At 42.0% G+C, this 57671-nt stretch carries 48 protein-coding genes and 1 tRNA gene (2 of these 49 only partly in view); 27 read left to right on the forward strand and 22 right to left on the reverse strand.

The features are described 5' to 3' along the window. On the reverse strand, window positions 1-300 hold the 5' portion of the coding sequence (locus CRO16_RS07455) for a DUF5916 domain-containing protein (protein WP_143544464.1). 2193 nt of this gene lie to the left of the window's left edge; the window shows 300 of its 2493 coding nt (coding positions 1-300); its start codon is at window positions 298-300; its stop codon lies off the left edge, out of view. Window positions 301-496: 196 nt separating this feature from the next. On the opposite strand from CRO16_RS07455, the gene CRO16_RS07460 reads away from it, so the two are divergent. The 3 genes from CRO16_RS07460 (at window position 497) to CRO16_RS07470 (ending at window position 4098) form a co-directional block, all read left to right on the forward strand. Beyond that, window positions 497-1594: an alanine racemase gene (locus CRO16_RS07460; RefSeq protein ID WP_097055658.1), complete on the forward strand. Its 1098-nt coding sequence runs from the start codon at window positions 497-499 to the stop codon at window positions 1592-1594. Between the two features lie 279 nt (window positions 1595-1873). Further along, window positions 1874-2668: a hypothetical protein gene (locus CRO16_RS07465; RefSeq protein ID WP_097055659.1), complete on the forward strand. Its 795-nt coding sequence runs from the start codon at window positions 1874-1876 to the stop codon at window positions 2666-2668. A 236-nt stretch (window positions 2669-2904) separates the two neighbouring features. Continuing rightward, window positions 2905-4098: a DUF7282 domain-containing protein gene (locus CRO16_RS07470; protein ID WP_143544466.1), complete on the forward strand. Its 1194-nt coding sequence runs from the start codon at window positions 2905-2907 to the stop codon at window positions 4096-4098. 195 nt (window positions 4099-4293) lie between these two features. Here CRO16_RS07470 and CRO16_RS07475 read toward each other — a convergent pair whose 3' ends face one another. The 4 genes from CRO16_RS07475 to CRO16_RS07490 all read right to left on the reverse strand — a co-directional run bounded on the left by CRO16_RS07475 (window position 4294) and on the right by CRO16_RS07490 (window position 5480). Further along, a complete protein-coding gene (locus CRO16_RS07475) occupies window positions 4294-4575 on the reverse strand; it encodes a GIY-YIG nuclease family protein (RefSeq protein ID WP_097055661.1) in 282 nt (93 codons plus the stop codon). A gap of 105 nt (window positions 4576-4680) precedes the next feature. Continuing rightward, a complete protein-coding gene (locus CRO16_RS07480; RefSeq protein ID WP_097055662.1) occupies window positions 4681-4953 on the reverse strand; it encodes a GIY-YIG nuclease family protein in 273 nt (90 codons plus the stop codon). A 105-nt stretch (window positions 4954-5058) separates the two neighbouring features. Then, entirely contained in the window at window positions 5059-5340 is a 282-nt protein-coding gene (locus CRO16_RS07485) for a GIY-YIG nuclease family protein (protein ID WP_097055663.1), read from the reverse strand. Between the two features lie 67 nt (window positions 5341-5407). Next, window positions 5408-5480: transfer RNA gene (locus tag CRO16_RS07490), tRNA-Phe, on the reverse strand. Between the two features lie 119 nt (window positions 5481-5599). Between CRO16_RS07490 and CRO16_RS07495 the strand changes: the two genes are divergently transcribed. The 7 genes from CRO16_RS07495 (at window position 5600) to CRO16_RS07525 (ending at window position 13250) form a co-directional block, all read left to right on the forward strand. Next, the gene (locus CRO16_RS07495) at window positions 5600-6331 is read left to right on the forward strand and encodes a type III pantothenate kinase (RefSeq protein ID WP_097055664.1); all 732 of its coding nucleotides are present in this window, start codon (window positions 5600-5602) and stop codon (window positions 6329-6331) included. Next, complete coding sequence (locus tag CRO16_RS07500) at window positions 6328-7575, forward strand: hypothetical protein (RefSeq protein WP_097055665.1); 1248 nt, start codon at window positions 6328-6330, stop codon at window positions 7573-7575. Before CRO16_RS07495 ends, CRO16_RS07500 begins: the two co-directional genes overlap by 4 nt. A gap of 37 nt (window positions 7576-7612) precedes the next feature. Next, window positions 7613-8983, forward strand: coding sequence for a hypothetical protein (locus CRO16_RS07505; protein WP_097055666.1), 1371 nt, complete (start codon window positions 7613-7615; stop codon window positions 8981-8983). A 1-nt stretch (window position 8984) separates the two neighbouring features. Continuing rightward, window positions 8985-9551, forward strand: a complete 567-nt coding sequence (gene lptC, locus CRO16_RS07510) for an LPS export ABC transporter periplasmic protein LptC (protein WP_097055667.1) — start codon at window positions 8985-8987, stop codon at window positions 9549-9551. Next, window positions 9548-9739: a hypothetical protein gene (locus CRO16_RS07515; protein WP_097055668.1), complete on the forward strand. Its 192-nt coding sequence runs from the start codon at window positions 9548-9550 to the stop codon at window positions 9737-9739. The genes lptC and CRO16_RS07515 overlap by 4 nt, the downstream gene beginning before the upstream one ends. A 5-nt stretch (window positions 9740-9744) precedes the next feature. Then, a complete protein-coding gene (locus tag CRO16_RS07520; protein WP_097055669.1) occupies window positions 9745-11031 on the forward strand; it encodes a hemolysin family protein in 1287 nt (428 codons plus the stop codon). 98 nt (window positions 11032-11129) lie between these two features. Next, complete coding sequence (locus CRO16_RS07525; RefSeq protein ID WP_097055670.1) at window positions 11130-13250, forward strand: peptidylprolyl isomerase; 2121 nt, start codon at window positions 11130-11132, stop codon at window positions 13248-13250. Between the two features lie 114 nt (window positions 13251-13364). Here the strand turns inward: CRO16_RS07525 and CRO16_RS07530 are convergent, their stop codons facing one another. After that, window positions 13365-14279 carry a GYDIA family GHMP kinase gene (locus CRO16_RS07530; protein ID WP_097055671.1) on the reverse strand — a complete coding sequence of 305 codons (915 nt, stop codon included), beginning with the start codon at window positions 14277-14279 and terminating at the stop codon, window positions 13365-13367. Continuing rightward, the gene (locus CRO16_RS07535) at window positions 14279-15592 is read right to left on the reverse strand and encodes a hydroxymethylglutaryl-CoA reductase, degradative (protein ID WP_097055672.1); all 1314 of its coding nucleotides are present in this window, start codon (window positions 15590-15592) and stop codon (window positions 14279-14281) included. The genes CRO16_RS07530 and CRO16_RS07535 overlap by 1 nt, the downstream gene beginning before the upstream one ends. A 201-nt stretch (window positions 15593-15793) precedes the next feature. Between CRO16_RS07535 and CRO16_RS07540 the strand changes: the two genes are divergently transcribed. The 4 genes from CRO16_RS07540 to CRO16_RS07555 all read left to right on the forward strand — a co-directional run bounded on the left by CRO16_RS07540 (window position 15794) and on the right by CRO16_RS07555 (window position 22018). After that, entirely contained in the window at window positions 15794-17995 is a 2202-nt protein-coding gene (locus CRO16_RS07540; protein WP_097055673.1) for a S9 family peptidase, read from the forward strand. Next, the gene (locus CRO16_RS07545; protein ID WP_097055674.1) at window positions 17995-19587 is read left to right on the forward strand and encodes a peptide MFS transporter; all 1593 of its coding nucleotides are present in this window, start codon (window positions 17995-17997) and stop codon (window positions 19585-19587) included. Before CRO16_RS07540 ends, CRO16_RS07545 begins: the two co-directional genes overlap by 1 nt. After that, window positions 19587-21374 carry a peptide MFS transporter gene (locus CRO16_RS07550; RefSeq protein WP_097055675.1) on the forward strand — a complete coding sequence of 596 codons (1788 nt, stop codon included), beginning with the start codon at window positions 19587-19589 and terminating at the stop codon, window positions 21372-21374. The genes CRO16_RS07545 and CRO16_RS07550 overlap by 1 nt, the downstream gene beginning before the upstream one ends. Window positions 21375-21466: 92 nt before the next feature. Continuing rightward, on the forward strand, window positions 21467-22018 hold the full coding sequence (locus tag CRO16_RS07555) for a thioredoxin family protein (protein ID WP_097055676.1): 552 nt from the start codon (window positions 21467-21469) through the stop codon (window positions 22016-22018). An 18-nt stretch (window positions 22019-22036) separates the two neighbouring features. On the opposite strand, the gene CRO16_RS07560 is transcribed toward CRO16_RS07555, so the two are convergent. Genes CRO16_RS07560 through surE form a run of 5 tightly spaced genes read right to left on the reverse strand, consistent with a single transcriptional unit; the run spans window position 22037 to window position 26812 of the window. Continuing rightward, on the reverse strand, window positions 22037-24052 hold the full coding sequence (locus CRO16_RS07560) for a ComEC/Rec2 family competence protein (RefSeq protein ID WP_143544468.1): 2016 nt from the start codon (window positions 24050-24052) through the stop codon (window positions 22037-22039). A gap of 36 nt (window positions 24053-24088) precedes the next feature. Next, entirely contained in the window at window positions 24089-24640 is a 552-nt protein-coding gene (locus CRO16_RS07565; protein WP_097055678.1) for a C40 family peptidase, read from the reverse strand. After that, entirely contained in the window at window positions 24637-25755 is a 1119-nt protein-coding gene (lpxB, locus tag CRO16_RS07570; protein ID WP_097055679.1) for a lipid-A-disaccharide synthase, read from the reverse strand. Before lpxB ends, CRO16_RS07565 begins: the two co-directional genes overlap by 4 nt. After that, window positions 25756-26037, reverse strand: coding sequence for a hypothetical protein (locus tag CRO16_RS07575; protein WP_097055680.1), 282 nt, complete (start codon window positions 26035-26037; stop codon window positions 25756-25758). After that, entirely contained in the window at window positions 26030-26812 is a 783-nt protein-coding gene (gene surE, locus CRO16_RS07580) for a 5'/3'-nucleotidase SurE (protein ID WP_097055681.1), read from the reverse strand. Before surE ends, CRO16_RS07575 begins: the two co-directional genes overlap by 8 nt. Window positions 26813-26958: 146 nt before the next feature. Between surE and CRO16_RS07585 the strand changes: the two genes are divergently transcribed. Further along, on the forward strand, window positions 26959-29091 hold the full coding sequence (locus CRO16_RS07585) for a carboxy terminal-processing peptidase (RefSeq protein ID WP_097055824.1): 2133 nt from the start codon (window positions 26959-26961) through the stop codon (window positions 29089-29091). 303 nt (window positions 29092-29394) lie between these two features. On the opposite strand, the gene rodA is transcribed toward CRO16_RS07585, so the two are convergent. From rodA to purH, 6 genes are read right to left on the reverse strand one after another with little or no spacing between them, the layout of a single operon-like run. After that, window positions 29395-30645 carry a rod shape-determining protein RodA gene (gene rodA / locus CRO16_RS07590; RefSeq protein WP_097055682.1) on the reverse strand — a complete coding sequence of 417 codons (1251 nt, stop codon included), beginning with the start codon at window positions 30643-30645 and terminating at the stop codon, window positions 29395-29397. Between the two features lie 2 nt (window positions 30646-30647). Beyond that, the gene (mrdA, locus tag CRO16_RS07595) at window positions 30648-32516 is read right to left on the reverse strand and encodes a penicillin-binding protein 2 (RefSeq protein WP_097055683.1); all 1869 of its coding nucleotides are present in this window, start codon (window positions 32514-32516) and stop codon (window positions 30648-30650) included. Continuing rightward, window positions 32513-33019: a rod shape-determining protein MreD gene (locus tag CRO16_RS07600; protein ID WP_097055684.1), complete on the reverse strand. Its 507-nt coding sequence runs from the start codon at window positions 33017-33019 to the stop codon at window positions 32513-32515. Before CRO16_RS07600 ends, mrdA begins: the two co-directional genes overlap by 4 nt. Continuing rightward, a complete protein-coding gene (gene mreC / locus CRO16_RS07605; RefSeq protein WP_097055685.1) occupies window positions 33012-33839 on the reverse strand; it encodes a rod shape-determining protein MreC in 828 nt (275 codons plus the stop codon). The genes CRO16_RS07600 and mreC overlap by 8 nt, the downstream gene beginning before the upstream one ends. 9 nt (window positions 33840-33848) lie before the next feature. Next, window positions 33849-34877 carry a rod shape-determining protein gene (locus CRO16_RS07610; protein ID WP_097055686.1) on the reverse strand — a complete coding sequence of 343 codons (1029 nt, stop codon included), beginning with the start codon at window positions 34875-34877 and terminating at the stop codon, window positions 33849-33851. A gap of 39 nt (window positions 34878-34916) precedes the next feature. Further along, window positions 34917-36443 (reverse strand): bifunctional phosphoribosylaminoimidazolecarboxamide formyltransferase/IMP cyclohydrolase, encoded by a 1527-nt coding sequence (gene purH, locus CRO16_RS07615; RefSeq protein ID WP_097055687.1) that lies wholly within the window; start codon window positions 36441-36443, stop codon window positions 34917-34919. Between the two features lie 147 nt (window positions 36444-36590). On the opposite strand from purH, the gene CRO16_RS07620 reads away from it, so the two are divergent. Further along, window positions 36591-37844, forward strand: a complete 1254-nt coding sequence (locus CRO16_RS07620) for an ABC transporter permease (protein WP_097055688.1) — start codon at window positions 36591-36593, stop codon at window positions 37842-37844. A gap of 173 nt (window positions 37845-38017) precedes the next feature. Continuing rightward, complete coding sequence (locus CRO16_RS07625; RefSeq protein WP_097055689.1) at window positions 38018-39334, forward strand: serine hydrolase domain-containing protein; 1317 nt, start codon at window positions 38018-38020, stop codon at window positions 39332-39334. 89 nt (window positions 39335-39423) lie between these two features. On the opposite strand, the gene CRO16_RS07630 is transcribed toward CRO16_RS07625, so the two are convergent. Beyond that, window positions 39424-39879: a GAF domain-containing protein gene (locus tag CRO16_RS07630; RefSeq protein ID WP_097055690.1), complete on the reverse strand. Its 456-nt coding sequence runs from the start codon at window positions 39877-39879 to the stop codon at window positions 39424-39426. Window positions 39880-39966: 87 nt separating this feature from the next. On the opposite strand from CRO16_RS07630, the gene xrtF reads away from it, so the two are divergent. From xrtF to CRO16_RS07680, 10 genes are all read left to right on the forward strand, one after another. Further along, window positions 39967-40524, forward strand: coding sequence for an exosortase family protein XrtF (gene xrtF, locus CRO16_RS07635; protein ID WP_097055825.1), 558 nt, complete (start codon window positions 39967-39969; stop codon window positions 40522-40524). Beyond that, window positions 40508-40945: an exosortase F system-associated membrane protein gene (locus CRO16_RS07640; protein WP_179670503.1), complete on the forward strand. Its 438-nt coding sequence runs from the start codon at window positions 40508-40510 to the stop codon at window positions 40943-40945. Before xrtF ends, CRO16_RS07640 begins: the two co-directional genes overlap by 17 nt. 43 nt (window positions 40946-40988) lie before the next feature. Beyond that, complete coding sequence (locus tag CRO16_RS07645) at window positions 40989-41387, forward strand: HYC_CC_PP family protein (protein ID WP_097055692.1); 399 nt, start codon at window positions 40989-40991, stop codon at window positions 41385-41387. 78 nt (window positions 41388-41465) lie between these two features. Then, on the forward strand, window positions 41466-45296 hold the full coding sequence (locus CRO16_RS07650; protein ID WP_097055693.1) for an efflux RND transporter permease subunit: 3831 nt from the start codon (window positions 41466-41468) through the stop codon (window positions 45294-45296). Then, entirely contained in the window at window positions 45293-46546 is a 1254-nt protein-coding gene (locus CRO16_RS07655; RefSeq protein WP_097055694.1) for a TolC family protein, read from the forward strand. Before CRO16_RS07650 ends, CRO16_RS07655 begins: the two co-directional genes overlap by 4 nt. Beyond that, window positions 46530-48287, forward strand: coding sequence for an efflux RND transporter periplasmic adaptor subunit (locus CRO16_RS07660; protein ID WP_097055695.1), 1758 nt, complete (start codon window positions 46530-46532; stop codon window positions 48285-48287). The genes CRO16_RS07655 and CRO16_RS07660 overlap by 17 nt, the downstream gene beginning before the upstream one ends. 25 nt (window positions 48288-48312) lie before the next feature. Further along, the gene (locus CRO16_RS07665) at window positions 48313-48903 is read left to right on the forward strand and encodes a DUF3347 domain-containing protein (RefSeq protein ID WP_097055696.1); all 591 of its coding nucleotides are present in this window, start codon (window positions 48313-48315) and stop codon (window positions 48901-48903) included. A gap of 59 nt (window positions 48904-48962) precedes the next feature. After that, a complete protein-coding gene (locus CRO16_RS07670) occupies window positions 48963-49535 on the forward strand; it encodes a DUF2911 domain-containing protein (protein ID WP_097055697.1) in 573 nt (190 codons plus the stop codon). Beyond that, entirely contained in the window at window positions 49536-50096 is a 561-nt protein-coding gene (locus CRO16_RS07675; protein WP_097055698.1) for a helix-turn-helix domain-containing protein, read from the forward strand. A 79-nt stretch (window positions 50097-50175) separates the two neighbouring features. After that, on the forward strand, window positions 50176-53748 hold the full coding sequence (locus CRO16_RS07680) for a heavy metal translocating P-type ATPase (protein ID WP_097055699.1): 3573 nt from the start codon (window positions 50176-50178) through the stop codon (window positions 53746-53748). 112 nt (window positions 53749-53860) lie between these two features. Here the strand turns inward: CRO16_RS07680 and CRO16_RS07685 are convergent, their stop codons facing one another. From CRO16_RS07685 to CRO16_RS07695, 3 genes are all read right to left on the reverse strand, one after another. Then, window positions 53861-54802, reverse strand: a complete 942-nt coding sequence (locus tag CRO16_RS07685; RefSeq protein ID WP_097055700.1) for a DUF7282 domain-containing protein — start codon at window positions 54800-54802, stop codon at window positions 53861-53863. A gap of 269 nt (window positions 54803-55071) precedes the next feature. Then, window positions 55072-55977: an EF-hand domain-containing protein gene (locus CRO16_RS07690; protein WP_143544470.1), complete on the reverse strand. Its 906-nt coding sequence runs from the start codon at window positions 55975-55977 to the stop codon at window positions 55072-55074. A 263-nt stretch (window positions 55978-56240) separates the two neighbouring features. Next, window positions 56241-57671, reverse strand: partial view of a zinc-dependent metalloprotease gene (locus CRO16_RS07695; protein WP_245858903.1) — the 3' portion only. Its footprint extends 1062 nt past the window's final position; the window shows 1431 of its 2493 coding nt (coding positions 1063-2493); the start codon falls outside the window, past its right edge — the gene reads right to left on this strand; it ends in the stop codon at window positions 56241-56243.

Here is a 57671-nt window from a genome sequence, read left to right on the forward strand (position 1 = left end):
AATCTTTGAAGGCTCAGGATCCTTTAAAGTGGCACCAAAATAGATCCCCAGATCGTCATAGATGATCTTTACCTCTGTACTCAAACTATCTGGGATTTGTCGTCCATTTACCGGCATGCGTTCCACAAAATTTGTAGCTATTGCGGCATTTTTCCATGCAGCATCATCCAGAATTCCGTCGATTTTTGGTGCTTCCTCTACTCTGGAAATGGTAATCTTTTTCCGCGGAATCGTATCCTGCTCCTGAGCAAATAGAAAACACGAGTTTAAAAGCAATAAAAAGGCAATAGGTAATCTCATCGACGGTTGGTTTTCTTTAAAGACCGCAAGAAAACCACTTTGTTGCAGCTGCAGCACAAAAAATCTTAAAATTTTTTTTCAATTAGAAAAAGTGGCGCTTTCGGGATCACAAAAGGCCAAAAATCTAAAAATATATCTTTTAACTTCTGAAATAATGATCAAATGATTCTTCGTATTTTCAACTTAAAAGAAAACCATGTTAGATATAATTCGCCCCACCTTATTGCTGAGCCAAAGTATTTGTAAAGATAACATCAGAAAAATGGTCCGAAAAGCAGAAAGACATGGCCTGCAACTTATCCCGCATTTTAAAACTCATCAGTCTGCGAGGGTTGGAGACTGGTTTAAGGAAGCGGGAGTGACTGCTGTTACAGTGACTTCTGTGAAAATGGCAGAATATTTTGCCGAGCATGGGTGGAATGATATTACCATTGCATTTCCATTTAATATTCTTGAAATAGATGGACTCAATACCCTTGCTTCCCGGGTGAATCTTAGAATTTTTGTAAACAGTATAGAAACGACTGTTATTCTTAAGCAAAAGTTGAAGACGCCGGTAAGATTTTACATAGAAATTGATGTGGGAGATGGACGCTCCGGTGTGGAAGCCACAAATTTTGGTCAGATTAAGAGGATTCTTGAATCAGTTGGCAATAATCCTCATTTAAATTTTGACGGATTCTACTCTCATCCCGGGCATACCTATAATGCTAAATCGCCAGGTGAGGTGGAGGAGATATCTGAAAAGGTTGTGGAAAAGCTTCGGATCCTAAAACAGCATTTTAAAGAGGAATTTTCTGATTTAAAGATTGGTATGGGAGATACTCCCTCCTGTAGCCTTTCAGAAAATTTTGATGGGGTGGACAATATTCATCCTGGAAATTTTGTGTTTTACGACCTGGTGCAACACAGTCTCGGGGCGAATCGTCTGGAAGAAATAGCCATTTGTCTTGCCGTTCCCATAGTCGCAGTACATCCTGAAAGAAGTGAGGCAATTATCCACAGTGGTTGGGTACATCAGGGAAAAGACTCCTTAAGGGATTCTGAGGGGAATATTCATTATGGATTTGTTGTGCAGTTAAATCAAAACGGTTGGTCAGAACCTATTCCCGGAGCAAAGGTGATCAAACTTTCCCAGGAACACGGGGTGCTGAGTCTGCCGGGGGAAGTGATACAAAGTATAAAAGTAGGAGATATCTTGGGGATTATGCCTGTGCACGCCTGTGCCACAGCAGTAATGATGGGTGAGATCTGGACATTGGAGGGGGAGAGGCTGGAAATGATGCCCGGGTAGCCCGGATAGTTGGATTGTTGTCAATTAAGTTTAGTAAGGGTAGCTCTTTGCATAGTTCATAGGTGTCAGCTCTTACAAGGTTGTTCAAAATTGGAAAGGAGTGAGTTTGGAATAAGCTGTACTACAAAGGTAATTTTCCTACATATTTACTTTTTTGAAATTAACTCAAAATTGTTGTACATCCAGCATTTAATTCTTCTCATCGAAAAAATAGATCATTCTTTTTTTTCAGCTTCATCCTTAGGTAAATTTCTGATTCTTAACTAAATAATTTAAGATATGAAGAAATTTTTATTTTGGTTTGTCATTCCGCTTTTAGCGACAGGCTGTAGTGTTAATGATGAGGATCTATTAAATTCAGATGCCTCTATTATGGAATTAAATGCCACTTTTGAAAGTAACGGCTGTATTGTTACAACTTATGACTTTTCCACTTTTGGGCAAATGGAAGTGCGGAATGATCGGGATAGCTTGTATATCACTATTAATGCTGTTGAAGGAAATTCCATTTCTTCCACCTCTCTGCAAATTGCTGATAGTTTCCTTAATTTCCCTACCGTGGGGAAAGGGACTCTTCAGCCAAACAAAATGGAGCATCAGCTAGTTTTTGATCCTTATGTGAAGGAATATAAATTTAGCTTTCCACTTATTGAAATAAATCAAAATATTGTTATCGCCAGTTATACAACATTTAATGGTCTTGAGTCTTCCTGGGCAGGCGATATATCTGTGAAACAGGGAAATTGGTCTTATTTTTCCTATCAAATAAAAGAACATCCATATAATGCAGGTCCGGATAATTCCGGAACTATCACCTTGAGCGAAGCCATTGCTTTACCTAGTTGGGATGAAGTGAGAAAAGTTTATGCGGGCATGTTAGCGCCGGGTGTCGATAGAAGATCTGGTACATACAATCCCTCCATTTGGGATATTATTAATGATTTTAATGATCCTGCGAGAGAGAGCAAGCTTGGAGAGTATACAACAACTTATACCCTTGGGACAGGTGATTGTGCAGACTCTACAGTTCTTACTTTAGTTGTGGTGCCAGATCCTGAACAAAGTTTTTATTAAAAAAAACCTTTGATAGTTTAATAGAGCCGGCTAAAGTTTAGCTGGCTTTTTACTTTTTCAGAAAAAATATTTTTTAAAATATGATGATTTTTTTAAGAGGTGATGGGGCAGAAAAATGAATAATATTAAATAAAACACAAAAAAAGAGAGTAAAAATTACATTTAATAAAGCATTAACGATATTTTGATGTTAAGTTTCTACTTTCGGGAGTGAACAAAAAAATCAGAATATGAAAATGAATAAAATTTATCTTTTATTATTAGCAATGGTTGTAAGCATCGGATTTACATCCTGTAGTGACGACGACGATAGCATAGATGTTATTGCTCCTACCGGAAACCTGGTTGTAGAAAATCAAATGCTTGAAAACAACATGTTGACAATAAGTAATGTTTCCATGAGCCAAGATGGTTGGGTAGTAATTCACCGCGATAACGGAGATGGTGGGCCAATGGTTCCTGAAATTATTTCTGTTCCAAAAATGGTTGAAGCCGGTGATGCAACTGATGTAATGGTAGAACTTAAAGAAGGAGAAGAAGTCGAAGATGGAGAAGTGCTTTGGGCAATGCTTCACACCGATGATGGAGTTATGGGAACCTATGAATTTAATGGTACAAACGGTCTTGATGCTCCAATAAAGGATGCTAGTAATAATATAATGACCAAATCATTTGTAGTTTCTGTAGAGGCTGCTCCAACCGGGACAGTGAGTGCAGATAGCCAGGTGCTTTTAAATGGCGTGGTAAGTGTTGGAAACATCACTCTAGACCGTGACGGATATGTAGTTATTCATGCTTCCAATGAGGCTGGAGATGGTCCAATGGTACCGGAAATTATTTCTCAACCTGTATATTTAGAAGCAGGTACTTATGAAAATGTAATGGTACCTCTTAAAGAAACAGCAACTGTAAATGCAGGGGCTACTATCTGGATCATGTTACACACAGATACCGGGGAAGAAGGAGTATATGAATTTGATGGAGAAAATGGTCTGGATCTGCCAATTATGGACGAATCAGGAGATATAGTAATGACCTCTATCGAAATAACATCTATTTCTACTCAGGCGATTACAGGAACACTTACTGTAAATGATCAGGCACTTGCTGACAATATGATAAGTGTAGGTAATATAGTGCTTAGTCAAAGCGGATGGGTTGTTGTCCATGCCTCTAATGAAGCTGGCGACGGACCAGTGGTTCCGGAAATAATTTCTGAACCGGTTTACCTTGAAACGGGTGCACATGATGACGTGGAAATTACTTTTGAAGAATCTGCAGAAGTAGCGTCCGGAGATAAAGTTTGGGTAATGCTTCACAATGATACTGGAGTAGAAGCATACTATGAATTTGATGGACAGAATGGATTAGATCTTCCAATTACTGATGCATCAGGAGATATTGTGATGACTTCAATTACACTTGAGTAGTAATTAAGTTTTTCTAAGACAATAAATGAAGCCACCCATTAGGGTGGCTTTTCCTTTTAAATGTACTTTAAAAAAGAAGATTATTTACTTCTCTTTTTTTCTTTTTTAGGTGAAAAAACCCCCTCTCTTTCAAGAAGGGGCTTCTGCTTTGCTTGTGGTGCCTCCAGCCCCGAAGCGTCGGGGGGACCAGGGATACTATCTGGTAGAAAGAATCTCCTCCAAAATTTCAGGACGTTCAATAATTTTTTGAATGAATTTACTGCTTTTCATTCTTTTAATATAGCATTTCAGAAAAACTGCGTCTGTTTTATTCTCACACTTAAAGATGACCTTGATTTCCCAATCTGAAGCAGCTTTAGTAAAGGCTTTTAAAAATCTATGACTATTATGCAATTTGATTCTTGCCGGAACGTCATTTGATTCTCCGGTATAATATTTATCAGCTTTTGCACTATAGATTATGTACAGAAAATGCATTGTTTCACAAATAATTAGAATAAAAAAGCCCCCTCTTTTTCAAGAAGGGGCTTCTGTTTTGCTTGTGGTGCCTCCAGCCCCGAAGCGTCGGGGGAACCAGGGACACTATCTAGTAGAAAGAATCTCCTCCAAAATTTCAGTACGTTCAATAATTTTGTGAATGAATTTTCTGCTTTTCATTCTTTTAATATAGCGTTCCAGAAAAACTGCGTCTGTTTTATTCTCACATTTAAAGATGAGCTTGATTTCCCAATCTGAAGCAGCTTTAGTAAAGGCTTTCAAAAATCTATGACTATTATGCATTTTGATTCTTGCCGGAACGTCATTTGATTCTCCGGTATAATATTTATCAGCTTTTGCACTATAGAGAAAATGCATTGTTTCACAAATAATTAGAATAAAAAAGCCCCCTCTTTTTCAAGAAGGGGCTTCTGCTTTGCTTGTGGTGCCTCCAGCCCCGAAGCGTCGGGGGAACCAGGGACACTATCTAGTAGAAAGAATCTCCTCCAAAATATCAGGGCGTTCAATAATTTTTTGAATGAATTTTCTGCTTTTCATTCTTTTAATATAGCGTTCCAGGAAAACTGCGTCTGTTTTATTCTCACACTTAAAGATGAGTTTGATTTTCCAATCTGAAGCAGCTTTAGTAAAGGCTTTTAAAAATCTATGACTATTATGCAATTTGATTCTTGCCGGAACGTCATTTGATTCTCCGGTATAATATTTATCAGCTTTTGCACTATAGATTATGTACAGAAAATGCATTGTTTCACTAAATAATTAAAATAAAAAAAGCCCCCTCTTTTTCAAGAAGGGGCTTCTGCTTTGCTTGTGGTGCCTCCAGGAATCGAACCAGGGACACAAGGATTTTCAGTCCTTTGCTCTACCAACTGAGCTAAGGCACCAGTGCTTAAAGCGGCTTACCTTGTAGTAAGCGGGTGCAAATATAGATTCAAATTTAATATCTCCCAAAGGAAAATGAAAAAAAATGCTTTTGTATTTTAGCTTTTTCAAGCACCCGCTTATGAACCTCATTATAGATATTGGGAATACTGTTGCTAAACTGGCTGTTTTTCAGAAGAATGAACTGTTGAGAAAAGAAGTTGTCGAACAAGAGTTAGTGTCAGAAATTATATATAATCTTTTTAAAGAATACTTCCCAATCAATAAAGTCGTGGTTTCGAACGTTTCTTCAGTAAGCTTCAGACTTCCGGAAAAACTTCAGCAGCGGGTAAAACTGGTGGAGCTTTCCGCAGCAACACCTCTTCCTTTCAAAAACCTGTATGCAACACCGGCTACCCTTGGAAATGATAGAAAAGCTTTGGTAGCTGCAGCAGTAAAAAATTATCCTGCGCAAAACGTGCTGGTGATAGATGCAGGAACCTGTATTACCTATGATTTTAAAAATGCTGCCGACGAATATCTTGGCGGCGGAATTTCCCCGGGCTTAAAAATGCGGTTTCGGGCATTGAATTCTTTTACCGCAAATTTGCCCTTGGTGGAAGCAGAAGGAACATGTGACCTGATTGGAGATTCCACAATTTCTTCTATAAGATCGGGAGTTCAGCAAGGCACAGTGATGGAAATTGAGGGAATAATCCACACCTATTCCAACCGATATAGAAATTTAATTACAATTATTACAGGTGGAGACGCAAGTTTTTTGTCTATAAACTTAAAAAATGGCATATTTGCGAACTCTAATTTCTTGTTGGAGGGCTTAAATTATATTCTCGAATTTAATATCGATCAATGACAAAACGATTTTTAATAATCGTATTCATTTTATTTTCAGTGATTACGACCGCTCAGGAGCGAACCTCTTCTCCCTATTCTTTCTATGGTTTAGGGTTGAATACTTTTAGGGGGACAGTGGAAAATAAATCAATGGGGGGTCTTAGTGTATTTTCAGATAGTATTCACGTAAATCTGCAAAACCCAGCTGCTTACGGAAATTTAAGACTTACCACGTATACCCTTGGTGCGAGCAATGTGTCTGTTAATATGAAATCGGATACAGAAAGTGCCACCGCGAATACAACTTCCCTGGACTATTTGGCTATTGGCATACCCGCCGGGAAATTCGGTTTTGGTTTTGGATTAATTCCTTATACATCTGTTGGGTATAATATTCTCGATATTAATGAAGAAGAAGGCCGGGCAGGTAGATTCTCCGGAAAAGGCGGATTAAACAAGGTTTTTCTTTCTGCGGGATATTCTGTTAATACCAATATTAGAATAGGAGTAGATTTGAATTATAACTTCGGAAATATTCAAAATAAAAATATTCTAATTCGTGAGGGTCTTCAATACGGAAGTAGGGAATTGAACAGAAGTGACCTTGGAGGTTTTAGCTATAAAGTGGGATTGGATTATGAGCGGATGTTAAGTGAAAACCTGCAGTTCAAATTCGGAGCTTATTATAGCCCGGAGATCAACCTTGATGCTGAAAATAAAAGAGAACTTGCTACCATACTTTTTGGTCCCCAGGGGCAGGAGGTCGCAGTTGATGTAAGAAATCTTGATGTGGCCGATTCAGAACTTACCGTGCCAGCAAATCTTACTGTGGGTGCGGGGATTGGAAAACCAAGATCCTGGTTTGTAGGGGGTGAATATTCCACTACAGAGGCGGGTGTCTTTAGCAACAGATCCTTTGATCTTGAAGGAGCTGCTTATGACAAAGCTGCGAGGTACAGCGTAGGAGGATATTTTATACCTAATTATAATTCCCTTACCAGCTACTTTAGCCGTATAGTTTACAGAGGGGGATTGAGAATGGAGGAGACGGGATTGAGCCTCAATGGAGAATCAATTAATGAGTTTGGCATAGCTTTTGGATTAGGACTACCAGCAGGACAATTGTTATCGAATATCAACCTTGGAATCGAGTATGGACAGCGCGGTACGAAAGATTCGGGTTTAATTCAAGAGAACTTTTTTAATGCTATGATAAGCATCTCGTTGAATGACAGATGGTTTATCAAAAGACGTTTCGAATAATCACATACTATACTAAATCAGCACTAAAACTTTTACTATGAAAACCAAGGTAATACTTTTTCTTTCGGGGGTTCTACTGGGTACAGGAGCCTTGCAGGCACAGGCAAATCAGGAGTGTGCTACTACTGCCTCTCTTGCTTATAGCGATGCTAAAGCCAATAATTATGATGCTGCTTACCCAAGAATTCAGCAACTAAGAAAAGATTGTCCATCATACAGTATTGTAACTTATCAATATGGCGAGAGGATCTTAAAAGACAGGTTGGATAAAGCACCAGATGGTGAAAAAGCAGCCATTGCAGAAGATCTGATGAAGCTATATAAAGAAAGGCTTCAGTATTTTCCTGCTAAAACTGATGCAGGAGAGATCAATGCAGACATAGCCCAGCTAATGTACGATGCTAAAATTGGTACAACAGAAGAACAATTTGAAGCATTTGATAAAGCTTTTAAGGCTGATGATAACAGCCTAAATGCAAAATCTTTGTATACTTATTTTTACTTGCTCGTTGAGCTACAGGATGCAGGAAAAAAAGATCTTCAGGATGTTTTTGACAGCTATGATGTGGTAACAGCAAAACTTGAAGAGCAGGAAAATGAGACTGCAGAAGGACTTGCTAAATTATTAGAAAAGCAGGAAGCCGGCGAGCAGCTGACAGATAAGGAGCAAAAAAGACTTAATGCATATGAAACTAACCTAAAAGCCTATAGCGCCGTTAAAGGTAGTATCAATGCAAAATTAGGTCAACGTGCAGACTGTGATAATCTTATACCTTTATACAGCAAAGACTTTGATGCTAAAAAAGGTGATACCGAATGGTTGAAGCGTGTAAACAGCAGGCTATCTGCCAAAGATTGTACAGAAGATCCATTGTTCGTAAAAGTTTCTGAAGCACTTCATAAGTTAGAGCCATCTGCAAGTTCTGCCTATTCTTTAGGACAGCTGGCTGAATCTGAAGGAAACCAGGCAAAGGCACTTCAGTATTACAATCAGGCTGCGGAGCTTCAAAAAGATCCTTCTACAAGAGCAAATATCTATTATAGAATTGCCAACCAATACAAAGAAAAAGGTCAGTTTGGTCAGGCAAGAAACTTCTATCGCAAAGCTGTAGATGCTAAGCCTTCGTTTGGTAGAGCTTACCTGCAAATTGCCAATATGATAGGACAAAGCGCTAATAACTGTGGGAACACTGCCTTTGAGAAAAGAGCTGTTTACTGGAAAGCTGCAGAATACGCAGATAGAGCAGGGAGAGTAGATCCTTCAATAAGCGGAACTGCAAACGAAACCGCAGCAGCCTACAGAGGTAGAGCTCCACAAAAAAGCGATATCTTCCAGAATGACATGCAGGGTAAAACCATTAGCATTGGTTGTTGGATAGGAGAAAGCGTACGCGTACCTAATTTGTAGTATGAAAATAACATACAGGAATAGTTTTACAGGCATTGTCACGATACTTTTCGTGACAATGCTTTTTTCATGTGAGGGAAATCTTAAAGGGGTACGGCAAATGGAAATGCCCGAAGATGCACCACAGGCAATTGGTCAGGGTATTAACTTGAAATACACCGATTCCGGCAGGGTAGTAGCTACTCTCAAAAGTGAAAAAATGAAAGATTATTCCAATAAAAATTTCCCTTATCGTGAATTTCCGGAAGGCCTTATGGTGGAATTCTATGATGAGGAGCGAAAAAAGAATACAGTAACAGCCAACTATGGAGTTATCTACAACGAAACCGGCCTCATCGATCTACAGGGGAACGTTGTGGTTATCACCAGTGACAGCACAGAATTAACTGCCGATCAACTCTATTGGGATCAAACCAATAACTGGGTATTTACAGACCATCCTAATACAATAAAGTTTAAGAACGGTGCCCGTAATAAAGGCCAGGGCTTTGATAGTAATCAGGAATTCACTAATTTCCGATCGAGGTCTAATGTGGGAGTGCAAATTTTAGAAGAAGAAACACCATGATGAAATTTTCAAAATTTTTCGAATTTGCATACCTGGCGGCGGCGGCATTTTTCTTGTATGAAGCCGTAATCATATGGAATGAGCAGCGCACGCAGGCTTATCTCTTCCTCTTTTTTGTGGCTGTTGGCATTTTTATGTTCTTCTTTAGAAGGCACTTCAGGCATAAATATGGCAACAGGAATAAATAGGTAATATGACCTACGAAATTGTCATCATTCTTATTTCTCTTGTCCTTTCAGCATTCTTTTCAGGGATGGAGATCGCTTATGTTTCTGCCAATAAGATCCATGTAGAGATCGAAAAAAAGCAGAATGATTTCCTGGCAAAAGTGCTAACGCGGCTAACCCGAAAACCTTCCAAGTTTATTGCAACAATGTTGGTAGGTAACAATATTGCTCTGGTAGTCTATGGTTTTTTTATGGGAGACCTGCTCATGGAACTCCTTAACCCGGCATATTTCAGGAATGAAATAGTGATCTATCTGCTTACCAATTTAAGCCTGCTCACCCAAACGATCATTTCCACTCTTATCATTCTTCTTACTGCCGAATTTCTTCCGAAAGTATTTTTTCAGATCTATGCCAATTTTCTGCTGAAGTTTTTTGCCTTACCGGCTTATTTGTTCTACCTGCTTTTTAGTTTCATCTCCTCCTTTGTGATCTGGATCTCGGATCTTGTGCTTAAGTGGTTTTTTAAAACAGAGGGAGATGAAGTGCAACTGGCCTTTACTAAGGTAGAGCTGGGGAACTATATAAGTGAACAGATGGAAAAGGTGGAACACGACCAGGAGATTGATTCAGAAATCCAGATCTTTCAGAACGCCCTGGAATTTTCTGAAGTGAAATCCAGGGAAGTGATGATCCCCCGAACCGAAATAGTGGCAGTAGAGATTACGACAGATCCAAGAGAGCTGGTACAGAATTTTACAGCTACCGGACTTTCAAAAATCCTGGTCTACCGGGAAAATATTGATGATATTATCGGTTATATCCACTCTTTTGAGCTATTTAAAAAGCCGTCGACTATAAAATCTATTCTTTTGCCGGTGGTTTTTGTTCCTGAAACCATGCTTGTAAAAGATGTGCTCAACATCCTCATCAAAAAACGAAAAAGTATCGCAGTTGTTATCGACGAGTACGGTGGGACCAGCGGTATGATGACCGTGGAAGACATCGTCGAAGAATTGTTCGGTGAGATCGAGGATGAACATGATCCGGTGGTGCTTATTGAAGAAAAGCTGGACGACAACAGGTATCTTTTCGCTGCCAGGCTGGAGGTAGATTATCTCAATGAGATCTATAAGCTTGATATCCCAATTGAGGAGAATTACGAAACCTTAGGAGGATATATATTAGATCATACAGAAGAGATACCGCCTAAGGATGGAGTTGTAGAAATAGACAATTTCACCTTTCATATCAAAGAGGTATCCAACACCCGGATTGAGCTTGTCGAGGTGATTGTTAAGCCTGTTGATTAATTTTAAGTTTTTCCTCACATTTTGAAGATTTATAGTTTTTTAATAAAGCTAAAAACGTTATTTTCGCCCCCTGTATTTCAGAATTAACAACATAGATAATGGCAGTATTAAATAAAATTAGGCAACGTTCGGTTTTCCTGATCGTGATCATCGCTCTGGCACTTTTCTCATTCGTCCTGGCCGATGTGATTAGGAATGGTGGTATGGTTTCTCAAAAATCTCAAAACACCATTGCGACAATTAATGGAGAAGATATTGAAAGAGAGCAGTTCGCGAGGCAGGTAGAAGCCTACCAACGCAATCTTGGGCCTAATGCCACTACTTCACAGGCTGTGAACATGGTTTGGGACCTTAATGTGAGAAGGGCGTTAATGGAAGAGCAGTTGGAAGAACTGGGAATTCGCGTGGAAGAAGCTCAGGTGAAAGAGATGTTGAGACAGGAAATGGGTAATAACCCAAATTTCGTTAACGAAGCAGGAATGTTTGATGAGAACAGGCTGCGTGAATATGTTGCAACTTTAAAGTCCACTTCCCCGCAGGCTTACCAGCAGTGGTTGGATTATGAAAATAATATTGCCGAGTCTGCCAGGGAGCAGATCTATCTTAACCTGGTAAGAGCAGGAGTAGGCGCCACCCTTCTTGAAGGAGAACAGTCTTACAGATTCGCCAATGACAATGTGGATATGGAATTCGTACAGATCCCTTATTCTTCTGTAGATGATTCTGAAGTTGAAATTTCAAAATCTGATATCCGTAAATATATTGAAGCAAACCCTGAAAAATTTTCTTCGGAAGCTACCAGGGATATTCGTTATGTCTTCTTCGAAGAAACAGCTTCTCCTGAAGATGAGCAGGAAGTAAGAAAGGATCTTGAAGGATTGCTTAACAGCCGTGTAGAATTTAATGCGGTTACCAAATCAAATGATACTGTTGCCGGATTCTCTAATACTTCTGAATACGAAACCTTCGTAAATGAAAATTCAGATCAAAAATTCCTGAACAGTTTTGTTTTTAAAGATCAATTGCCTGCAGAGCATGCAGATTCATTATTCAATCTTGGAGAAGGAGAGATCTATGGACCTTTTCAGTTCAACGGTTCCTGGAGAGTATCAAGACTTATAGAAACTGCTCAAATTCCTGATTCCTCTAAAGCTGCGCACATTCTTGTGGCATGGCAGGGATCTCCTGTAGGTGGACAGGTGACAAGGACAAAAGAAGAAGCTAAAGCCCTTGCCGATAGTATCAGCAATGTGGTGAAGAATGACCGCGCAAAATTTGCTGAACTGGCTTCAGAATTTTCAGCTGATGCCTCTAACAAAGAAGATGGTGGAGATCTTGGCTGGTTCTCACCGGGAATGATGGTTCCTGCATTCAATGATTTTGTTTTCACCAACAACGAGGGAACAATCGGTGTTGTTGAGACTCAGTTTGGATACCACGTAATAAACATTCAGGAGCAAACAGACAGGGAGAAAGCAATTAAGTTGGCTACCATTTCAAGAGCAATTGAACCTTCAGAAAAATCAATGAATGCATTGTTTGCCGAAGTGACCAATTTCGAACTTGATGCCAAAGAAGGAGATTTTGAAGAGCTTGCCAAAGCGAATGAAAAAGAGGTAAGACCGGTTAAGGATATTCAGCAATTAGAAGAAAGCATTCCGGGGTTAGGATCCCAAAGAAGGATTGTTCAATGGGCTTTTGAAGATGGAGTTGAAGTTGGAGATATCAAAAGATTTGAAGTTTCTGGCGGATACGTGGTTGCCCAGGTGACTGCGGTAAATGAAAAAGGCCTGAAATCTGTTGAATCAGCTTCTTCTACAGTGATCCCTATCCTTCAGAAGCAAAAGAAAGCCGAAATAATTAAAAGTAAAATTTCCGGAAATGATCTGCAGCAAATCGCGCAGAATCAGGGTGTGGAGGTGAACTCTGCCAGTTCCGTGAACCGTAACAATCCAACGCTTCCGGGTGTAGGTAATGAACCTAAGGTGGTTGGTACAGCCTTTGCTCTTGAACAGGGTGCGGTAAGTAAACCAATTGCAGGTGAAAAAGGAGTATTTGTGGTTAAGGTGCTTCAAAAGACTGAGGCTCCAAAGCTTGACTCTTACAGGCCTTATGCTTCGAGGGAAGCAGCTGCCAGAAGAACTACAGTAAATACTGAAGTATTCGAAGCTTTAAAAGAGAACGCAGAGATCGAGGATAACCGCGCAAGGTTCTATTAAGATTCTTTTTCTTATAATATCAAACCCTTCCACAGCCTGGAAGGGTTTTTTGTTTTGCCTCAGTTATAATTTACGGGAATATAATCTCGGGCGGTGGGGAAGGTGAAATCAGGATTAATTTGAAAGGATCATTTCTTCAAAGGAGAGGATGGTAGAATAACCTTTTTTCCTGAAATATTCCATATCCTCGTCACTTCCTGTTGCCAATACAAAATCTCCACCCCAACCGCCCAGGCTTTTTACAGCGCCTGGATAATCCGGGAATAACTCATTTTTTACCTTTTTTAAGCCTGTAAGTGTTGAGATGATGCTTTCGTGGACCTCAATAAGCAGTTCGAATTCAGCAAGGGTAGTGCAGGTAAGTATGCTTTGGGTGAGATTAGAGATCTTTTCAATTGCAATGTCCAATGTTGCTTTTTCCTGCTGCCGGTAGTGAACAATGGATTCCCGGCTATTCTGTTTTTTATTTAAAAAGACAAAAAATAACCTGTCTTTAAAAGGCGGATCAAAAGTGGCCTTAAAAATGACATTTTCTGCAGGCGTTCTGCGGTAGGTTATAGCACTTCCCTGCAGGGCCACGGCAACATCATATCCGCTGCCTCCAAAAGTTGTCTCAAGGAGCTCAAAAGCATCAACATCTGTCCACTTTGCCAGGTTTGCTATAAGCGTAGAGGAAGTTCCCAGCCCCCATTCCCGCGGAAAATCTGTTTTAGTTATAATTTGATATCCTTTCTCTCCTTTAAAAAGCTGCTGATTCCTCTTTGCAGCAGAACGAAGTGCCAGAAACAACATTTTTGACACTTCAGATGTTGGGAGCACTTCCTGATTAAGGTCTGATATTTTAAAGCTGTCTTCAAACCAGACTTTATCTTCCCGGTCAAGGCTTTTCCATTCGATCACCGTTTCCGGGATCTCTGTCACCTCCATCTGCTGCCCGAATTTTGTAGGTAAAGCAAGGGCAACAGCGCCATCCAGTACCACGTATTCTCCTGTAATAAGCAATTTACCGTGACTGTGAAACTTTTGCATTAACTTCTCAGTTTTTCCAGTTGTTCTTCTACTGCACTATGGGATACGTTATGAACTTTAAAATGTTTCACAAGGACCTCTTTTTCCTGCGGAGTAGCGTTTAGCTGATTGAGGATGTTCATTAGGTGCATTTTCATGTGCCCCTGCTGAATTCCCGTAGTGATCAGGGATCTTACGGCTGCAAAATTTTGTGCAAGTCCGGCGGCGGCTACGATCTTCATTAGATCGGGTGCCGATGGCTTCTGAAGGATCTCTAATGCGATCCTGGAAAGAGGATGTAAACCTGTTAAGCCCCCCACAGTCCCCAGGGCCAACGGAATTTCCATCCAAAACCTGAATTTTCCATTCCGAACATCGGCATGAGAAAGGCTGGTGTATTTTCCATCTTTTGAAGCGTAAGCATGAATTCCTGCCTCCACGGCTCTAAAGTCATTTCCGGTTGATAATACTACTGCATCTATCCCGTTCATGATCCCTTTATTGTGGGTCACCGCCCGGTAAGGTTCGGCTTCAGCAATTTTTAATGCCCTGACGAATTTTGCCGCGAAATCCTCTCCGCTCATTTCATGATCTGCCAGTTCCTTCACATCGCAGGAAACTTCAGCTCTCACAATACAGTCGGGTACGTAATTTGACAGTATGCTCATCACTATCTCAATATCTTTTTCAGAAGCTGAGAAATTTTCGTAGACAGCGGCTTCAGCTTTAAAAGTTTCAGCAAACCTTTCGAGACAGGAATTGATAAAATTTGCACCCATGGAATCTTTGGTTTCAAAGGTGCAGTGCAGCTGAAAATAATCTCCCAAAAGTGTCGTTTTATCCCGAAGTTCCAGGTTGATGACGCCGCCGCCGCGCTTTTCCATATTTTTGGTTAGGGGAGCGACCGTCTCCAGCAACCTCGGCTTTACGTGCAGAAAGAAATCGGGAAGTTTTGATTTATCTCCCTGGTACATGAAATGCACCTGTCCGATTTTTTGAGTGCCTAAAACCTCGGCTTTGAATCCGCCGCGCTTACCCCAAAATTTTGCTGCTTTACTGGCTGCTGCAATTACAGAACTTTCTTCGGTAGCCATGGGAATGGCGTAAAGCTCATTATTGATAAGGAAGTTTGGAGCGAGCCCAAAGGGTAAATAATAATTTGAAAGGGTGTTTTCTGTAAACTCCTCATGAAGCTGCTGCAGGTTGGCGTTAGGATTCCAATATTGCTGAAGGATATTTTTTGCTTCCGGATTATTAGCCAGGTAGGTGTTGCTTAACCATTCAATTTTCTCCTCTTTGGTAAGTTTTGAGAAGCCCGGGATAGGATCTGTCATTTCATTAAAATTTGGAGTGGCAAAGATACAACTCCTCAAACAAAAGCAGTAAACCTTCTTCCTTTCAGGAATCTTCAAAAAAATATAATTTTAGGGGACGGGTAAATCCTTTAACAAGTCCTTATGATTTAACACCGTAAAACCCTATTTTTAGCTGAATTTTTAGTAAACTTGGCAAGCAAAAATTTTAATAGCACTTTGATGAAGTTGACCTACGGGCTTTTGGCCTTTTTTCTTTCGGCCACGACGCTGCTTACTGCACAAAAAAAAGACATTACACTTGAAGATATATGGGGAGGTACTTTTCGCCAGGAAAGGATGGAATCTCTTCGATCTCTTAATAACGGAAATGAATATGTTGTTCTTAATTTCGATAGGGAATCAGGCACTTCTTCAATAGACGTGTTCTCTTATGAGACAGGAAAAAAGACCCGTACAATATTAAACAGTGGGGATCTTGACGGAATTCAATATTTTTCCGGCTACGAATTCAGCGATAACGAAAATAAGCTTATCCTGGGAACAGAGATTGAGTCTATCTACCGTCACTCTACCCGCGGAATTTTCTATGTCTATGATCTCAAATCAAAGGAGCTTCAGAAAATTTCTGAAGACAAGATCAAAGAACCCACGCTTTCTCCCAACGGTGAAAAAGTAGCTTATGTCTTTGAAAATAATATTTATGTAAAAGATCTGGCTTCCGGAGAAGTTACTCAGGTGACCACAGATGGGGAATGGAATAAGATCATCAATGGAGTTACAGACTGGGTTTATGAAGAAGAGTTCTCTTTTGTCCGCGCATTCGAATGGAATAAAGACAGCGACAAAATTGCATTTTTGAGGTTCGATGAATCCGAAGTTCCGGAATTTTCCATGGATGTATTTGGGCAAGATCTTTATCCTTCAAAAACGACTTTTAAATACCCGAAGGCAGGTGAAAAGAATTCTGATGTTTCTCTGCATATTTATGACCTTCAGAAAAACACTATTTCAGATGCCGATCTGGGAGATTACGAGGATTTCTACATTCCGCGAATAAAGTGGACCAATGATGCCGACATCCTGAGTGCTCAGCTACTCAACCGTCACCAGAATGTGCTCGACCTCTTCTTTATCAACGCTAAAACCAATGAAGCAAAAATTGTCCTTACCGAAAAAGATGAGGCTTACGTTGATGTCACCGACAATTTGACCTTTTTGGAAGACAACAGTTTTATCTGGACCAGTGAAAAAGATGGGTGGAACCATATTTATCATTACGACAAGTCCGGAAAATTGAAGAACCAGGTGACCAGAGGAAACTGGGAGGTGACAAATTATTACGGATTCGATCCTAAATCAAAAACTATTTTCTTCCAGAGTACCGAGAATGGAAGCATCAACCGGGATGTCTTTTCGATCAAAGCCAACGGAAAGAATAAAAAACAACTCACCGATAAAGTGGGGCAGAACAGCGCCGACTTTAGTGCAGATTATACTTATTTCATCAACAGCTTCAACAGTGCCACCACGCCGTATGAATTCACACTGCACCGCGCGAAAGACGGAAAACTGGTGAGGGAGATCCTCGATAACCAAAAGCTGTTAAAGCAAATGGCCGACTACAAATTTGTTCCGAAGGAATTTTCCACTCTTGCTGTAAATGGAGAAGACCTGAACATGTGGATGATCAAGCCTGCAAATTTTGATGAGACCAAACAATATCCGTTGTTCATCGCTCAGTATTCTGGACCGGGCTCTCAGGAGGTAGGGAACCGTTTTCATGGTACCAATGACTACTGGTACCAGATGCTTGCCGGGAAAGGATATATAGTTGTAGGGATCGATCCTCGGGGAACAGGCTATAAAGGAGCCGCTTTTAAGAAAGTGACTCAAAAGGAGCTTGGAAAGTATGAAGTAGAAGATATTATTGAGGCTGCTAGAATTCTTGGGGAGAGAGAATATATTGATTCAGAGAACATGGGGATTTGGGGTTGGAGCTATGGAGGATTCATGTCTTCAAATGCCCTTTTAAAAGGGAATGATGTTTATAAAATGGCTATTGCGGTCGCTCCCGTGACCAGCTGGAGATTCTATGACAGCATCTATACCGAAAGATATATGACCACGCCTCAGGAGAATCCCTCTGGCTATGATGAGAATTCCCCTATAAATCATGTGGAAAAATTGAAAGGAGATTACCTCCTGGTGCATGGTACTGGTGACGACAATGTACATGTGCAGAATACTATGAGAATGATCGAGGCTCTTGTGCAGGCAAATAAACAATTTGACTGGGCGATCTATCCGGATAAAAATCATGGAATTTACGGCGGTAATACCCGTCTGCACCTTTACACACTTATGACAAATTTTATTGAAGAAAATTTAAAAGTTAATCCTAATATTAAATCCTCCCTATAATGGCAGCAACAACAGCACCGCAAAACCGTGAACTCTTTGGGCATCCGGTAGGTCTATATGTTTTATTTTTCACAGAGATGTGGGAACGCTTCTCCTACTATGGAATGCGTGCAATCCTGGTTCTTTATCTTGTAAGTGCTACCCAGGGCGGTAATGCCGGGCTTGGCTGGACCAATGCCGAAGCTTTGGCCCTTTATGGATGGTATACCATGTTGGTATATGTCGCATCTATTCCAGGTGGGATCATCGCAGATAAGTTACTTGGACAGAAAAAAGCTGTGCTTTGGGGTGGGATTATCCTTGTTGCCGGTCACGGTATTCTGGCTGTCGAAGAAATGTGGGCCTTTTATACCGGTCTTGGTTTGATCATCGCCGGGGTAGGAATGCTTAAGCCAAATATTTCCACCATGGTGGGAGGTCTCTACAAAGAAGGAGATATTAGAAGAGATAAAGGTTTTACCATTTTCTACATCGGGATCAATTTGGGAGCTTTTCTTTCCTCTTTGATCGTTGGATATGTGGGAGAAAACATTGGATGGCACTGGGGCTTTGGCCTTGCCGGAATAGCCATGGCTTTTGGATTATTGGTTTACCTCTGGGGTCAAAAGTACCTGGTGGAGGTAGGGAACCTGCTTTCTAAAGCCGAAAGAGATTCGGGAGCTTCCTTTGGAGGAATGTTCACAGATCTTTTCAAATCTCCGGTACAGTTAACCATAACTGCCCTTTTGATGGCATTTTCTATTTACTGGTTGCTGGCCGAAGATCTTGCTTATGGATTCCTGTTTATTTTCCTCACGCTGGTTACCGCGATGATGTTGATGGTTTACAAAGATCTTACCTCACAGGTAATGAAGGACCGTTACGTAGTGATGCTGCTTTCCTTCATCCTGGTAATAGTTTTCTGGGGAGCTTTTGAACAGGCCGGTGGTCTTATGAATATTTATGCCCTTGAAAAAACTGACAGATCCTTGCCTTTTAGTCTGCCATTAATAGGTAGCGAAGTACCTGCTTCCTGGTTCCAGTCGCTTAATGCCTTGTTCATCATCATCTTTGGTGTGATCGTAGCGAATTTCTGGGCTAAACGAAAATTAAAGAGCAAAGAAGCTTCCTCTATCTTTAAAATGGCAATAGGGGTAGCTATTATGGGTCTTGGATTTATTTTCATGGTCTTTGCTTCTATGGAATTCCAGAATGATGGAGCTTCAGCCATGTACTGGTTGGTACTGGCATATTTGTTCCACACTATTGGGGAATTAAGTTCCTCGCCGGTAGCACTTTCTTTCATAACCAAGCTTGCGCCGGTAAAGTATGCATCTTTAATGATGGGAGTTTATTTCGCAGCTACAGGTCTTGGGAACAAAGTTGCCGGTATTGTGGGAGAATTTTCTTCTGAAGCCGGGGACGGAACCATCTTCCTTGGTATAACAATTTTTACAGTAGCCTTTGCCATTATTGTTTTGCTTATGCTTAAGCCTCTTAAGCGTCTTACTCACGGAGTTGAAGATGAAGAAAGAGAGTTGCCTCAGCAGGAGAATTTTGAACTTGGAGATGAGGATCTTGTAGATAAAGAAGATACTAAAAGAAGAAGGTAATGGCAGCAACGGTTCCTGCGGCAGAACATGATTTTTTTAAATCAAAAGTATTAGGTCATCCCGCCGGCCTTTTCGTTCTTTTCTTTACAGAAATGTGGGAGCGATTCTCTTTCTACGGAATGAGAGTACTGCTCATTAACTTTCTTACGATGGCTATCGTAGGGGTAGACAATCCCGGATGGGGCTGGAGTGCAGAGAATGCCGGAGCCCTTTTTGGAACCTATGCGGGTTTGCTCTATTTAACACCTATTGCCGGAGGTATAATTGCCGATAAGATCACCGGTTATCGCTGGGCGGTGGTCATTGGTGCGGCGATCATGACCTTGGGACATGCCTCTATGGCTATTGAAACGGAGTTTTCATTATATTTTGGGCTTGGTCTGCTTGTTATTGGTACGGGATTTTTTAAACCCAATATCACTTCCATAATTTCTGAAATGTATGACGGGAAGCCCGATAAAAAGGATGGGGCCTATACCATCTTTTACATGGGTGTGAATGCGGGTGCTTTCTTCGGAATGATGCTTTGCGGCTATCTGGCCGAAAGAGTTGGCTGGAGCTGGGGCTTTGGGCTGGCCGGAATTTTCATGTTGCTGGGAACCTTACAATTTTGGTTGGCAAAACCTCTTTTCGGAAACATAGGGGGGGTACCCGATAAAGCTAAAAAAGCTGAAGAATTTAAAAAAGAAGAAGCTTCAGGAATTAAAGATCACGGGCATAATCCTTTTACCCTTTTAGATAAGATCCTTGTCCTGGCCACTTCTGTAATTGGATTTCTTTACCTCATTAATGATCCTGTCTCCAGGATAGCAGACTTAAACCTGCTTCCGGCAGTGATGCCTTTTGACTTTCAGGGAGAGCCATTTTCAGGACCCCTGGCATTGGCATTGATTGGTCTGGTGTTGTTCCTTGTGCTGGTTATTTCCAGGATCGCCAGGTATGCAAAAGTGGTTCGGGACAGAATGATCGCAGTGATCATATTTGCCTTTTTTACAGTTTTCTTCTGGATGTCTTTCGAGCAGGGTGCAACTTCTTTAATCATCTTTGCCAGGGATTCTGTAGACAGAGTGTTGGTGGGAGGAGGAGCTACCATGTTTAATATATTCAATACCCTGCTTACCGTAATTCCACTTATGATCATAACATGGGTGCTGTACTTGCTTTGGAAACAAACCTACAAGCAGGTGCTGGGTTCGAATATCGTTCTCGTGATATGCTTCGGATTGATCTGGGCGATTGTAATATGGATGTTGGTTAGGGAATTCCAGGGAGATACTACAGAGATCACCGTGTCCTGGTTCAGTATTCTTAACTCCTTTTTCATTATTGTTTTTGCTTCTTTCTTTTCAAAATGGTGGGAAAGCAAATACAATCCTTCAGCTGCATGGAAGTACAGCTTTGGACTTATCCTTCTAGGTCTTGGATTTGGATTACTGGCTTTTGGATCTTCAGGAGTGGCCGAAGGTGCCAAAGTAAGCATGGTTTGGCTTATTCTGGCCTATCTTTTCCATACTTTGGGCGAACTGTGCTTATCTCCTTTGGGGTTATCATACGTTAGTAAACTGGTACCTGCTAGAATGATTGCCTTTATGTTTGGGATGTGGTACCTTGCCATTGCTATAGGTAATAAGCTTGCGGGTTCGTTTGGGGGAATGATCAATGAAATTACAGAACAGTACAGCCTGTCGGCCTTCTTCCTTATCTTTACCGTAGTGCCAATTTCTGCGGGAATTATTGTAGCCTTGCTTAATCCATTACTCAAGAAACTAATGCATGGAGTGAAATAAAACCGGTCAAAAAATATATTTTTGCGCCCTCTTCAAGAGGGCGTTATTTTTTATAAATTAGGTACGACTATTGAGTAGATGGAAGAAAAAGCATGAAAAAATATATACTTACATTTTTGATCCTTGTTGCCGCTGTGTCTTCGGGGATCTCCCAGGAGATCAAATGGATGACTATGAATGAGGCCTTGGCGGCTCAGAAAAAGAAACCTAAAAAGATCTTTATGGATGCCTATACCACCTGGTGCGGGCCTTGTAAGCTGCTGGATCAAAATACTTTTTCCAATAAGGATGTGGCCCAATATATCAACAAACATTATTATCCCGTAAAATTCAATGCTGAAGGCACTGAAGAAGTAAGATACAGGGAACTTACCTTCACCAATCCCGATTATGATCCTAACAGGAAGGGCCGTAACAGTACTCATCAGTTTACACGGGCCATGAAAATAACGGGTTATCCCAGTCTCGTCTTCTTTGATGAAAAAGGGGATTTGATTGGGCCTATTCCCGGATATCGTAATCCGCATCAAATAGAATTGTTTCTGAAGTTGTTCAAGGACGAAGATTATAAGCAGATCAATACTCCCGAAGCTTTTAAAGAATATTCTGATTCCTTTACGAACGAATTCGAACCTGCGAATTAGGAAGACTTAAAAAGACCTTTATTTTAACCGGAAAGCCCCTTTGTCGGCGGTATAGTGAAAAGGAATTTGGTGCTCCCGGGCGGTTTTCTGCCATTTAGCAACGATAGATCTGTAATTACTGCCATCGGCAATTATCACTGAAGGCTTTACCCGCTCCAACACTCGTACCAGGTTGATCTTTGGACTGTTACTTAGCAGTAAGTGATTTTGCTGCGGAATTTGCTGCGGAAGGATTCCTGTGCTGTCCAGCAGGATCAAAAAATAGCCTTTTTGAAGATATAAATTCTGAAGTGTTTTTTGCTCAACTTCCGAAATATCCTCCCCAACTTTATAATTTTTGATTATAGCCAAATCCTCCACCGCACCTGAAGAATTGTGGTAAAGCTGCAATTTATTTTCTTCAGATCTCCCGATCATGGTGTTGCGGTTTCTGTGAAAGACTATCAGTTCCTCTTTTGTCTTCACCTGCTGGACAACATACACTGTCTGAATTATAATTACAGATGATAACACCGCCAGAATTTTTCTGTAGCTGAAGTTCTTCAATAACAGGAAAGTCAGAAAAATTATTAGATACCAGGCCCAAACTTCCGGCAGGCTGAAAGTTATATCCCTGAATAGAAATTTTTCCTGCGAAGCTATTACTTCAACGGTCGTGTTAAGCACAGAGATGATGAACTCGTAAGCTTTGACAATGAAAGAAGGTAAGAGTTCGGCCAACGCTAAAATGAGCACCAGCACGCCCAAAATAAGAATTATCCCCAGGAATGGTAGAATAATAAGGTTGGAGAGGAAAAAGAGTCCGGGGAATTGATGAAAATAATACAAGCTAAGGGGTAAAACTCCCATTTGTGCGGCTATGGTTACTGTGAGCAGATCCCAAAAATATTTTCCGGTTCTGTTGGAAGGCTCCCATAGTTCCAGCAGCAGCGGCCTTTGCAATACAATGGAGATCACAGCAGCATAACTTAGTTGAAATCCCACTTCAAAGATCCACTGCGGCTTGATGAGCAACAGCAGCATTAATGATAGAAAAACTGAATTCAGAGTACCGGTGCGGCGTTTGATCTGCATCCCCACCGCAACAAAGCTGAACATAGTCACCGCACGCACCACCGACGGGGACAGCCCTGCCAGTACTGCAAATCCCCAAAGACAGAGGATTACCAGCAAAGTCTTCAGGAATTTACCTTTTTTGAATCTGTCAAATGGAGAAAACAACCAATTGAGAATTAGAAGAATGATCCCCACATGCAGCCCTGAAACAGCCAAAATATGAACAGCCCCTGCTGCGGCGAAGTTGTTATAGGTTTCGGTTGAAATATCCTGTTTCTGCCCCAGGAGCAGTGCCTGGACGATTGCCAGCTCTTCAGCTCCAAAATTCCTCTTCTGTAATGCCGTCGTTATCTGCTTCCGGAGTTTTGCGGCGGTTGTCTGGAGATCTGAACTTTCACCCGAAACCTGCCTGTAAGCTCCGTTTCTAAGGTTGATTTGCCTGTAAACTCCTTTCCTGCTCATGAATTCAGCATAATCGAACTGATGAGGATTAACAGGAGCGGGGATAACTTCAGGAGGTGCGGAAACCATGATTTCTTCCCCTTCCAAAAATGGCATTTTTAGAGAATCTTTCGGGTGTAGCAGGAGCACCTTTCCATGGGTGCCACGATCGTTTACTGAAACAACCTCAGCAATGAATTTGTGATTGTAGAGATCCGGCTTCAGGGATTCCTTGATGCGGAGCTGCAGGAGGGGAAATTCTTCCGAAGAAATTAAGTTTAAATAATGCCTTGGCTGATTTTGCGGAAGATTAAGGCTGGTAACGAAAATTCCGAGGATAAAGAAGAGGAGGAAAGTGCAACTTCCGAAGAAAGCATCGGGGAATAATATCTTTTTGGCACGAAAATATCCCACCACGAATAACAACAGCCCAAACAGGAGGGCCAAAAATGCCATTTTAAGGGGCAGTTCCAGGTAAAATCCAATGCTTGTGCCCAGAAAAAGTACAAGGCAAAGTCGAATGATAGCGGTGTTCAATTAATTATTTCCCAAGGTTTTACCTAAGATAATAATTTAAAGAATGCGACGGGCCATTACAAAATGATCGCGCCAGTAATTTTCGTTAAGGGCAGAGACTATGACGCCGCGGGAGGTGCTGGAGTGAATAAAAAAGATCTGGTCGCCTTCAAGTTCAACTACCAAACCCACATGATTTATGACTTTTTTGCGTCTGTCTGTCTTAAAAAAGAGCAGATCGCCTGTCTTCACCTGTCCAAGGTCAAGTTCTTCTCCCAGGAGCGCCATATCACGGGAAGAACGTGGAAGAGCGATCTCCTGCGTGAGAAATGCGGTATAGACAAGCCCGGAGCAGTCCATTCCTTCTGGTGTTGTGCCTCCATATTTATATTTAGTACCTAAAAACTGCATGGCATGATCTATAATGCTGAATTCTTCCCGGGAAATTTCAGGCTCATCTTCGATTTCAACAAAATCCGGAAGGGATGCATACTCCTGTTTTTGTAAAGAGGATTGTTCTTCCGAAGTTGGGGAAGTGACCGGCTTCCTTGCGCCACAGGAGGTAAAGAAAAAAATGAAGACCAAAAATGTCACTTTTAAGACTCTCATGATGCTGATATTTTTTGGTAAATAAGTTGTGCAGTCTTTTCACTGGCTCCTTTGCCGCCAAGTTTTTGCTCCAGTTCATAATAATCGCTGAAGATCTTTTTTCTGTGGTCCTTATTCAGTATTCTGGCCAGTTCTTTTTTCAGGTTCTTCCGGTTAAGATCATTCTGGATAAGCTCTTTAACTACTTCCCGATCCATTATGAGGTTTACCAGGGAGATGTAATCAAGATTAATGACGCGTTTCGCGATCTGGTATGAGATGAAATTACCTTTGTAACAGACTACTTCCGGCACTTTTAAAAGTGCGGTTTCCAGGGTGGCAGTGCCCGAGGTGACCAATGCTGCAGTAGAGATTTCCAGCACGTCATAGGTTTTGTTCATCACCAGATGGACGTTCTTCTTTTTTATAAAGGGTTTATAGAATTCCCTTTCCTGGCTAGGTGCTCCGGCGATCACAAATTGATAATTCTTAAAATCATCGGTCACGCTTAGCATGATCTCCAGCATTTTTGAGATCTCCTGTTTTCTGCTTCCGGGTAGTAGAGCGATCACCGGCCTTTCATCCAGGTTATACTCTTTCTTAATTTTTTCTACATCTACAGGGGACCTGTCGGCAATAGCGTCGATAAGCGGATGACCTACAAAATTGACTTTGTATTTATGTTTATCTTCATAAAACTCCTTTTCAAAAGGCAGGATCACATACATCTCATCAATATCCCGCCGAATGTCCTTGATCCTGTTTTCTTTCCAGGCCCAGATCTGCGGAGAGATATAAAAATGAGTTTGATAACCTTCTTTTCTTGCCCATTTTGCAATGCGAAGGTTGAATCCAGGGTAATCAACGAAAATGATCACAGCGGGATCCCAGGATTTTATATCGTCTTTACAGAAGGAAATGTTTCTAAGGATGGTGCGTAGATTCATGAGCACTTCGGCGAAGCCCATAAAGGCGAGATCACGGTAATGTTTTACGGGTTTACCACCTTCAGCTTCCATAAGATCCCCGCCCCAGAATCTGAATTTTGCATTGGGATCGGTCTTCCTTAGCGCCTTCATCAAATTGGCCGCGTGCAGATCTCCTGAAGCTTCTCCTGCTATGATGTAGTACTTCATTTACACCAGCTTTATTATGGCAATGACCAGAGCGGCAACGATGGAAGCCATCAATACTCCGCGTGCCCTGTACGTCATTTCCTTTTTGAGAAAAACGAAAAATGGAAGGAAATTAAGAATAGCACCTGCCGTGATCAAAGTGCCTATAAAATCCCCTTTTACAGACTCTTGAAGCGTTTCTAAGATGGGAAGTTCAGAAAATATTAGGATATAGATCAACATCCCTAAAAGGTTGGTGCCTATGCCTGTCAAAAATCCTATGAAGATCTCCTTTTTAATCATTGAGATCCCAGCTGTTTAGGTCCTTTAAAAATCTGTGCGCAGTAAGATCGAATTGGACGGGAACTACAGAAACATATCCCTGAGAAAGTGCGTGCTCATCGCTGTCTTCACCTTCATCTTCGTTGACGAACCTGCCGGAAAGCCAGTAATAATCCCGTCCCTGCGGATTTGTCCTTTTGTCGAATTCTTCCTCCCAGCGCGCGTTGGCCTGTCTGCAAACTTTGATCCCTTTGATCTCTGATTCCTTTAACTTCGGAAGGTTCACGTTTAAGACCACCCCTTGGGGCAATCCATGTTTCAGAACCTGTTTGGTAATGCGCTTTACAAATTTTTTGCTGGGTTCAAAATCGGCAGTCAGGGAATAGTCCAGCAAGGAAAAACCAATGGCCGGAATACCTTCAATCCCTGCTTCTACTGCAGCACTCATGGTGCCGGAATAGATCACGTTGATCGAGGAATTAGAGCCGTGATTGATCCCGCTTACACATAGATCGGGTTTGCGGTGGAGGATCTCCTGGGTAGCGATCTTCACACAGTCGGCGGGAGTGCCCGAACAACTGTACTCCTTATGTTTATAATTTTCTTTTACCGTAACCGGATCACAAAAGAGTGTGTCGCTAATGGTGATCGCATGCCCCATTCCGCTTTGGGGGCTATCTGGAGCTACCACGATCACATCTCCCAATTGTTTCATCACATCGATAAGAGCTCTTATTCCGGGGGCGGTTATTCCGTCATCATTTGTTACTAAGATCAGCGGTTTTTCCTGCGACATTGTGAAAATTTTATGGCTGCTAAATTAAATTAAAATCCTGAGGAAAGCGTTATATTCGTAAATTAACAAAAATGCTTCTAACTTCATAAGTTGGCATAGTTTTTACTGTACAACAGGTATACTTAATGATGAAAATACATAGCATAATGAGAAGGAATTATAAACTACTGGTGTTGGTATTGCTCTTTGCTGCGGCTTCATGCAGTTTTACCACAAAAACATTTAATGACCCCAATAAAGACAAGACTTTAATTGAGCTGATCACTTATGTGCTGCAAAATGGTCATTACGATGCCAAAGAGGTTAATGATTCTTTTTCTGCCGAAGTTTATAAAGATTACCTGGAAGCCCTTGATCCTTTAAAGAGGTACTTCTATGCGAGTGATATCGAAGAATTCAAACAGTATGAAACTTTGATTGATGATGAGATCAAAAATTCTGAGATCAATTTTTTTGACCTCACCCACACCCGCCTTGTTCAACGCATGAAGGAGGCAGAAGGGATGTACCATGAAATCCTGGAGACTCCTTTTGACTTCAGCAAAAAAGAAGTTTTAGATACAGATTACAGCAAGCGTGGTTATGTAAATAATGAAAAGGAGATGCGTGAGCGTTGGAGAAAACAACTGAAGTTTTCGGCTGTATCGAATTTTTATGACAAAAAGAAAGAACAGGAGCAGGAAGTAAAAAATAATCCGGAACATAAGATAAAGAGTGATACCGAACTTGAAAAAGAAGCCAGAGAGCTTACTCTCAATTCGCTTGAAGAATACTTTGATTTCAGCAATGATCTTGAGCGTAAAGACTGGTTCTCTGTTTATGTAAATGCTATTGTAGAAGAATTTGACCCTCACACCTTTTATTTTGCACCCCAGGACAAGGATCGCTTTGATATGGCGATGAGTGGAAAACTGGAAGGAATTGGAGCCAGACTTCAAAAGAAAAATGACAATGTGAAAATTGTTGAAGTGATCTCCGGAGGTCCCGCCTGGAGAGGAGAAGAAGTTGAAGTTGGCGATGAAATTATCAAAGTAAAGCAGGAAGATGAAAAAGAAGCTGTAAGTGTGGTGGGTATGCGTCTTGATGATGCGGTTAATCTTATAAAGGGTCCTAAAGGATCTAAAGTTACCCTCACCCTTAAGAAAGTAGACGGTACTATTAAAGATGTAAAGATCACGCGGGATATCGTAGAGATCGAAGAGACCTACGCAAAAGCTGCAATGGTGGAAAAAAATAATCGCATGTATGGAGTGATCAACCTGCCAAAGTTCTACTTTGATATGGATAATTATTCTGAAAGAAATGCGGCTTCAGATGTTAAGAAAGAGATCATACGACTTAAGAAAGAAGGAATGGACGGTTTGGTGCTTGACCTTCGGAATAACGGAGGAGGCTCACTGAAGACCGTGGTGGACATCGCCGGTTTATTTATAAAGGAAGGCCCTATAGTCCAGGTAAAATCAAAGCTTGACGGGCAGGAAGTATTGAAGGATAACGATCCTTCCATACTTTGGGATGGACCACTCGTGATCCTTGTTAATGAACTTTCAGCCTCGGCTTCAGAGATTCTTGCAGCTGCGATGCAGGATTATAAAAGAGCAATTGTAATTGGAAGTAAGCAAACCTATGGTAAAGGTACTGTACAAAATGTGCTTGACCTTAACCGATGGGTGAGAAATAATGACCTCGGTGATCTTGGAGCTTTAAAGATCACTACCCAAAAGTTTTATAGGGTGAACGGAGGATCTACACAACTTGAAGGTGTGAAAAGTGATGTAGTGGTGCCAGATCGCTATTCTTTTATTGACATAGGAGAAAAAGATCAGGAGAACCCGCTGCCATGGGATCAGATCGAACCGGCTTCTTATAAGATCTGGGAGGGTTATATTGATTTTGAGGAAACTTTGGAGAACAGTAAAGTAAGAATGGCTCAAAACTCTAATATTGAACTTATTAGGGAGAATGCTGAATGGATTAGAGATCAAAGAAATAATACTTTATTTCCGCTTAATTATGAAGATTACAGCAAAGAAATGGAGTTGAATGAGGAGCAGGCAAAGAAATTTGACCAGATATCTGAATACCAATCCAATCTTACTTATAATTCCCTGCCATATGAAAAAGAACTTTTTTCCGTAGATACTACATTGGCAGAAAAAAGAGAAAGATGGCACAAAAGTTTGAGCAGTGACCTCTATATGGAGGAAGCAGTGAACGTGCTGGAGGATCTAAAGATGAACAACATCAAGAAATCAGGGGTTGCAAATATTAAAAATTAACCTCTTGTTACATATAGTATCCAAAAAGGGCCTTTAGAAAAGGCCCTTTTTTTATGCTTTCAAGGGAGGGAATCTTAAATATGGAGTACTAATATAGAGTGATGAGATCTTGTCCTGACGTAGTTAATTTGCTCTAAGAAAAAGGAGGAAAGGCTCTTATAATTACGAAGCAGGGCCGATGTGCTTTCAAGGAGAAAGCATTAAAGAGCTGCCAGACATTAATAAAATTGAAGGTTGAAGTTGAGGCATGTAGTTCGGGTGATATAACCCGTTCTCAGCTAATTCAAAATGTTCAATACCGAATTACCAGAAGGACATTCTTTCAGCGTCAAGCTTGATAAAGATGAAGAGCAAAATAGTGAATCCCCACAAGCCTGATCCTCCATAGCTAAAGAAGGGCAGGGGGATCCCCACAGTAGGGAAAATTCCTATTACCATTCCTATATTTACGAAGAAGTGAATAAAAAGAATACCTGCCAGGCTGTAGCCATAAACCCTGTTGAACTGCGACTTTTGCCGCTCTGCCAGGTGGATAATGCGAAGCATGAGAAAAACGAAAAGAAACACCACTACAGAGCTTCCTATAAAACCCCATTCCTCACCTACGGTACTAAAAATGTAATCTGTATGTTGTTCCGGAACAAAATTCCCTTTTGTTTGGGTGCCTTCGGTCCAGCCTTTTCCAAACCAGCTCCCGCTTCCAATGGCAATTTCACTTTGATTGGTATTGTATCCTATCCCGCGGTTATCTACTTCTTTACCCAGAACAATATTAAATCTATCCCGGTGTCTTTGCTCAAAAATGTTCTGAAAGATATAATCTACTGAAAAGGAAAGTGCAACTGCTACTATTAGAATACTTAGATAAGCGATAGCTCCGGGTCTCTTCTTCTTTCGGAAGAAATATAAGAAAAGGACCACTGCAGTAGATCCTAGCGCGACCCATACGGGGCCAAACACGAGGGTGAGTACAAATACCAGCACACCTATTGCTCCGGCAATGAGATACACCCCGGAAAGACCTTCCCTGTAAAGCGGAAAAAAGAAGGCGGCATAGACCATGGCACTTCCGGCATCAGGTTGGGGGAGGATGATCAAAGCAGGTAAAGCAATTATAATAAAGGCCTTAAACTGGTCTCCAAGGTTTTTCATGTTGGTTTGAATGTCGCTAATGAATTTTGACAAAGCCAGGGCCGTCGCCACTTTAGCGAATTCAGCAGGCTGAATGGAAAATCCTCCAAAGGCATACCAGGAAGTCGCTCCGTTAATTGTCTTTCCGAAGAAGAACAATCCCAAAATTGATATTAGTGAAAAGATATATATGATGCTGGAGAAGCGTTCATAAAACTTCGATTCCAGTGAAAGCAGAATAACGATAAGAAAAACGCTCAGGATGATCCACAACAATTGTTTGCCGTAGATCTGGCTGAAATCAAAAATACCTGTTGCAGTATCATCAAGGGAAGCCGAATAGATATTCACCCACCCAATTATCACCAGTAAGAAATAAATTAATATAGAAAGCCAGTCGAACTGGGAAATAGTTTTTGACATAATTACTGGTTAATTCTAAATGGCTCCCCGCTGAATGGTTTTGCGTACTCATCTTCCAAACTATGAGTAAGGATCCAGTTTTCCATGTCTTTTCTGGTAATCTCTCCTTTGATGTATTTTTCAATCATCAATCCTGCAATCCTTCCTGCATAACGGCCACCCCAATATCCATTTTCCACGAAAACAGCGATTGCAATTTTTGGATTTTCTACCGGTGCAAAAGCTATGAAAATAGAATGGTCGGTTAACTGCACTCTTTTCCCATCAATCTTCGTAAAGTTTTCTGCAGTTCCTGTCTTTCCTGCGATCTCAATATCGGGAATCTGCAAAGCCGAGGCCGTTCCAGCCTTGTACACCTGGTGCATTCCTTCTACAACGGCCTCGAAATGTTTAGGATCTATGGTGGTGTGTTTTTTCTCGGTAAACTCCTTTTCTTTAATTCCTACCCCTTCAATTTCTTTTAAGACATGCGGTGTATAAAACCAGCCGCGATTTGCTATTGCAGCAGTCATATTCGCCAGCTGAATAGGGGTCATTAGAACTTCTCCCTGGCCAATGGCATTAGACAAAGTGGCTGTAGAGAACCATTTGTAGGTAGGGTAATCATAGATCGCATTATAATATTTGGAAGTTGGGATTTTTCCCGGGCGTCCCGTGGAGAGATCTGAACCTAAATAATCTCCCAGACCGAAGCTTTTAAGATGGTTGGCCCAGGTATCTACCCCCTCTTGTGGAGTAGGATATTTTTCGATGATCCTTCTGTACACATTTGCAAAGTAAGCATTACAGGATTGGGCAATCCCAGGAATCATATCCAGCGGGCTCGCGTGCGGGTGACATCCCATTTTTCTACCTCTTCCGTAAAAATATCCGCCATGGCATGAAAACCGGTCATGAGTATCTACGACTCCCTCCTGTAATCCAATCAAGGCATTTACAACCTTAAAAGGAGAACCCGGAGGATATTCAGCCAGTAAGCTTCGGTTGTATAAAGGATTGGCAATAGAGTCATAGTAAAGCTCAGTATAGTTCCTGGACCTTTGCCGTCCAACTAATATGGATGGATCATAGGTAGGGGCAGAGATGAGTGCCAGGATCTCTCCTGTGGCAGGTTCTATGGCTACAATCCCTCCGCGCTTATTTTCCATCAGGATCTCTCCATATTTCTGGAGTTCGGCATCAATTGTAATGGTAAGGTCTTTTCCCTTTTTTGGGAGTGTATCATATATACCGCCCTTATAGGCACCAATATCCCTGTTGAACCTGTCCTTCTGAATATACTTTACTCCTTTTACCCCTCTTAACAGCTCTTCATAAAAGCCTTCAATTCCGGTGTTTCCAATTAAGTCTCCCGAAAGATAGTAAGGGTCTTCGTTGACCTTTCTCTGGTTAACTTCAGAAATAAAACCCAGCAAACTTGCTCCATGTTGGGTATGGTAGTCTCTTAAAGATCGCTTCTGAATATAAAAGCCTTCATAATTTCTCATTTTTTCTCCCAGGTAGGCATACTCACTTTTAGTGAGCTGGGGGATGACCACCGAAGGGAGTCGGGGAGAGTAGATCTTAGCTTTATCAAGGCGCTCCACAAGCTGTTCTTGTGTGATGCTAAGAATGCGGCAAAGCTCTGTTGTGTCAAAGGGTTTGACATTTCTGGGGATAACCATAACGTCGTATGACGGCTGATTGGAAACCAATAGCTCACCATTCCTGTCAAAAATGAATCCCCGCTGCGGATAATCATAAACAACCTTAATGGCATTATTTTCTGACCGGCCTACGAACGAATCATCCAGAATTTGGAGATAGAACAACCTGGCCAGGAAAAGAATTCCGGAAGTAATGATAATTATGTAAAGAAGGATTTTCCTCATCTAGATCTTCTTTTGAATAATGCAAGTGTTAGAAAAACCAGAATTATTGTAAATAAAGCGGAAAAAAATGTTTTTTTCAAAAGCAGCAAGAAGTGTGCAAAATTAAAAAATTCCAACAGGAACAATACGAAATGATGTATGAGCACAAGAATCACCACATAACTGATTCTGGCACCGGGTTGGGTGCTGGAAAATTTAATTGTTTGGTAGTCGTAGCTTACACCAAATGAGAATCTCAACAATACAGGTCTAATAAAAGCAGCTACCAGACAGGCTGCAGCATTTATTCCCCCGCTGTCTTCAAAAATATCCACGCCCCATCCCAATAAAAAACTGAGGAAAATAAGTAAGGTTTGACTTCCGCTGAAAGGAAAAAGGAGGATAAATAATATATAGAGGTAAGGATTAATATAGCCCAAAAAATTGATGTTGTTAAGCAGCAACACCTGCAGCAGCAACAAGACCACAAAACGTACGGCATTGTTAAGAATCACGCTATTCATCCCTTGAAAGATTTTGAAGGTTTCTTATTTCCTCCTGTTGGGTGTTTTCTATAATGTACACGTAGCCAATATTGGTCATGTCATTGAACAGTTGAATATCGATCTGGTAGTAACTCTCACTCTGGTCAAGGGCAAAATTCCGCACATATCCAATAGGAATTCCTTTTGGAAATATAAGCGATCGACCCCCGGTAATTATAGTGTCTCCTTCGGTCAAAGGGGCAATCGATGGGACATCAATCAACTGCACCACATTGGGGTCTTCTCCATTCCAAACAAGGGTCCCAAAATGATTGGATTTTTTAAGTTGTGCATTGATTCTGGAATTGGAATTTAGAATAGAGATTACTGTTGAGTAATTAGGAGAAACGTTTTCTACAATCCCCACGATTCCTTTGCTGGTGATCACTCCCATATCCCGTTTTATCCCGTCCCTGGCACCTGTTTTTAAAGTGAGATAATTGTCAACCTTGGCATAATTGTTATTGATCACTTCTGAAGCTCTAAAAATATAGCTTGCACCTATCGCTGAAGTATCTGTAAAGGGTTCAATAGCGAGAGAATCTTCGTAGGTAGCCAGGCGCGTTCTAAGTCTTTCATTTTCTTCGAGCAGGCGCAGGTTGTATTGTTCAAGATTGAAGTAGCTGTTGATATTGCTGGTCCAGCTGTAAATTCCGCCGCTCAAAAAATTAGCTGAACTTATGAACTTACTTTTTTGGTACGAATGGGACTGAATGGTTAAAAACAGGGAAAAGGTTAGCAGCAATAAGAATAAAATATTGTTCTTATTGCGAATAAGAAAATTTATTATTTGCTGCATAAGCTACTCCTACTTTATCAAGATCCCCTTGTACCTGTGAAGGGTTTTTAGACAAATACCCGTTCCGCGTACTACTGCACGTAATGGATCTTCTGCGATGTAGACGGGAAGATCGGTCTTTTGGGATAACCTTTTATCAAGTCCCCGCAACATAGATCCTCCTCCGGCAAGATAGATTCCGGTATTGTAAATATCTGCTGCAAGTTCCGGGGGAGTTTGTGAAAGGGTTTCCATCACTGCATCTTCGATCCTTAAGATCGACTTGTCAAGAGCTTTAGCAATCTCACGATATGAAATATTCACCTGCTTGGGTTTTCCTGTTAGCAAATCCCTCCCTTGTACATTCATTTCATCTGGCGGCACCTCAAGATCTTCGGTAGCGGCACCAATCTGAATTTTTATTTTTTCAGCAGTACGCTCCCCAACATATAGGTTGTGCTGCGTACGCATGTAGTAAACGATATCATTGGTGAAAACATCCCCGGCAATTTTAACCGACTTGTCACACACAATACCTCCAAGGGCGATCACCGCGATCTCGGTAGTACCACCCCCTATATCCACGATCATGTTTCCTTTTGGTTGCATAATATCCACGCCAATACCAATGGCAGCAGCCATAGGTTCGTGAATCAGATATACCTCTTTTCCGTTTACCCGTTCTGCACTCTCCTTCACCGCGCGCATCTCTACTTCAGTAATTCCCGAAGGGATACAGATCACCATCCTTAAAGCAGGGGTAAACATCTTCTTTTTAAGCGCGGGAATTTCCTTGATGAACATCGTGAGCATCTTTTCAGATGCATCAAAGTCGGCGATAACCCCATCTTTTAGAGGCCGGATTGTTTTTATATTCTCATGGGTTTTTCCCTGCATCATGGCAGCTTCTTTTCCCACGGCTATGATCTTTCCTGTAGTGCGGTGGCGGGCTACGATAGACGGACTGTCAACCACAACCTTGTCATTATGAATAATAAGCGTGTTTGCAGTTCCTAAATCTATAGCTATTTCTTCGGTGAGAAAATCGAAAAATCCCATGTTAAGTCAATTAGTTGAGGTTCGGTAAATGTAATAAAATTAATGTTTAAAATGTCTTGTGCCGGTCATTACCATAGCAAGATTATTTTCGTTGCAATAATCTATACTCAGCTGATCTTTAATTGATCCACCGGGCTGAATAACTGCAGTTATTCCTGCCTTTCCTGCGATCTCCACACAATCCGGAAACGGGAAAAATGCATCGCTGGCCATTACTGCTCCATTGAGGTCAAATTCAAAGGCTTTGGCCTTGTCTATACTTTGCCTCAGTGCATCCACTCGTGAGGTTTGGCCGGTGCCGCTAGCAAGTAATTGATTGTTCTTTACCAGGACGATGGTATTTGATTTTGTATGCTTACAGATCTTCGATGCAAACAACAAGTCAGATAACTCTTTGTTTGAAGGTTTATTGTTCGTTGCAAAAGTTAAATCTTCTTCGCGATCTGTCTTGCTGTCCTTATCCTGAACAAGGATCCCGTTAAGGCAGCTTCGTACCTGCTTCTGTGGAAGTTCATTTTGTTTTTGAACCAATATCACCCTGTTCTTTTTACCTTTCAGGATCTCTAACGCTGCTTCCGAATATCCCGGGGCAATGACCACCTCACAAAACAGTTCATGAATTTCGGCGGCAGTAGCTTCGTCTATTTCAGTGTTGCTGATCAAAATTCCGCCGAATGCTGAAACCGGGTCTCCTGCCAGTGCATCTTTGTACGCCTGAAGCAGGGTTTCCCGCTGGGCAAGTCCGCAGGCATTGTTGTGTTTTAGTATGGCAAAAGTTGGCGCTTCATTTTGAAACTCATTCATAAGATTCACGGCAGCGTCAACGTCCAGTAAATTGTTATAAGAAAGTTCCTTGCCGTGCAGCTTATCAAACATCGCAGAAAAATCTCCGTAAAAATGCCCTTTTTGGTGAGGATTCTCCCCATACCTTAATTCCAGGCCGCCGTTATAACTTTCTTTATAACCTAATTCTTCCTTGTTGAGATAATTAAAAATGGCGGTGTCATAATGCGAGGAAACATTAAATGCCTTGGCTGCAAATCTTTTTCGATCCTCCAGGCTCGTTTTGCCTTCACCTTCAGAAATGATGTTCAGAAATTCTGAATAATTTTCTACTGAAGGTACACAGATCACATCTTTAAAGTTCTTGGCAGCTGCCCTGATAAGAGAAATTCCGCCTATATCGATCTTTTCTATAATATCTGCTTCCGAAGCACCTGAAGCCACAGTTTTTTCGAAGGGATAAAGATCCACGATCACAATGTCGATTTGAGGGATCTCATATTTTTCCAGTTCTGCAACATCATCTTCATTCTCGCTGCGGTTAAGAATACCGCCAAAAACTTTTGGGTGCAGGGTTTTTACTCTCCCGCCAAGGATAGAGGGGTAGGAGGTGATGTCCTCAACAGGCACCACATTTATCCCCAGGTCCTTGATAAATTTTTCTGTTCCTCCCGTCGAATAGATGGTGATACCCAGTTCGTTAAGCTTTTCTACCACGGGTTGAAGACCGTCTTTGCTGAAGACAGATATTAAAGCAGATCCGGCCGATTTTAAGTCGCTCATTATGTTGGTTTTGTTGAGGTTGCAAAAGTAACCATTTCAGGTAAATTATATAGGTTCTGCATTTTAATTATCTGTTTATTTTGTAACGAATATTTGAACTCTGCGTCTTATTTTAATACTTGTTTGTAATATCATCGAAAAAGGAATATGCTAATCTACCTCAGGTTACTAAAAGAGAGTTTTTATTTCGCGGTTAACGCTCTTAAGAATAATAAGTTGAGAACTTTTCTCTCGCTTTTGGGTGTGACCATTGGTATCTTTTCAATTATCGCCGTGCTCGCAGCGGTAGATTCCCTGGAAAAGGAGATCAAAGGAAATTTGAGTGCTTTGGATAATAGCACCATGATCGTTACCCGGTTTTCTTTTGGACCTACAGATATTCCGCAATGGAAAAGGGAGCAGTTTCCCGATGTCACTTATGAGGAATATGAGTATTTGAGTCGCTCGGTACCGAATACCGAGGCTATGTCTTACGTTTTAAACGTGCCTCAGGAGTCTATAAAGTACAATGACAAGACTGCGTCTAACGTAGGAATTGGAGCTGTCTCGGCGGAATATTATGATATAGAAGCGCTGCAGCTCGAAAAAGGCCGGTTCTTTAATATGTCCGAATCTGCGAGTGGAACCCCTGTGGTTGTTTTAGGATATGATGTTTATGAAAATCTTTTTGGAAATGCAGATCCTCTTGGAGAACAGGTGCGGCTTTATGGAAGGCGGTTTACTGTAATTGGTGTCCTTGAAAAGAAAGGCGCCAGCCTGTTTGGAAGCGGCCATGATTCCAATGCTTTTGTTCCGGTGAATGTGGTAAGAAGGATCTACGGCGGCAGCAACCGTAATACGTTCCCACAAGTGGTTATCAAACCGGAAGACGGTATTGACAACGCCGAATACATTGCCTACCTCTCGCAGCAACTCCGTAATATAAGGGGGCTAAAAAGGGAAGAAATAAATAACTTTTTTGTAAACCAGTTGCAGGGTTTTACAGATTTCATTGACAATATTACCAGCCAGATGAATTTCTTTGGCTTGATCATTAGCGGATTTTCCCTGCTCGTTGGTGGCTTCGGAATTGCAAATATCATGTTCGTTAGTGTAAAAGAACGGACCAATCTTATAGGAATTCAAAAATCCCTTGGCGCCAAGAATAAATTTATCCTGTTTCAGTTCCTTTTTGAAGCAGTGATCCTTTCTGTAATTGGGGGATTGGTTGGCCTTTTCCTGGTGTGGGTAGTTTCTTTGCTGGCCTCCCAGCTCACCGGGACCTTTGAATTCGTCCTTTCTCCATGGAACATGTTTATAGGTACGGCAGTTTCTGCTGTCATAGGCTTGATCTCGGGAATAGTTCCGGCAATCTCTGCCTCTAAACTGGACCCTGTAGAAGCCATTAGAACCGGAATGTAGCGTTACCTTAAAATTCTATTATTTTATTATACACACAATCCCGGTATCCCACCGGGATCTTTTAGGTTTCTTTTACTGTGTATAACATATTACTATTTTTAAGATATTTGCTTGTATCAAATTATACTGTTGATCGTCAAAGGATAATAGTAATAATTTAAATCAGTCAAAAAATGAAAAGTTTAATCAACTTCAGTCTAATGCTTTTTCTGGGAATGTCGCTATCTGCCCAGGATTTCAACAAGCAGAAAATGGATAGCCTGTTTTCAGCAATTGATGAGAACAATAAAGGGATGGGAAGCCTGTCCATCTATAAGAATGGTAATGAAGTCTACACTTCGAGTACCGGATTTGCAAATGTTGAGGCAAAGAAATCAGCCGACGCCCAGACCAGATATAGGGTAGGGTCAATCACCAAGACCTTTACAGCTGCCATCATCATGCAGCTTATTGAAGAAGGAAAATTGCAACTCGAAACTAAGCTTTCTACGTTCTATCCTCAAATTCCTAATGCCGGGAAAATAAGTATTGAGGATCTTTTGAGGCATCAAAGCGGATTGTTCAATTATTCTAAAGGAGAGGATTTTGAAAATTGGAAGAATAAGGAGCAGTCAAGACAAGATCATCTTGACAGGTTTGTCAAGAACGGAATCGAGTTTCAACCCGGTGGAAGATCAGATTACTCCAATACCAATTACATACTGCTGTCCTTTATAATTGAAGATCTTGAGAAAGAAGATTTATCAGAGGTGTTTTCCCGTAGGATCGTTAAACCTTTGCAGCTCAAGAACACTTACTACGGCAGCAAGCTCGATCCGTCAAAAGGAGAAGCCCTTGCTTATCAAAAAACGGGAGAATGGACTTTAATCGATGAGACACACATGAGTGTAGTGAAAGGTGCAGGTGCTTTGATGTCCACTCCGTCTGACCTAAATAAATTTGTAACCGCGCTTTTTGCCGGAAAAATAGTTAAGCCGGCTACTCTTGAAAAAATGAAGGAGATCAAAGGCGAATTTGGATTAGGTTTAATGGAAATGAATTTAGTTGGCAGAAATTTCTACGGTCACACTGGCGGTATAGACGGTTTTAATTCTGTTGTGGTCTACAACCCCACCGAAAAAGTGTCTTTTGCCTATAGCTCAAATGGAAGGGATTTGCTGCCTCATAAAATTCTGGATGCCGCTGCACATATCTATTTTGGCGAAGCCTACGAGATACCTTCCTTTAAAACTTTAGAGCTCACTTCCGGCCAACTAAAACAATATGAAGGTATATACAGCGGAGAAGGATTTCCTTTAATTCTAAAGATCTATGAAGAAAATGGGAAATTAATGGGCCAGGCCGAGGGGCAGCCATCTTTTCCACTCGAAGCCTTTGAGCCACATAAGTTCAAATTTGACCGGTTTGGATTGAAACTGGAATTCGATCCTGAAGCAGGAAAAATGCTTTTTAAACAGGGGCCAAATTCCCATGAACTGAAAAGAGCTTAAAAAGAAAAAACAACAGAGGTGCCAAAAATATCATTTTTGGCACCCCTTTTTTGTGCTATAACTCCTCTTAACGAGGGAGGGATAAGGGCTTAAAGAATTTCAGCAACTTTTTCGTTCACGAATTCCAGAAAACGCTCATCCTCTTCTGTAAAAGGATCGGGAACATTGGAATCAATATCGATCTGACCAATGTTTTCACCATTCTTGAATAAAGGCACCACGATTTCGGCTTTTACGTGGATGCTGCAGGCAATGTAATTATCCTGTGCAGAAACATCGGGAACTACGAAATTCTTGTTCGAAACAGCAACCTGTCCGCAGATACCTTTTCCAAAAGGAATTATAGTATGATCTGTCGGTTCTCCCGCAAAAGGACCCAATTTCAGTTCGTTTTTGTCGCCGTTCTTAAAATAGAATCCAACCCAGGTATAGTAATCAACTTCAGCTTTTAGCAATTCACATAGTTCAGTAAGCCGGGCTTCAATAGAAGCTTTATCGTTAGCAAGAAGCGTAGAGGCCTCTTTTCTTAGATTTTCAAATGACATTGTTAACTTTTTGAACAAAAGTATTCAAAAATTCAGCTTCCGGAATCGTTTTAAATAAATACTTTTGATGAAACCATAAGGCCAGATTTGCGTCAACTCATCCAAAAATACGCTCCGGTAATCCGCTTCATTTTTACCTTTTTAGGGAGTTATTTGCTGCTGGCATTGCTCTATAATCTCTACCTTCAGAATTTTGACTCTTCTTCCTGGTACCCCGATTATCTTACACACCTTGTGGCTATCCAAAGCGAGGATGTAGTAGATGCCCTGGGTTATGACTCTCAAATTAGATCGGGATATCCCGAGGCTACCATGCATCTTATGGTTGAAGGTAAATTTGTGGCGCGAATAATTGAAGGTTGCAACGCGGCAAGTATTATTATCCTGTTCGTGTCTTTTATGCTGGCGTTCTCGGGCAAGCTAAGAACAACTTTCTTCTTCACCCTTGCCGGAGCAGTAATTATTTACATTACCAATATTCTTCGAATTGCATTAATGGCAATTGGAATCTACGAATATCCCCATCAGGCGCATTTTCTCCATACAGTGGCTTTTCCACTGGTGATCTATGGAGCGGTATTTTTGCTGTGGGTGCTCTGGATCATTGTATATTCAAAACAAATCAAAAATGAAGTCAGCCGTTAAGATCTTGATCATTCTCGCCCTGGTGGGGGTGCTGGCCCTTGTAAGGCTCTATGAATACAGTTTTTTTTATGACCCTTTCATGTATTTTTTTGAACAGGCATTTCAAAACGGGGAGACCATTAACTATACTTTTGATATGTTCTTCAATGTCTTTTTGCGCTTCCTGGTAAATACACTTATTTCATTATTGATCTTATGGGTAGCTTTCCGAAATCGGGGGATCATCAAATTTTCTGCACTTATTTATCTTGGCTTTTTTCTGGTGCTTTTTCCGCTTTTCATTTACCTCATGCTTCATGTGCAGCCGGAAGATTACCTGGCAGCTTTCTACGTGCGAAGGTTTTTAGCCCATCCGCTGCTTATTCTTATTTTACTGCCCGCTTTTTATTATTTCAGGCTTAGTACCGGCGTCAAAAATTAGATTTTGCCGGTGTATTAATATTTTTAGTAATTTTGTTGCTTGTATGAAGCAGCTTTTTCATAAGACCGCATCTTTCGCAATGGCATTTCTGGTGCTGTTCTCTACCGTATCTTTTACGGTAGACAAGCACTTCTGTGGAGAGATCCTTGTGGACCAGGCTGTTTTTTCTGAAGCAAAGACCTGCGGAATGCACGGGGATATGCCGGCCTCTTCTGAAAACAAGTGCTGTGATGAAGAAAAAGTCGTAGTGGAAGGCCAAAAGGAATTGAAGATTTCTTTTGACGATCTTGATCTGGACCAACAGGTTTTTCTTGCGTCTTTCACCTGGTCTTACGCAAACCTTTTTGAAGGAGAAGCACAGTCCGAGACTCCTTTTTTCCACTACAAACCACCTCTGCTCGTCTTCGACATACATTTACTCGACGAGACCTTCCTTATTTGATATTTGAATTGATTTTTTAGACCCTGCACGCCGGGGTTGTAGTGTTTATATCACTTTAATCAATTTAATTATCGAAGAATGCTCAATAAAATAATTCATTACTTTTTATATAACCGGCTGGTTACCATGCTGCTGCTTATCTTTATGATAGGCTGGGGAGTGGTCACTTCGCCTTTCGACTGGGACTTTGATCTCTTGCCCCGGGACCCGGTGCCTGTAGATGCTATTCCCGATCTTGGTGAAAATCAACAGATCGTCTTTACCGAATGGCCCGGCCGATCCCCGCAGGACATCGAGGACCAGATCACTTATCCCCTTACAACCTCTTTGTTGGGAATTCCCGGGGTGGAGTCCATCCGAAGCACCTCGATGTTCGGATTTTCCAGTATCAATATCATCTTCAATGAAGATGTAGAATTCTACTGGTCCCGCACGCGTATCCTGGAAAAGATCAACTCACTCCCTTCAGGACTCTTACCCGAAGATGCTCAACCCACACTTGGACCCGATGCAACAGCCCTGGGGCAGGTTTTCTGGTACACGCTCGAAGGTCGGGATCAGGAAGGAAATGTCACCGGTGGGTGGGACCTGCATGAGATACGATCTATTCAGGATTACTATGTGAAACTCGGCTTGAGCGGAGTAGAAGGTGTCGCTGAAGTTGCTTCGGTGGGAGGCTATGTGCGGGAGTACCAGGTGGATGTTGACCCCGATGCTTTAAGAGCCTACAATGTAGGCATCGATGATGTCATGATGGCGGTGAAAAATTCCAACAGGGATATTGGAGCCAAGACCATTGAGGTCAATAAGGTAGAATACCTTGTCCGGGGATTGGGTTACATAGAATCCCTGGAAGATATTGAAAACACTGTTGTTGCAGTTAATGAAAACACGCCTGTACTGATTTCTGATATCGGTGTAGTTACTCTTGGTCCTGCCGAAAGGCGTGGAGTCCTGGACAAAGCCGGAGCTGAAGTTGCCGGCGGAGTGGTGGTTGCACGCTATGGATCAAATCCTCTGGCGGTGATAAACAATGTGAAGGAAAAGATCGAAGAGATCTCTCCCGGGATGCCAACCAAGACACTTGCTGACGGAACTGTAAGTAAATTGACTATAGTTCCCTTTTATGATCGTACACAACTAATTCAGGAGACCTTAGGAACTCTGGAAAGTGCTCTTTCCGACGAGATCCTTATCAGTATTATTGTGGTGATCATCCTGGTGCTCAATCTCAGGGCATCGATCTTAATTTCCAGTCTGCTGCCCATTGCGGTGCTCATGACCTTTATTGCCATGCGCTATTTTGGAGTGGATGCAAACGTAGTAGCACTCTCCGGAATTGCTATAGCCATTGGGGTAATGGTAGATGTGGGGATTGTGTTCGTTGAGAATTCCCTGAGACACCTGGAAATGGATGAAAATAAAAATGCAAGGGGAGAAAAACTGCTGCGGGTGATAAGAAATGCCACAATTGAGGTAGGTCCTGCAGTGACAACTGCACTGGCTACTACCGTGGTAAGTTTCCTGCCGGTATTCTTTATGGAACATGCCGAAGGTAAACTCTTCCGGCCGCTCGCCTTCACTAAAACCTTTGCTCTTGTAGCAGCATTCCTGCTTGGAGTGATGGTGCTGCCAATGCTGTCTTACTATTTCTTCTCATTTAAATTAAATAAAGAAAGAACCAACCGCATCTGGAATTACATTCTCATAGCGGGTGGAATTATTCTGTCGCTCCTCTTCGGAATGTGGTTACCTTTAGCGCTAACAGTAATAGGAATTTTAAGATTACTGGAGCCCCGAAACCGTGGTTTTTTAGGAAGATATTCAAAAGAGATTTCACTGTTCATTATTCTGGCGGTGACTATCTTTTTCCTTACCACTCACTGGATGCCGCTTGGAGTGCGCAATCACATCATAGAAAATTATCTGTTCGTGATCGTTCTGCTGGTGATCACTCTTGCCGCACTGCTGGCCATTGTTAAATATTACGAAAGCCTTTTAACCTGGTGCCTTGAGAACAAAAAAACCTTTTTAGCACTTCCTGTGGTCACGATCTTTTTCGGATTGTTGATCTGGATGGGAATCCCTAAAATCTTCGGATTTGTGGCAGATGCTGCTGAAGAGATCGGCTGGGACATGAGAGAATCGTCGGGATGGATAGCGGCTTCAGAAGCTTTTCCGGGAGTGGGAAAGGAATTTATGCCGACATTGAATGAAGGAAGCTTCCTGCTAATGCCAACTGCTATGCCGCATTTAGGGCTTGAAGGTAGTAAGGAAGTGCTTCAAAAATTGGATATGGCAGTAACCAACATTCCTGAAGTTGAGGTTTCTGTCGGAAAACTGGGAAGGGCCGAAACTGCTATTGACCCGGCACCTATTTCAATGTATGAAAATGTGATCAACTATAAACCGGAATATATCCTCAATGAAGATGGAGAAATGCAGCGTTTTAAAGTTGATGAGGATGGAAATTTCGTACTGAAGTCAGGGGAAGTTATGCCTCATGAAGAAGCCCTCCTTGGAAATATTTCTGCAAAAGAACTGGTGCCCGATGAGGATGGAGAATACTTTAGGAACTGGAGAGAACACATCAACAGCCCCGATGATATCTGGACCGAGATCGTGAATGCAACCAGGTTCCCGGGGATCACTTCTGCACCAAAACTTCAGCCTATTGAAACCCGTCTCGTCATGCTACAAACCGGAATGCGGGCCCCTATGGGAATTAAAGTTTATGGTCCCGATCTTCAAACCATTCAGGAATTTGGATTTAAACTGGAAGAGATCCTTAAGCAGGTCCCTTCAGTCAAACATGAAGCTGTATTTGCCGACAGGATCGTGGGGAAACCTTACCTGGAACTGGATATCAACAGGCAAAATATTTCCCGGTATGGGTTGAGCATCGAGCAGGTGCAACAAACCATTGAAACAGCTATTGGGGGAATGGAGATCACGACCACGGTGGAAGGCCGGGAGCGTTATCCCGTGCGGGTGAGATATCCGCGGGAATTGCGTAATTCTCCCGAAGAGATCGAGCGAATATTAGTTCCAACTCCTACAGGGGCTCAAATTCCGCTGGGACAACTTGTGGATGTAAATTATGTGCAGGGGCCGCAAATGATTAAAAGTGAAGATACCTTCCTTGTGGGTTATGTGCTCTTTGATAGAAAAGAAGATTATGCCGAAGTCAATGTAGTGAACGATGCACAGGCCCTTATCGCAGAAAAGATCGATACAGGAGAACTGCAGGTGCCACCGGGGGTGAGTTTTGAATTCTCAGGAAATTATGAAAATCAGGTGCGGGCAGTAAAAAGTCTGGCCATCGTTATTCCTATCTCGCTTATCATCATTTTCCTTTTGCTGTACTTCCAGTTCAAGACTGTGATTGCCTCCACAATTCACTTTTCGGGAGTGTTTGTGGCCTTTGCAGGGGGCTTTATCATGATCTGGCTCTACGGGCAGCCGTGGTTTATGGACTTCAGCATTTCAGGAATGAATATGCGGGACCTGTTCCAAATGGGCACCATCAACCTAAGTGTTGCAGTATGGGTAGGTTTCATTGCCCTTTTTGGGATAGCAACAGATGACGGCGTACTAATGGGAACCTACATTCACCAGGTATTCGAAAAAAGAAATCCCCAAACTGTTCCTGCAGTACGTGCTGCAGTGCTTGAAGCCGGGAAGAAAAGAGTACGTCCCGCGATGATGACCACCGCTGTAACCATTATCGCACTATATCCAGTCCTCACTTCAACAGGAAAAGGGGCCGACATTATGGTGCCTATGGCGATACCCATCGTGGGCGGAATGGTCATACAGATCATGACCATCTTTGTGGTGCCGGTGCTACAGGCAATCTGGCGCGAAACCGTAGTTACAAGAAATGAAATAAAATTAACTGAAGGATGAAAAACACTTTAAAAATATCATTTTTGACAGGGCTGCTTTTTTTCTTCTTCGGAAGCTTGAAAGCGCAAACCCTGGAGGATTATCTGCAGCTCGCTGCGGAAAATAATCCGGAAGTAAAAGCAGCCTATGCCGAATTTGAAGCGGCTTTACAGGAGGCGCCGCAGGTTAGGAGCCTGCCCGATCCTTCTTTGACCATGACAGCTTTTGGAACCATGGTGGAAACCCGGCTTGGACCCCAGGAGGCACGTTTCTCACTGATGCAGATGTTTCCCTGGTTTGGTACTTTGGAAGCTCGGGAAGACGTGGCTAATCTTATGGCTGAAGCTAAATTTCAGGCTTTTTTGGATCTCCGAAACCGGCTCTTTTTGGACGTAAGCAGTAAATATTATGATCTGTATGAACTGGAGCAGCAGGTAATCTTCCAGGAAGAGAACCTGGAGATCCTTCAAAACTATAAAGATCTCGCGCTTTCCCGGGTGAGTGCCGGCAGCGGTGCTTTGTCTGATGTGCTGCAGACCGATCTGCTTCGGAATGAATCTGTAACCGCGCTGGAGATCCTCCGACTAAAGAAGGAAGCGGTGGTGGCGCAGTTTAACGCCCTGCTTAACCGCAGTAGATCTGAAGCTGTGAACCTTCCGCAGGATCTGGAAATAGTTTTTGAAAATGCCATTTTTGATACCTCTGTTACCGGAAACCCTCGGCTTACGGAAATGGAACGCATGGCTGCTTCGGCCAGAGCGCAGGAAATCCTGGCGAAAAAGGAAGGTCTGCCAAATGTAGGTTTGGGAGTGGATTATGTAATCGTGGGAGAGCGCATGGATATGGCGGTAGAAGATAGCGGGAGGGATGCTATAATGCCTATGCTGTCAGTAAGTCTGCCAATCTTCCGTGGAAAATATAAAGCTGCGAGAAAACAGGCAGAGTTCATGGCCGAAAGTTATGAGCAGCGAAAGATCAATATGGAAAACATGCTTTCTGCCGAAATGGAAGCAGCAGAATTCGAAGTTCGGGAGGCAGCTGAAATGCTTCGGCTTTACGAAAAGCAGGTCGAGAGTTCAAAACAGGTGCTCAACTTACTGCTGTCCGGCTATCGCAATGCCTCTGCTAATTTTGAAGAGGTACTACGGGTGAGACAGGAACTATTAAAATATAAGCTGGCGGTAGCAGGAGCAGAGGCTAATTACCTTACCGCCCTGGCACAGATCGATTATCTATCGGGTAAAAATTATGACTATGACAACAAAAACTAGAAATATACTCATTATCACCGGTTCATTAGTGGCGGGAATGTTACTGGGATGGCTGTTCTTTGGCGGCAGCGATGATGCTGAAGTACACGACCACAGCGCCGAAGCCGGACAGGAGACCATCTGGACCTGTTCCATGCACCCACAGATCAGGTCTGCAGAGCCGGGGAAATGTCCAATCTGCGGAATGGATCTTATTCCGCTGGAAAGCGGAGATGTTACAGGCAATCCCGAAGCCGTGCAAATGACCGAATATGCCATGAAACTGGCAAATATTCAAACACAAACTGTAGGCAACGGCTCAGGAGAAAGGGAATTGAGATTAAACGGGAAAGTAACCGTAGATGAAAGGATCGCATATACGCAATCCACTCACGTGCCGGGAAGGATCGAAAGACTCATGGTGAATTTTACCGGCGAAGAAGTAAAGCGCGGGCAGGCCCTGGCAGTTGTTTATTCTCCCGAACTTATCACCGCCCAGGAAGAACTGCTGCAGGCATACGCGATAAGAAGTTCACAACCGGAGCTTTTTGAAGCTGCCAAACAGAAGCTACGAAACTGGAGGATAGGTGAGAACCAGATCAACAGAATACTTGAATCGGGCAAGGCAACAGACAGGTTTACTATTACCGCCGATGTTGGCGGCATAGTGACCGAAAAGTTAGTGGAGCTGGGGGATTATGTAGAGCGCGGAATGCCTCTTTACCAAATCGCTGACCTTTCAAAAATGTGGGTGTTATTTGACCTTTATGAAAGAACAATAGGTCTTGTGGAGAAAGGAGACAAGGTAGAATTTACTGTCGCCTCTATTCCGGGAGATACATTTGAGGGAACTATCGATTTTATAGATCCACTTTTAAACCAGCAAACCCGTGTGGCAACGGCAAGAGTTGAAATTTCAAATAAAGAGGACAGGTTAAAGCCGGGAATGTTCGTTACCGGGGTTGTAAATACATCGGGCGCCGTAGATGCTTCAGGAATCACCATTCCAAGATCAGCAGTGCTTTGGACCGGGAAACGCAGCGTGGTTTATATCAATGAGGGTACAGCTGCAAATCCGTCGTTTGTGATGCGGGAAGTGGTGCTGGGACAGTCCCTTGGAGATACTTATGAAGTGCTGGAAGGTCTTGCAGCCGGGGAAGAGATTGTAGTAAACGGCACTTTTACAGTGGATGCAGCGGCACAGCTTGCAGGAAAGCCCAGTATGATGAATCCCGCGGTTGTTGCTTCCGGTATTAAGCAGGAAGATGTGAGACAGTATCTTCAGAATAATAGCATTGATTTTAAAGAAGAAGCTTCCGAAGAGTTTCAGAAACAACTAAACCGGGTGGTGACGGTTTATCTTCAGCTTAAAGATGCACTTGTGGAAGAAAAAGAGGAAGAAAGCGTAAATTTGACAGGGAAACTGCAGGAAGCTGTTGAAGCGACAGAAGCTTCGGCTTTGATTGGAGAAGCAAAAGCATTTTGGGAAGAAAAGCAAAAATTCCTTCTGCAGCATACTGAAGTGGGCATGGAGGCAGAAAATATAAAAGCGCAAAGAGAGAATTTTATTTATATCTCTGAAGCGCTCATCAAAACCGTGGCCACCTTCGGAATTGGTGAAGGAAGCATTTATGTGGATTACTGCCCTATGGCAAATTCTGACAAAGGTGCTTACTGGCTAAGCCAAGAAGCCGAAATTAGAAATCCGTATTATGGAGACGCCATGCTTAAATGTGGCGAGATCGTAGAACAATTGAATTAAATAAGCAACTATAAATATCCTAAAAATGAAAAACACAAAAATGACAATTATGGCACTGGCAGCAGCTTTTATGCTGGCTTCGTGTGGAGAAACTAAAAAAGAAGAAGCAACTGAAGAAGCGGGAATGCCTATGCAAAACGAGATGCACCAGGAAGAAACCGGGGAGCATGACATGAGTATGGTCGGAAATCTTGATGACGGGCAATCCGGTGATATTGAATTTAGCAATGATGCTGTGGGTAGCGCTTATCAACACTACATGCACGTTAAGACGGCTTTAGTGAACACCAATGCAGAAGAAGCTCAAAGCGGTGGAAAAATGCTTGTTGAAGCACTTGGAAAGGTTGAAAACAGCACGAAAGCTACAGAGGCTGCGGAAAAGATCGCCAACTCCACAGAGATCAATGAGCAAAGAACAGCTTTTCTTGACCTTTCTGCAGGAATGGAGGAAATATTGAGCGGAGCAATTGCTTCAGGAGAGCTTTACAAACAATATTGCCCAATGGCTTTTGATGGAAAGGGTGGATCATGGCTTTCGGCATCAAAAGAGATAAGAAATCCTTACTATGGCGATAAAATGCTGAAATGCGGAAGTGTACGTGACACTATTAAATAATTAATACCACAACTGCCGGTCCCGGTTTTGAGGGACCGGCTAACTATAATAATACAGAAATGAATTTGAAAACCTATTTTCTATTTCTCTTATTGGGGGTATCTTCTTTACTCCAGGCTCAGGTCGATGAGAAGGAGGATCACTCAAGTCACGTCAAGAGCACGAAGACAGCCGGCAAAAGCCTGAGTCCGCATACTATGGCCATGGCTATGGTAGATGTTGCTCACGTACATATTGACTATTCTGCCCCGAGTGTAAGAGATCGTGTCATCTTTGGGGGTTTGGTAGGATTTGACAGGGTTTGGCAGGCCGGGGCGCACAATGCCACCTGGTTAAGTACAGACAAGGACCTGTTAATTGCCGGAAAAAAGCTGCCGGCAGGAAAATATGGTTTCTTCCTCATCCCCGGGAAAAAGGAGTGGACCCTGATCTTTAATTCACGATGGGAACAGCATGGTAAAGATGAGTATAATGAGGCCGAAGATGTGTTAAGGCTGACCCTTAAGCCTGAGGATCTAAAGGAAGTCCAGGAGGTGCTGACCTATGAAGTGAATAAAACAGGAGAAAAGTCGGGAGAACTCATTTTTTCCTGGGAGAAAAAGAAGTTAAGATTACCATTTGAGGTAAAATAGATGAAAATCTATATCAAAAATATGGTTTGTAACCGCTGCATCATGATGGTGAAGTCTGAACTGGAAAAGTTCGGACTTCAGCCTGATGTGGCACAGCTTGGAGAAGTGGATCTCCGCCGGAAAATTTCCGAAGAAGAAAAAGAGCTGCTAGATAAACGTTTTCGGGAATTAGGTTTCGAGATCATTGATGATAAGAAGACAAGGTTGATCGAAAGCATCAAGACCTGTATTGTGGAGCGGATACATTATACCGAAGAACCTTTGAAAATTACTTTTTCTGAATATCTTTCAGAAAAGTTCCACCATGATTATTCCTCCCTTAGCAAGCTGTTTTCTGAAGTGCAGGGAATGACCATAGAACAATATGTGATCAATCAAAAGATTGAAAAAGTAAAGGAACTGCTGGTTTATGATGAGCTATCCCTTAGCGAAATTGCGCACCAACTTCATTATTCCAGCGTCTCACATTTGAGCAAGCAGTTCAAAAAAGTAACGGGTTTGACGCCTACCCATTTTAAGCAGGTAAAGGAAAACAAACGCATTCCTCTGGACAAGCTTTAGAATCTTACCACAAATTTCCAGAATTGTATAACATTTCCGCTTTAAATCCTGCGAACTTTGGGATATAAAAGTGTAAGAAATGAAACATACTTATAAAATCACCGGCATGACCTGTAACGGCTGTCGTTCTCATGTTGAAAAAACACTTCAGGAGGTTGCCGGAGTAAAAAATGCTTCCGTAGATCTTGAAAAAGGAGAGGCTGTGATCGAAATGGAGCAGCATATTCCCTGGGACATCTTTGAAACTGCCCTTCAACAGGGCGGAGGGAATTATCACATTCTTGCTCCGGGTACTTCGGAAAGCAAGTCAGCAGAAAAAGGTTCCAAAAATGACATTTCTGAGACCTCTTCTTCAGAAGCGGCAATGACCCACTCCTATAAAATTACCGGAATGACCTGTAACGGCTGCCGTTCTCACGTAGAAGAAACACTTCGAAATGTCGATGGCGTGATACAAGCTTCCGTAGATCTGCAAAAGTCTGAAGCGGTCATCGAAATGAAACAGCACATCCCGGTTGAGGTTTTTGAAGCTGCTCTTCAGAAAGACGGAGGGAAGTATCATATCCTGGCGCCGGGTACTTCGGAAAGGAAGTCAGCAGAAAAAGGTTCCAAAAATGACATTTCTGAAGCTAATTCTGAAATAGATAAGTCTTCAATGTCTCACACCTATAAGATCACCGGAATGACCTGCAATGGCTGTCGTTCCCATGTGGAAGAGACGTTGGGAAAGGTTGAAGGAGTTCAATCTGCTTCCGTAGACCTGGAAAAGTCTGAAGCGGTCATTAAAATGGAAAAGCACATCCCGGTTGAAGTTTTTGAAGCTGCTCTTCAGAAAGACGGAGGGAAGTATCATATCCTGGCGCCGGGTACTTCGGAAAGGAAGTCAGCAGAAAAAGGTTCCAAAAATGACATTTCTGAAGCTAATTCTGAAATAGATAAGTCTTTAATGACCCACACTTATAAGATCACCGGAATGACCTGCAATGGCTGTCGTTCCCATGTGGAAGAAACGCTTCAAAAGGTTGCCGGAGTAAAATCTGCTTCAGTGGATCTTGACAAAGCTGAAGCACAGGTTGAAATGGAGCGGCATATCCAAATAGGTATTTTTGAAGATGCGCTCCAAAAGGATGGGGGTAAATACCATATTCATTCAGAAGGTAATACAGAAAAATATCAGGTGACCGGGATGACCTGTAGCGGTTGTCGGGCTCATGTTGAGGAAACGTTGAAGAAAGTTGAAGGAGTACAATCTGTTTCTGTTGACCTGGAAAAGGCAGAGGCGGTGATAACTTCAGAAAAAGCCATTCCTGTGACCGTTTTTCAGGAAACGCTGAGAAAGGACGGCAGCACGTACAACATTTATCTGCCGGGACAAGACATTACGGCACCTCCAAAGCCTGAGAAGCCAAAAGGTAAGGGGACAGGGACTTTTTATTGCCCGATGCACTGTGAGGGCGATAAAACCTACGACAAACCGGGAGATTGTCCCGTCTGCGGCATGGACCTGGTGGAGGAGGTAAGCCTTAAAGCTGAAAAACCGCTTTATACCTGCCCAATGCATCCCGAAATTCAGAAGGATGAGCCGGGAAGTTGCCCAATCTGCGGGATGGACCTGGTGCGGATGGAGCCCGAGGCTTCTGCCGAACAGAAATCTTATCAAAAGCTGCTTAAAAAGTTTAAAATAGCCGTGGCTTTTACGGTCCCGATCTTTCTTATCGCCATGGGAGAAATGATTCCCGGAAACCCCATTTATGACTGGATGAGCATGCAAGCCTGGAATTGGGTACAGTTTGCCCTTTCCCTGCCGGTGGTTTTCTACGCCACCTGGATGTTCTTTGAAAGAGCATGGCGTTCTGTGAAGACCTGGAACCTGAATATGTTCACTCTTATTGGAATTGGTGCAGGGGTAGCGTGGTTGTTTAGTGTTTTCGGGATGTTGTTCCCGGGATGGTTTCCGGAGCAGTTTCTAAGCCATCATGGTACGGTTCACGTGTACTACGAAGCGGCAACAGTAATCCTAACATTGGTTTTATTGGGACAATTGCTGGAAGCAAGAGCGCACAGTCGCACCAATTCGGCCATTAAAGAATTGTTGAAACTTGCCCCAAACACAGCTACTATTGTGGAAAATGGAGAAGAGCGGGAGATCCATACAGATGAGATTGAGGTAGGTAACATCTTAAGAGTAAAACCCGGAGATAAGATCCCCGTGGATGGGAGTATCCAGAAGGGGCAGACCAATATCGACGAATCCATGATCACAGGAGAGCCTGTGCCCGTTGAAAAAGCAGAAGGCGATAAGGTAACTTCCGGAACCATTAACGGGAACAGAAGCTTTACCATGAAAGCTGAAAAAGTTGGCGATGAGACCCTGCTTGCCCAGATCATTAAGATGGTGAACGATGCGAGCAGATCGCAGGCGCCGATTCAGAAGTTGGCAGACAAGATCTCCGGATATTTTGTTCCGGTTGTAGTGCTTATTTCGGTGATCACGTTCATTGTGTGGGCTGCTTTTGGTCCCGAGCCGAGTTATGTTTATGCCTTAATTAATGCCATAGCTGTTTTGATCATTGCCTGTCCCTGTGCCCTTGGACTGGCGACGCCAATGTCGGTCATGGTTGGGGTCGGGAAAGGAGCTCAAAATGGAGTGCTGATAAAAAACGCCCAGTCCCTGGAGCATATGGACAAGATCGATGTGCTAATTATTGATAAAACAGGAACTATTACAGAAGGAAAACCTTCAGTTGAAAAGGTTGTGCCTTCGGGAGAGATTTCAGAAGATAAACTTACCAGCTTTCTGGCTTCCGTAAACGCACAAAGTGAGCATCCACTGGCAGAAGCCACAGTACGTTACGCAAAGGGAAAGAACCTGAATTATCCTGAAGCTTCAGATTTCGATGCGGTTACAGGAAAAGGGGTTACAGGGACTTCAGAAGGAAGATCTGTTGCAATAGGTAATGAAAAGCTTATGCAGGAGATCAATGCTGAGGTTGATAAAAACCTGCAGCAGCAGGTAAAATCTGAACAGGAACAAGGGAAAACGGTTTCTTACATCGCCGTCGATTCAAAAGTTGTGGGTTATGTTACTATTACCGATCCTATTAAGAAGACAAGCCGACAAGCAATTTCTGATTTAATCGAAGCAGGAGTTGAGGTGGTGATGTTGACGGGAGACAACGAAGTTACAGCAGCCGCTGTGGCTAAGGAATTGCATCTTTCAGGCTTTAAAGCCGGAATGTTGCCGCAGGATAAGATGGAGGAAGTTACAAAACTGCAGCAGCAAGGTAAGAAAGTTGCCATGGCAGGAGACGGGATCAATGATGCGCCCGCACTTGCCAAAGCTGATATTGGTATTGCGATGGGTACAGGAACCGATGTGGCTATTGAAAGCGCAGAAATTACCCTTGTAAAAGGAGATCTTCACGGGGTGGTGAAAGCCAAAAATCTGAGTAAAAAGGTGATGAAAAACATCAAGCAAAACCTGTTTTTCGCCCTTATTTACAACACGCTGGGAGTGCCGATTGCTGCGGGGGTGTTGTTCCCTTTCTTCGGAATATTGCTTTCACCTATGATCGCAGCACTGGCTATGAGCTTTAGTTCTGTTTCGGTAATTGCCAATGCGTTGAGGTTAAGAGGAGTGAAGCTGGACTAAGTAAAATTTTTAGTTTTTCTCAAAGATTTTTAAAAAGCCGGACATAGATCCGGCTTTTTAAAATTCAAGTTTTTGTTAGAAAAATTCGTGTTGTTCCATATCTATTGCGGTATTACCATTCGTAATATTCAATCCATTTCTGTACATGTGGCCAGTAATTGTTGAATTCATCTTCATCAATATTTCCGTCATGATCAAGATCCCAATCTCCCAATAAACCATTGTTCCATTCCTCTCTTGAAATCAAACCGTTGTGGTCGCTGTCATAGGTTATAAACCATTGCGACTCTTCAAATATTTTATTCCATTCATCATTATCCAAAAAGTTGTTGTGACTTTCATCAAACAAGGTGAAATTATCTTCTGCCCAATTGCTATACATGGAAGAGTACCCTTCATCCCATTCCTCTTTACCTATACTAAAATCGAAATCGACATCGGTGTTTAAAAAAGTGGTCCAATAAAATTCTTCCATGGTTAAATTTCCATCATTGTCTGAGTCCCAAAGCCCTGCGAAATTGTCAGGGTAACTCAAGGAAACTTCCTGTAGGTCAAGAAGTCCATTATTGTTATTGTCAAAAAAATGGAATGGATCATATTCACTATGAACCGTTACAGTTTTTTTCATTATTCCCTGGATCAAGTTCATAATGGGTTCATCGGTAGCGTCCCAAACTCCTTTAATCCCTTCATCCTGATTGTCTGCGTAAAGCTTTACCGTGATTTTCTGTCCATTACCTGCATTCTTTATGGCATTATCATAAAAAGTAAGTTTCGTATTGATATGAGTTCCGGCAGTCAATAGCACCGGAGAAGCAATGAAATCAGCAGAATTTTCATCCTCTACTTTCACTGCGGTCAAAAAACTATCCTGATTCACTACAATTTTTCGAACCACTACAGTATTACCTGATAAATTTTGATGGTCATCGATCAAAATTTGCTGGATTAATGGTTCTGGTTCATCATCATCACTACAGCTGTTGATTCCCACCAACAGGAAAAATAGTCCTGCGCCCAGCAGGATTTTCTTCAGAGGTAATTGTGTTTTCATCTTTCATCCTTTTCATAAATCATATAAATTTATTTTAAATTACTGAAAAACAGATATTTAAGAGCGTAAAAGAGAAGTGATCACTGAGACTATTGATGAAGATTTAACCCGCCTGATTAATTATTCCTTAAAATCCTCCAAACGTGAAGTGTGAGAATAAGAGCGAAAATTGTAAGGTTCTTTATAACTGAAAAAGGCCCTCCATTAAGGAGAACCTTTTCTAAATATCATTAATTATAAGAGATTACAACATCTCCCAAATATTTCAATTACCAGGTCATCACATAAGGACTGTAAACATTGAATTCATCCTCATCAATGAGGTCATCATTAGTGGTGTCCCAGTCTGCAAAGAGTCCTGCATCCCATTCATCTTCTGAGACAAGCGTGTCGGCATTTTCATCATAGGTGTCAAACCATTCAGAATCTGCAAAAGCAATATTCCATTCGTCCAGACTTAGAACATCGTCTGCATTATCGTCAAAAGTGTCAAAATCATCGTCGATCCAACCTCCAAACATTGCTGCAAAACCGGCGTCCCATTCTTCGGCACTTATGCTGTCATCATCATCGGCATCAGTGTTTGCAAAAGTTGTGTTATAGAACTCTTCGCTGTCTAATCCATCTCCATCTGCATCCCATTCTTCAAAATTATTTTGATAGGTAGCAAGGATTTCATCTGCATCCAAAGTTCCATTTTCGTCTATATCGAAGTCTGCAAAAGATTCAGAAGCTTCAAAAACAGTAATAGTCTCTGTTTCTGCTATTGCGCGATCTGAGGAATCCCAACTTCCTGCAGTGCTTCCGGTATCATCGTACAGTCGTAAAACAATCTGTTGTCCTTCTCCGTCATCACTAATTGCGCCTTCATCAAAGACCAATTCCACATCTGTATTCTCACCTTGTTGAAGTTTTACAGGATCGGCAATAAAGTTATTGGTTGCTTCACTGCCAACATTCACGGCAGTTAGCCAGCTGGTTTGACCCACAGTAATACTTTCAAGAACTATGGTATTATCCATTAAAGTGTATTCATCTGAAGCCAGATTGAAGGTCCCGGTGGGGAGTGGGGTAATTGTCCCGTCGTCGTCGTCACTACAGCTGTTGAATGCTACAAGCATTAATAACATTCCTGCGTAAAACATAAATTTTTTCAGGTTTTTTCCGTTTTTCATAATCATTTGTTTTAGTTTTTTGTTTGAATATTACGCGCTAAAACTCTGAAAATTAATTGGTTGAATGAAATTCTTTTGTAAGAAAGCAGCGGATTTTAAAAGGAGTTTAACGTCAACGTTAAGCCAATGCTAAGAGCTATGGCTGGTATAATTTGAATTGCAAAAAATTTTAAGCTCTTATTGCAGACATAAAAAAAGCTGCCTGTAAACTTTCGATGTTTGATGAAAGTTTACAGGCAGCCTGAAACAAAGAATTAATTTATTTAACTGTTGGGATCAAGAATTAAATTCACTCTTTCCAAAGCATCTTCAAGATGGTATCTGGTAAGGGTATCATTGCTTCTGCCAATGCTGTTTCGAAGATCACGCTGAAGTTTCTTAAGTTCTCCCCTAACTACAGGACGAATGTCACTTTGTGCAACATCTACATCTGTTCTGGTGCTCCAGGAACGGAAGCGGGCAGGAATTTCAGATTGTTCTTCGGTCATTAAATGCTCCATGCGATTGATATATGCCCGCTGAAGGTTTCTACGGTAGGTATCGATAGCCTGTCCTCTTCTCAATTCGCTCCAGATCCCGGATCTCAGGTCCTGCATCATATCCAGGAGCCCGTAAGCACTGCTTCCGTTCATTTCCCGGTTTTCTATCAACCTAGCCATTCTTCCAAAGTCAAGCAAATTATTAAGCGTTCTTTCCTGAGTACCTCTAATTCTTTCAATATTTCCGTCGAATTCGATCCTGTTGAAGATCTCCTGGTCGATCAACCATTCAGGAGTGGAAAACAATTCATCCTGAAGGAATTTCATTGCAGTTCTTTGTCTTTCGGGAGTAACGTGGAAAAATACAGCACCTTCCTGGTCGTAGGTTTTGGTTTCTTTGATCACTCCCCCTACATTGGCTGCAACATGGCCCATGTAACGATTGTACTGTCCAAGCACCTGCTCATACATAGTCTCAAGATCTTCGTAATCTTTACCTTTTTCGGCTGTCCATTCGATGAGGTTAGGAACAATTCTCTTAAGGTTCTTGATACCATACTGGCTGGCAAGTACAGAGTCGTCACCAAGATCTTCAGTTTGTGAAGTTGGATCGATCACCCCACTTTGCTGAGCTCCAAATCTATAAACAGGATCCCCTGCTTTTTCAAGGATCCAGGCATCAAGGATCTCTTTTTCCTCTTGACCATATTTATCGGGGATCGGTTTATAACCCCACATAATAGAATATTTATCGTAAGGTCCAATGTTAGGCATTAGCGCTACATCTCCATCTTCAGGTTGTGCGATATAGTTGAATCGGGCATAGTCCATAATAGATGGCGCTGTTCCGTATTTTTGAGTGAATTCCGGATCTCTCAAAGACTCTACAGGATAAGCAACACTGCTTCCCATGTTGTGTGGCAGACCAAGAGTGTGGCCTACCTCATGAGCAGATACAAATCTAATAAGGCGGCCCATGATCTCATCTTTAAATGCTACTCCCCGTGCATCTTCATTGATGGCTGCAGTTTGTACAAAGAACCAGTTCCTCAACAAGGTCATCACATTGTGATACCAGTTGATGTCTGATTCCAGGATCTCTCCGGAACGCGGATCACTCACGTGAGGTCCATTTGCATTTGGAATTGGAGAAGCCAGGTATCGCACTACAGAATAGCGGGCGTCTTCGGGGCTCCAGTCCGGATCTTCTTCTTT

The sequence above is a fragment of the Salinimicrobium sediminis genome (assembly GCF_900215295.1).
GTDB lineage: Bacteria > Bacteroidota > Bacteroidia > Flavobacteriales > Flavobacteriaceae > Salinimicrobium > Salinimicrobium sediminis.

Bases quoted from the DNA above. Each gene is read 5' to 3' on its own strand.
- CRO16_RS07460 (WP_097055658.1), top strand. From the start codon at position 497: ATGTTAGATATAATTCGCCCCACCTTATTGCTGAGCCAAAGTATTTGT.
- CRO16_RS07465 (WP_097055659.1), top strand. From the start codon at position 1,874: ATGAAGAAATTTTTATTTTGGTTTGTCATTCCGCTTTTAGCGACAGGC.
- CRO16_RS07470 (WP_143544466.1), top strand. From the start codon at position 2,905: ATGAATAAAATTTATCTTTTATTATTAGCAATGGTTGTAAGCATCGGA.
- CRO16_RS07475 (WP_097055661.1), bottom strand. From the start codon at position 4,575: ATGCATTTTCTGTACATAATCTATAGTGCAAAAGCTGATAAATATTAT.
- CRO16_RS07480 (WP_097055662.1), bottom strand. From the start codon at position 4,953: ATGCATTTTCTCTATAGTGCAAAAGCTGATAAATATTATACCGGAGAA.
- CRO16_RS07485 (WP_097055663.1), bottom strand. From the start codon at position 5,340: ATGCATTTTCTGTACATAATCTATAGTGCAAAAGCTGATAAATATTAT.
- CRO16_RS07495 (WP_097055664.1), top strand. From the start codon at position 5,600: ATGAACCTCATTATAGATATTGGGAATACTGTTGCTAAACTGGCTGTT.
- CRO16_RS07500 (WP_097055665.1), top strand. From the start codon at position 6,328: ATGACAAAACGATTTTTAATAATCGTATTCATTTTATTTTCAGTGATT.
- CRO16_RS07505 (WP_097055666.1), top strand. From the start codon at position 7,613: ATGAAAACCAAGGTAATACTTTTTCTTTCGGGGGTTCTACTGGGTACA.
- lptC (WP_097055667.1), top strand. From the start codon at position 8,985: ATGAAAATAACATACAGGAATAGTTTTACAGGCATTGTCACGATACTT.
- CRO16_RS07515 (WP_097055668.1), top strand. From the start codon at position 9,548: ATGATGAAATTTTCAAAATTTTTCGAATTTGCATACCTGGCGGCGGCG.
- CRO16_RS07520 (WP_097055669.1), top strand. From the start codon at position 9,745: ATGACCTACGAAATTGTCATCATTCTTATTTCTCTTGTCCTTTCAGCA.
- CRO16_RS07525 (WP_097055670.1), top strand. From the start codon at position 11,130: ATGGCAGTATTAAATAAAATTAGGCAACGTTCGGTTTTCCTGATCGTG.
- CRO16_RS07530 (WP_097055671.1), bottom strand. From the start codon at position 14,279: ATGCAAAAGTTTCACAGTCACGGTAAATTGCTTATTACAGGAGAATAC.
- CRO16_RS07535 (WP_097055672.1), bottom strand. From the start codon at position 15,592: ATGACAGATCCTATCCCGGGCTTCTCAAAACTTACCAAAGAGGAGAAA.
- CRO16_RS07540 (WP_097055673.1), top strand. From the start codon at position 15,794: ATGAAGTTGACCTACGGGCTTTTGGCCTTTTTTCTTTCGGCCACGACG.
- CRO16_RS07545 (WP_097055674.1), top strand. From the start codon at position 17,995: ATGGCAGCAACAACAGCACCGCAAAACCGTGAACTCTTTGGGCATCCG.
- CRO16_RS07550 (WP_097055675.1), top strand. From the start codon at position 19,587: ATGGCAGCAACGGTTCCTGCGGCAGAACATGATTTTTTTAAATCAAAA.
- CRO16_RS07555 (WP_097055676.1), top strand. From the start codon at position 21,467: ATGAAAAAATATATACTTACATTTTTGATCCTTGTTGCCGCTGTGTCT.
- CRO16_RS07565 (WP_097055678.1), bottom strand. From the start codon at position 24,640: ATGAGAGTCTTAAAAGTGACATTTTTGGTCTTCATTTTTTTCTTTACC.
- lpxB (WP_097055679.1), bottom strand. From the start codon at position 25,755: ATGAAGTACTACATCATAGCAGGAGAAGCTTCAGGAGATCTGCACGCG.
- CRO16_RS07575 (WP_097055680.1), bottom strand. From the start codon at position 26,037: ATGATTAAAAAGGAGATCTTCATAGGATTTTTGACAGGCATAGGCACC.
- surE (WP_097055681.1), bottom strand. From the start codon at position 26,812: ATGTCGCAGGAAAAACCGCTGATCTTAGTAACAAATGATGACGGAATA.
- CRO16_RS07585 (WP_097055824.1), top strand. From the start codon at position 26,959: ATGAGAAGGAATTATAAACTACTGGTGTTGGTATTGCTCTTTGCTGCG.
- rodA (WP_097055682.1), bottom strand. From the start codon at position 30,645: ATGTCAAAAACTATTTCCCAGTTCGACTGGCTTTCTATATTAATTTAT.
- mrdA (WP_097055683.1), bottom strand. From the start codon at position 32,516: ATGAGGAAAATCCTTCTTTACATAATTATCATTACTTCCGGAATTCTT.
- CRO16_RS07600 (WP_097055684.1), bottom strand. From the start codon at position 33,019: ATGAATAGCGTGATTCTTAACAATGCCGTACGTTTTGTGGTCTTGTTG.
- mreC (WP_097055685.1), bottom strand. From the start codon at position 33,839: ATGCAGCAAATAATAAATTTTCTTATTCGCAATAAGAACAATATTTTA.
- CRO16_RS07610 (WP_097055686.1), bottom strand. From the start codon at position 34,877: ATGGGATTTTTCGATTTTCTCACCGAAGAAATAGCTATAGATTTAGGA.
- purH (WP_097055687.1), bottom strand. From the start codon at position 36,443: ATGAGCGACTTAAAATCGGCCGGATCTGCTTTAATATCTGTCTTCAGC.
- CRO16_RS07620 (WP_097055688.1), top strand. From the start codon at position 36,591: ATGCTAATCTACCTCAGGTTACTAAAAGAGAGTTTTTATTTCGCGGTT.
- CRO16_RS07625 (WP_097055689.1), top strand. From the start codon at position 38,018: ATGAAAAGTTTAATCAACTTCAGTCTAATGCTTTTTCTGGGAATGTCG.
- CRO16_RS07630 (WP_097055690.1), bottom strand. From the start codon at position 39,879: ATGTCATTTGAAAATCTAAGAAAAGAGGCCTCTACGCTTCTTGCTAAC.
- CRO16_RS07640 (WP_179670503.1), top strand. From the start codon at position 40,508: ATGAAGTCAGCCGTTAAGATCTTGATCATTCTCGCCCTGGTGGGGGTG.
- CRO16_RS07645 (WP_097055692.1), top strand. From the start codon at position 40,989: ATGAAGCAGCTTTTTCATAAGACCGCATCTTTCGCAATGGCATTTCTG.
- CRO16_RS07650 (WP_097055693.1), top strand. From the start codon at position 41,466: ATGCTCAATAAAATAATTCATTACTTTTTATATAACCGGCTGGTTACC.
- CRO16_RS07655 (WP_097055694.1), top strand. From the start codon at position 45,293: ATGAAAAACACTTTAAAAATATCATTTTTGACAGGGCTGCTTTTTTTC.
- CRO16_RS07660 (WP_097055695.1), top strand. From the start codon at position 46,530: ATGACAACAAAAACTAGAAATATACTCATTATCACCGGTTCATTAGTG.
- CRO16_RS07665 (WP_097055696.1), top strand. From the start codon at position 48,313: ATGAAAAACACAAAAATGACAATTATGGCACTGGCAGCAGCTTTTATG.
- CRO16_RS07670 (WP_097055697.1), top strand. From the start codon at position 48,963: ATGAATTTGAAAACCTATTTTCTATTTCTCTTATTGGGGGTATCTTCT.
- CRO16_RS07675 (WP_097055698.1), top strand. From the start codon at position 49,536: ATGAAAATCTATATCAAAAATATGGTTTGTAACCGCTGCATCATGATG.
- CRO16_RS07680 (WP_097055699.1), top strand. From the start codon at position 50,176: ATGAAACATACTTATAAAATCACCGGCATGACCTGTAACGGCTGTCGT.
- CRO16_RS07685 (WP_097055700.1), bottom strand. From the start codon at position 54,802: ATGAAAACACAATTACCTCTGAAGAAAATCCTGCTGGGCGCAGGACTA.
- CRO16_RS07690 (WP_143544470.1), bottom strand. From the start codon at position 55,977: ATGAAAAACGGAAAAAACCTGAAAAAATTTATGTTTTACGCAGGAATG.